This is a genomic window from Verrucosispora sp. SN26_14.1 (assembly GCF_004307965.1).
Lineage (GTDB): Bacteria > Actinomycetota > Actinomycetes > Mycobacteriales > Micromonosporaceae > Micromonospora.
Genome location: NZ_SISL01000006.1, coordinates 1 through 53,790 on the forward strand (window position 1 = coordinate 1; position 53,790 = coordinate 53,790).

Annotated in this window: 31 protein-coding genes, 1 tRNA gene and 1 pseudogene; 20 read left to right on the forward strand and 13 right to left on the reverse strand. The window is 67.7% G+C overall.

Annotation, left to right across the window (positions count from 1 at the left end; genetic code table 11):
• The first annotated feature begins 14 nt into the window (after nucleotides 1–14).
• Nucleotides 15–455 carry a hypothetical protein gene (locus EYA84_RS01245; protein WP_131051125.1) on the forward strand — a complete coding sequence of 147 codons (441 nt, stop codon included), beginning with the start codon at nucleotides 15–17 and terminating at the stop codon, nucleotides 453–455.
• A 90-nt stretch (nucleotides 456–545) separates the two neighbouring features.
• Here the strand turns inward: EYA84_RS01245 and EYA84_RS01250 are convergent.
• Nucleotides 546–1,356: pseudogene (locus EYA84_RS01250) on the reverse strand (IS5 family transposase).
• Between the two features lie 273 nt (nucleotides 1,357–1,629).
• Entirely contained in the window at nucleotides 1,630–3,360 is a 1,731-nt protein-coding gene (locus EYA84_RS01255) for a hypothetical protein (protein ID WP_131051126.1), read from the reverse strand.
• Nucleotides 3,361–3,692: 332 nt separating this feature from the next.
• On the opposite strand from EYA84_RS01255, the gene EYA84_RS01260 reads away from it, so the two are divergent.
• Nucleotides 3,693–5,072, forward strand: a complete 1,380-nt coding sequence (locus tag EYA84_RS01260; RefSeq protein ID WP_131051127.1) for a tetratricopeptide repeat protein — start codon at nucleotides 3,693–3,695, stop codon at nucleotides 5,070–5,072.
• A 143-nt stretch (nucleotides 5,073–5,215) separates the two neighbouring features.
• Nucleotides 5,216–5,986, forward strand: coding sequence for a hypothetical protein (locus tag EYA84_RS01265; RefSeq protein ID WP_131051128.1), 771 nt, complete (start codon nucleotides 5,216–5,218; stop codon nucleotides 5,984–5,986).
• A 102-nt stretch (nucleotides 5,987–6,088) separates the two neighbouring features.
• Here EYA84_RS01265 and EYA84_RS01270 read toward each other — a convergent pair whose 3' ends face one another.
• Entirely contained in the window at nucleotides 6,089–6,490 is a 402-nt protein-coding gene (locus EYA84_RS01270) for a hypothetical protein (RefSeq protein ID WP_131051129.1), read from the reverse strand.
• A 107-nt stretch (nucleotides 6,491–6,597) separates the two neighbouring features.
• On the opposite strand from EYA84_RS01270, the gene EYA84_RS01275 reads away from it, so the two are divergent.
• Nucleotides 6,598–11,049 (forward strand): hypothetical protein, encoded by a 4,452-nt coding sequence (locus tag EYA84_RS01275; protein ID WP_131051130.1) that lies wholly within the window; start codon nucleotides 6,598–6,600, stop codon nucleotides 11,047–11,049.
• Here the strand turns inward: EYA84_RS01275 and EYA84_RS01280 are convergent.
• On the reverse strand, nucleotides 11,030–12,304 hold the full coding sequence (locus EYA84_RS01280; RefSeq protein WP_161594876.1) for a CHAT domain-containing protein: 1,275 nt from the start codon (nucleotides 12,302–12,304) through the stop codon (nucleotides 11,030–11,032). The genes EYA84_RS01275 and EYA84_RS01280 overlap by 20 nt on opposite strands.
• A gap of 103 nt (nucleotides 12,305–12,407) precedes the next feature.
• On the opposite strand from EYA84_RS01280, the gene EYA84_RS01285 reads away from it, so the two are divergent.
• Entirely contained in the window at nucleotides 12,408–13,007 is a 600-nt protein-coding gene (locus EYA84_RS01285; RefSeq protein WP_131051132.1) for a hypothetical protein, read from the forward strand.
• A 347-nt stretch (nucleotides 13,008–13,354) separates the two neighbouring features.
• Here the strand turns inward: EYA84_RS01285 and EYA84_RS01290 are convergent, their stop codons facing one another.
• The 4 genes from EYA84_RS01290 to EYA84_RS01305 form a co-directional block, all read right to left on the reverse strand.
• Nucleotides 13,355–14,974 carry a hypothetical protein gene (locus tag EYA84_RS01290; protein WP_131051133.1) on the reverse strand — a complete coding sequence of 540 codons (1,620 nt, stop codon included), beginning with the start codon at nucleotides 14,972–14,974 and terminating at the stop codon, nucleotides 13,355–13,357.
• 88 nt (nucleotides 14,975–15,062) lie between these two features.
• The gene (locus EYA84_RS01295) at nucleotides 15,063–15,521 is read right to left on the reverse strand and encodes a SitI3 family protein (protein WP_131051134.1); all 459 of its coding nucleotides are present in this window, start codon (nucleotides 15,519–15,521) and stop codon (nucleotides 15,063–15,065) included.
• 13 nt (nucleotides 15,522–15,534) lie between these two features.
• On the reverse strand, nucleotides 15,535–15,921 hold the full coding sequence (locus tag EYA84_RS01300; protein WP_162854320.1) for a hypothetical protein: 387 nt from the start codon (nucleotides 15,919–15,921) through the stop codon (nucleotides 15,535–15,537).
• A 191-nt stretch (nucleotides 15,922–16,112) separates the two neighbouring features.
• A complete protein-coding gene (locus EYA84_RS01305; RefSeq protein WP_131051135.1) occupies nucleotides 16,113–16,643 on the reverse strand; it encodes a DUF6244 family protein in 531 nt (176 codons plus the stop codon).
• A 447-nt stretch (nucleotides 16,644–17,090) separates the two neighbouring features.
• On the opposite strand from EYA84_RS01305, the gene EYA84_RS01310 reads away from it, so the two are divergent.
• Nucleotides 17,091–17,954, forward strand: coding sequence for an HNH endonuclease (locus tag EYA84_RS01310; protein ID WP_236145537.1), 864 nt, complete (start codon nucleotides 17,091–17,093; stop codon nucleotides 17,952–17,954).
• 52 nt (nucleotides 17,955–18,006) lie between these two features.
• Here EYA84_RS01310 and EYA84_RS01315 read toward each other — a convergent pair whose 3' ends face one another.
• Nucleotides 18,007–19,140 carry a DNA cytosine methyltransferase gene (locus EYA84_RS01315; RefSeq protein WP_131051137.1) on the reverse strand — a complete coding sequence of 378 codons (1,134 nt, stop codon included), beginning with the start codon at nucleotides 19,138–19,140 and terminating at the stop codon, nucleotides 18,007–18,009.
• A 271-nt stretch (nucleotides 19,141–19,411) separates the two neighbouring features.
• On the opposite strand from EYA84_RS01315, the gene EYA84_RS01320 reads away from it, so the two are divergent.
• The 3 genes from EYA84_RS01320 to EYA84_RS01330 are packed head-to-tail and all read left to right on the forward strand — an operon-like array spanning nucleotide 19,412 to nucleotide 25,793.
• Nucleotides 19,412–20,971 carry an RNA polymerase sigma factor RpoD/SigA gene (locus EYA84_RS01320; protein WP_236145539.1) on the forward strand — a complete coding sequence of 520 codons (1,560 nt, stop codon included), beginning with the start codon at nucleotides 19,412–19,414 and terminating at the stop codon, nucleotides 20,969–20,971.
• Nucleotides 20,968–24,045, forward strand: a complete 3,078-nt coding sequence (locus EYA84_RS01325) for a helicase-related protein (protein ID WP_131051138.1) — start codon at nucleotides 20,968–20,970, stop codon at nucleotides 24,043–24,045. Before EYA84_RS01320 ends, EYA84_RS01325 begins: the two co-directional genes overlap by 4 nt.
• Before the next feature lie 11 nt (nucleotides 24,046–24,056).
• Nucleotides 24,057–25,793, forward strand: coding sequence for a hypothetical protein (locus tag EYA84_RS01330; RefSeq protein WP_131051139.1), 1,737 nt, complete (start codon nucleotides 24,057–24,059; stop codon nucleotides 25,791–25,793).
• Here the strand turns inward: EYA84_RS01330 and EYA84_RS01335 are convergent.
• On the reverse strand, nucleotides 25,729–26,208 hold the full coding sequence (locus EYA84_RS01335) for a very short patch repair endonuclease (RefSeq protein WP_201272259.1): 480 nt from the start codon (nucleotides 26,206–26,208) through the stop codon (nucleotides 25,729–25,731). The two genes, EYA84_RS01330 and EYA84_RS01335, sit on opposite strands and share 65 nt — an antisense overlap.
• Nucleotides 26,209–26,370: 162 nt before the next feature.
• On the opposite strand from EYA84_RS01335, the gene EYA84_RS01340 reads away from it, so the two are divergent.
• Genes EYA84_RS01340 through EYA84_RS01355 form a run of 4 tightly spaced genes read left to right on the forward strand, consistent with a single transcriptional unit; the run spans nucleotide 26,371 to nucleotide 42,366 of the window.
• On the forward strand, nucleotides 26,371–29,217 hold the full coding sequence (locus EYA84_RS01340) for a helicase-related protein (protein WP_131051149.1): 2,847 nt from the start codon (nucleotides 26,371–26,373) through the stop codon (nucleotides 29,215–29,217).
• Entirely contained in the window at nucleotides 29,214–33,908 is a 4,695-nt protein-coding gene (locus tag EYA84_RS01345) for an Eco57I restriction-modification methylase domain-containing protein (protein ID WP_131051140.1), read from the forward strand. The genes EYA84_RS01340 and EYA84_RS01345 overlap by 4 nt, the downstream gene beginning before the upstream one ends.
• Nucleotides 33,905–40,231: a DEAD/DEAH box helicase gene (locus EYA84_RS01350; protein WP_131051141.1), complete on the forward strand. Its 6,327-nt coding sequence runs from the start codon at nucleotides 33,905–33,907 to the stop codon at nucleotides 40,229–40,231. Before EYA84_RS01345 ends, EYA84_RS01350 begins: the two co-directional genes overlap by 4 nt.
• Nucleotides 40,231–42,366, forward strand: a complete 2,136-nt coding sequence (locus EYA84_RS01355) for a UvrD-helicase domain-containing protein (protein ID WP_131051142.1) — start codon at nucleotides 40,231–40,233, stop codon at nucleotides 42,364–42,366. The genes EYA84_RS01350 and EYA84_RS01355 overlap by 1 nt, the downstream gene beginning before the upstream one ends.
• A gap of 197 nt (nucleotides 42,367–42,563) precedes the next feature.
• On the opposite strand, the gene EYA84_RS01360 is transcribed toward EYA84_RS01355, so the two are convergent.
• Complete coding sequence (locus tag EYA84_RS01360; RefSeq protein ID WP_131051143.1) at nucleotides 42,564–43,028, reverse strand: Imm7 family immunity protein; 465 nt, start codon at nucleotides 43,026–43,028, stop codon at nucleotides 42,564–42,566.
• Between the two features lie 340 nt (nucleotides 43,029–43,368).
• Between EYA84_RS01360 and EYA84_RS01365 the strand changes: the two genes are divergently transcribed.
• A protein-coding gene (locus EYA84_RS01365) for an IS5 family transposase (protein WP_162854321.1) occupies nucleotides 43,369–44,267 on the forward strand; the annotation gives its coding sequence in 2 pieces (ribosomal slippage) (nucleotides 43,369–44,040 and nucleotides 44,043–44,267; 897 coding nt in all).
• Here EYA84_RS01365 and EYA84_RS01370 read toward each other — a convergent pair.
• Entirely contained in the window at nucleotides 44,264–45,097 is an 834-nt protein-coding gene (locus tag EYA84_RS01370) for a DUF5984 family protein (protein ID WP_201272260.1), read from the reverse strand. The genes EYA84_RS01365 and EYA84_RS01370 overlap by 4 nt on opposite strands.
• Nucleotides 45,098–45,492: 395 nt before the next feature.
• On the opposite strand from EYA84_RS01370, the gene EYA84_RS33240 reads away from it, so the two are divergent.
• The 5 genes from EYA84_RS33240 to EYA84_RS01385 all read left to right on the forward strand — a co-directional run bounded on the left by EYA84_RS33240 (nucleotide 45,493) and on the right by EYA84_RS01385 (nucleotide 51,800).
• Complete coding sequence (locus EYA84_RS33240) at nucleotides 45,493–45,723, forward strand: hypothetical protein (RefSeq protein WP_236145540.1); 231 nt, start codon at nucleotides 45,493–45,495, stop codon at nucleotides 45,721–45,723.
• The gene (locus tag EYA84_RS33245) at nucleotides 45,717–46,697 is read left to right on the forward strand and encodes an ATP-binding protein (RefSeq protein WP_236145541.1); all 981 of its coding nucleotides are present in this window, start codon (nucleotides 45,717–45,719) and stop codon (nucleotides 46,695–46,697) included. Before EYA84_RS33240 ends, EYA84_RS33245 begins: the two co-directional genes overlap by 7 nt.
• Complete coding sequence (locus EYA84_RS33250) at nucleotides 46,598–47,686, forward strand: WD40 repeat domain-containing protein (protein ID WP_236145542.1); 1,089 nt, start codon at nucleotides 46,598–46,600, stop codon at nucleotides 47,684–47,686. Before EYA84_RS33245 ends, EYA84_RS33250 begins: the two co-directional genes overlap by 100 nt.
• A complete protein-coding gene (locus EYA84_RS33255; protein WP_236145543.1) occupies nucleotides 47,658–49,082 on the forward strand; it encodes a WD40 repeat domain-containing protein in 1,425 nt (474 codons plus the stop codon). The genes EYA84_RS33250 and EYA84_RS33255 overlap by 29 nt, the downstream gene beginning before the upstream one ends.
• Nucleotides 49,083–50,057: 975 nt before the next feature.
• The gene (locus tag EYA84_RS01385; RefSeq protein WP_131051144.1) at nucleotides 50,058–51,800 is read left to right on the forward strand and encodes a recombinase family protein; all 1,743 of its coding nucleotides are present in this window, start codon (nucleotides 50,058–50,060) and stop codon (nucleotides 51,798–51,800) included.
• Here EYA84_RS01385 and EYA84_RS01390 read toward each other — a convergent pair.
• A tRNA-Leu gene (locus tag EYA84_RS01390) sits at nucleotides 51,782–51,865 on the reverse strand. The genes EYA84_RS01385 and EYA84_RS01390 overlap by 19 nt on opposite strands.
• Nucleotides 51,866–52,073: 208 nt before the next feature.
• On the opposite strand from EYA84_RS01390, the gene EYA84_RS34020 reads away from it, so the two are divergent.
• A partial coding sequence (locus tag EYA84_RS34020) for a tetratricopeptide repeat protein (protein ID WP_201272261.1) occupies nucleotides 52,074–53,790 on the forward strand: 1,717 nt, incomplete at its 3' end.

Genomic DNA, 53,790 nt, shown 5'->3' on the forward strand with positions numbered 1-53,790 from the left:
GTGGGCTCGGAGCTGTGTATAAGAGCCAGGCCCGGCTCGGTGCCCGAGCCGATGGCGCCGACGGCTATGCCACCGCGGTGCGCCTGCTGGCCGCGTTGTCCTGGCCGGGTGTCCGACGCGTCGATCGGGAGTATGCGATCGCCGGCTGGTCCGGCCTGGCCCGGGACGCGGCCGCTACGGCCACCGATGCCGGCCGGCACACGACAGCTGTCACGCTGCTCGAAGCAGGCCGCGCAATCCTGTGGGCGCAGATTCTCGACCGGCGTGCCGACCTGGCCATGTTACGCAGCCAGGCGCCCGGGCTTGCCGCCTCACTCGATCGAGTACGTTCCGAGCTGGACGGCTCGGAGGAACTGGATCAGCTCCCCGGCGCCATCGGAGGACACCGATCCGATGGGTTCAGTGGCCCGAAGGACGCACACCTCGCCGGGAAGGACGTACCTTTTCGTCGTTGACGCGCGAAACCCCGACCCGACGGGTATGCGTCCACCGGGGCTCAGAGCGTCCATCACGTGGCTCTTGCCAACCCTCAGAGGGTGTCTGATTCACGTATTTTGTGAGTGATGCCACCTTCGGATGTCTCGCCAGGTTGGTGTGGTTTCGTTGGTGACGCGTTTGGTGAGGTTGTCGATCATCGCGATGCGGATCATGCTGGCGGAGTTGCCGGGTAGGGCTTCGTAGCCGCGGGCCAGGCGGCGGTGCAGCATGATCCAGCCGAGGCTGCGTTCGACGACCCAGCGGCGTTTGACCGCCGAGAACCCTCGGATCTGCGGGTTTTTGGTGGCGACTTCGACGTCGATGCCGAGGGTGGCGCCGTGTTCGATGACCTTGTTCTGAATCCCGCGTCGACCCAGGTCTTGGCCAGGGTCGGGTAGGTGGCTTTGGCCTGTTCCAGCAGGTCGATGCCGACGGTGTTGTCGCTGGCGCTGGCAGCGGTGACGACGACGGCGAGGAGTAGGCCGAGGGTGTCGGTGACGATGCCGCGTTGCGTCCGACGATCTTCTTGCCGGCGTCGATGCCCTGGGTGGGCAGGGGTGCGTTGGTGGAGGTCTTCACGCTCTGGGTGTCGATGACGCAGGCTGACGGGTGCGCGGCGCGTCCGACCGTGGTGCGGGCCAGGCCGGTGAGTTGGTAGTTGAGCTGGGTGAAGATGCCGTCGGTGGTCCAGGCGGTGAAGTAGCCGTAGACGGTCTGCCAGGGCGGGAAGTCGTGGGGCAGGTAGCGCCAGGCGATGCCGGTGCGGTTGACGTACAGGATCGCGTTGAAGATCTCCCGCAGGTCGTGGCTGGCGGTACGTCCGCCGATACCGGCGTCGGTGCGAGCCTGGCGCCAGGCGGTCAACCGTGGTGCGATCAGGGCCTAGCGGGTGTCGGACAGGTCGGAGGGGTAGGCAGGTCGCTCGGCCATGCCATAGCTCTACTGTGGACGAGCTGTGGTGGATCGCACCCGTAGTCCGACGATACGAGGGCTTTTCTGAACCAGACACGTTCCGCGGAATGAAGCTGGCATATCGCTGCGACATCAGTCGGGTCAAAAAGGGCCGATAGCCACGAGTCGGCGGCGCTGCCGGCCTGGCAGGCTGCCAGCCAAAATCGCCTAATCCCACGCGGACGAGATCAAAACGCCCAGTCAGTGGCTGTCTTGATCGAGTTCCGCCCGGATCCGGCGCAGCCGGGCAGCCACGGGTGAACCGGCCGCAGACAGTGCGGCGAGGGTACGACGGTCGTCGAGCATTCTTCCCCAGAGCACCGCCCGACCGTGCTCGAGTAGTTCCACCGCCTCGACGCGACAGTGAGCGTCGATCGCGCAAGCTGCGGCGTCGGTGGCCAACAGGTAGGCATGCGACCGAAGAATCCGCCGCTGATCGGCCGGATACACGCCGGGCCAGGCCAGCAACGGCAACAGATCCCGCACCGCGGTGCCGTAGTGATCCGCAGCGGCCGCTGGACCTCGTTGCTCTGCAACAAGGCGCGCCCGCTCACGGGCCGCAGCCAGCCGGACCGCGGCCGGGCCGGTGGTGTCGTCGGCCGCCTCCGCCCAGGCTGCCGCGGCCGCGGTTGGGTCGGCAGCCGACTCCTCGATCAACCCGGCCAGGTTCGCGAGGTACGCGGCCCGGTCAGGGCTGCCAGGAGGTAAGAGGGCCACCGCCGCCCGGGTGTGCCCGGCTGCCTCGGCGAGTCTCGGGCTGTCCCGCCGCAAGACTTGTCCGAGTTGAACCAGCGCGGCCGCCCTCCGGGCCGCATCCCGCGCGGTGCGAACAGCCTCCCGCGCGGCCGACTCGGCCAGCCCTGCATCGACGCCCGCCGGATCGTACTCGAGCAGACGGACGACGGTACCTAGAACGTTGACGAGATGATCTGCCCGCTCCGGGTGGCCAGGCGGTAGGAGATCGACCGCCCGCTCCCCCACCGCGAGGGCCCGCCGCAGCCAAGTGACATCGCCGCTCAGGTCGAACCGGGTACGCAGGATCGTGCCCGCCTGCGCGAGGTAACGGGCACGCTCTGCACCGTACGCCCCGGCCGCCGCACGGCCGATGGCCCGCTCCGCCGCATCCAGATCGGCGATGGCCCCATACAGCTTGAACCGGTCGTACAGGACGCTGCCGAGGTTGCCTCGGTATCCAGCGTTTCCGGGATCGCTTGTCACGGCGGCCTGGAAGGCTACGACGGCATCGTCGAGCTGGCCGTAGGCGCGCAGCCCGCTGCCCAACTGTGACAGGATCGCCGGACGGATGGGGTCGTCCTCCCTCGTCCCCGCGAGTGCTCGCGCGGCCGCCTCCACGGCGGCGGCCACCTCACCGGCTTCGAGCAGGGCCATCGACCAGTTGAGCAGGGTGATCGCGTGCCGGGCCGAGTCGTCAGCGGCTGCCTCTACGGCCCGCCGATGCAGGTCCAGGGCGGCATCGAGCCCGGTGCCGAAACGACGATGCACCTCGGTCAGCAGCAGTGCCTGGTTGGACAGCGCGGTGGCCCAGTCGGGGTCGCCCGAAGGCATGTTGACCAGTACCTGGTGACCGGCCACGACCGCCGCGTCGGCGTCCACGCGCGTTTCGGTACGGCGGAAGCGCAGGGCCAGCGCGGCTGCGAGGTTCATCCACGCACTCATATCACCGCCTGAAGCCACAGCTGCCCGGCCAGCCTCGATGGCGTCGTACAGGTCAGTATCCTCGCTGGTGCGCAGGTACCGCTCCTGGAGCGCCCCGGCGAGTCCCGCCAGCGCCGTCGCCTGGTGCCGGTCACTGATCGTGGCAACAGCTCGTCGGCTGAGCTCGACGGCCTCGTCAAAGTCGGCCAGCCGACGGCTGCGGGAAGCTCTCACACGGGCGTCGCTCGCCGCGTTGAATAGCTGCTCGGGGGTCATCTGGCCAGTGCCCCGCCGAGACGGTACATGGCGGCGGGGATATTGGAGCGCACCGGGGACAGAGCGGCTAGCTTCCCCCAGCTCGGCAGCGTTTTCCGTAGCGGCAGTGCCCGCCCGCATTCGAGGAGCCGCACTGCATCCTGCAGGCTGGTATGAAGAATCGCCGCCGCTGGATACTTGCGGTCGAGTCCGCTCAACAGGTCAGGATCGTGCCAAATCGAGTCTCGACGAGGGCTACACATGCTCGGCATCACCCCGATTGGCTGGCACTCAGCCTACCTGGGGCAGCCGCGGATTGTGCTTCGATGCTCCGAGCGGCATATTGAAGTGTGATGACCTGGGGTGACGCGGCGGCCACGGAAAGGGTAGTGGCCACGCTTCCGGCCGGTTCTCGTGCTCAGGCCCGCGAGCTCAGCGAGTTGTCCAACCGCTACGCCGAGGAGGGGCGCTGGCAGGAGGGGCTGGCTGCCGCGGAGCGGGCTGAGATCATTCTTCGAGGGCTCCCGGCCCTCTGTCGTGAGCACCGCGAGGATCTGGCCGCCCTGCTCATTAATCTGTCGAATCGCTTGGGTGACCTCGCGCGTCCAGTTGACGCCCTCGGGCCGGCTCGTGAGGCGGTTCTCATCTTCCGAAAGCTCGCCGATGGTGAACCGACTCCGGACGTCGCGCTATCGCTCAACAATCTCAGCATCTGGCTGTCGGAGGCAGGTCGGCGAGCAGAGGCGCTCATCGCGGCGCACGAAGCGACAGAAATTTATCGATTTTGTGTGACCCAGCATCGGCGTTATCGGCCGCAGCTCGCCGCCGCCCTGAACAACCTGTCCAACCGGCTGGCGGAGTCCGCGTTGCCGGTGAGAGCGGAACAGGTGATCGCGGAGGCTGTCGGGGTTCGCCGAGACTTGGTGCGGATGTCGCCGCGGCAGCACGCTGCGGACCTTGCCAGCAGTCTGAACAACTGGGCGTATCGGCTGGTCGGTCTCGGCCACGGCACGCAGGCGCTCCCCGTCGTCGATGAGGCGGTGCGGCTCTACCGGAAGCTCGCGAAGACGCAGCCGAGCCCGTACCGAGGTGACCTTGCCATCGCCCTCGACACTGCCGCGTCGTGCTTCAGCCTTGTCGCCCGCCATGACGAAGCAGCGGCCGTGTCAGCGGAGTCGGTGGCCATCTACCGGTCTCTGGCCACCGCGTTCCCCGGCGTCTACGACACCCGGTTGGCGTTGGCGCTACTGACCCGGGGTCGTCTCCGGATGGCTGCAGGAGATTACATTGAGGCGCTCGTCGCCTTCCGCGCCGCCGGGGAGGTCGTGACCGGTGACCCGATGGTTAAGGTGGAGGTGACCCGTGGTGTCGGCGCGGCCCAGTACGGCCTCGGTCGCTTCGCCGACGCGCTGACGGCATACCGGCTGGCCGTCACCATGCTTCCCGCGACAGCGGCGCGGTCGCGGTTGCGTCGGGACCGCGAGCTCGGTCTCGGAGAGCTGAAGGACCTCGCTACGGACGCCACCGCAGCCGCGATCCGTCAAGGTGAGCTGTCCCAAGCGGTGGAGTTCCTCGAGCAGGCCCGAGGGGTACTCGAGGCCTCCCAGCTCAATTTACAGGGGAGTCTCGCCCGGCTACGAGCGGCGCATCCGACAGCCGCCGCGGCGCTGGACGAGCTTCTGCGCCGCACCGACCTACTGGACCGGGCGGCGCTCCAGGCGCCGGGGCGGTAGACGGGCGTGGGTGTCACTGGCGCTGATTGGTTCAGCTGCTGGGGTGGACTATAGACCTTCACGTGTGTTGACGGACCTTGACGCTGCCCTAGAACATCGAAGTTGTTGTCCGTGGCTCCGGTCGCCGATCCCGGAGGTGTCGTGTGCTTGCCAACATCGTCGCCGGCTTGATCACCACTGTTCTTATCGCCCTCGGTGGCTTGCTTTGGCGGCATCGGGGGCATTTCGGTCTGCTGCGGGCCACTGTGTTCCCGTCCGGGCGGCTACGTGTGTCGGTTGCCGCCCTGCTCCGGGTCAAGGACGACGACAGCTACGTCCTTTTCCATAACCCGATCCGGCCGCATGCGTACGGCCCGCCGGGAGGAGTTGTCAAGTACCGCAGCGGGGCCCGAAAGGCGCTAGACGCCGTCGGTTTTGTCGACCAGAGACGCTCGACCGGGCGGGTGGCGGCGATGCGGCATGATCTGCGCGGTTTCGTTCCGTCTCGGCGCGGCATCGACTTTCTCCGTTGGTATAGCCGAGGCGACGACCGAGAGTCCGGGCCCGAGTGCCTGCGCCGCGAACTGCGCGAGGAACTCGCCGAGGTCGGGCATCCAGAGTTGGTGCCGCTGACCGAGAACCTGCGGTTCGCGCTCGTCCGCACTGTCTTGGAGAGACCCCGGCCAACACCGGGCAAGCAGTACTCGACCCTTCGTTCATTCGAGGTGTACGACGCGGTGACCGATACACCTGAGGCCGCAGAGCTAGTGGGCCGCCTCGTCGCGCTCGGCCACAATCCGGCAGAGACGCAGATTGTCCTGGTTGATGCCAGCGACATTGAGGATGGCCGGAGTGGTGCGCACCTCATCAGCCCACAGTCGGCATTCCTGCTTGGGAATCGGCGGATTCACCAGGACCTCCCCGGGCTGAGCTGACAGACGCCGGCGAGCGCGCGAACGGCGCCTGGGCCATGCCGGCAGGTCCACAGGTCGCACGGGCTGTGGACCGCTCGACCCAGTTCGTCTGGGCTCAGGCGCTCAGGAGTTGGGGTTCATCGGGCTATCGGACAGGTCGCACCACGGTCGCTCGCCTGGAGCGTCGGCGTGAGCACGCCGAGCGCACCTGCGGGTCGGGCATGTGTAGACCGCCTGCCCGATCGGCCCGGTTTCGGAGCCGTTTATCATGCGTTCGTAGGCGTCTGACCAAGACTCCTTGACGACGTCCCGCTCGTCGCGTTCGCGTTGCAGCATTTCTTCGCGGAATGCCTGCCAGTCCAGGAGTACCTCGTCCACGCAGTCCTGTCTTCTCAGCTCGTGGAACCGATCTGCCTGCTCGGTCCGGTACGCCCAACGCCGCAGGTCGGGGAACTCGTCGCAGATGATCGCCCAGCTCTCGCTCGGCACCGGATGCGGCTCACCGGATCTGTCCTCGTTCGACACTCGCACTCTCGCTTCTTGGGCACCCACATGACGTCATGACTACTGTATGACGTGGCGCGCGGCTCGCCTCTCCACGGACAGGCAGCATTGACGGAGGGTAGAGCGAGATGGCCAGGTACGTCACTTTTGCCCCTGGGGTGATAACGGCCGACGACGAGGACGAAATCGACGAGGTCTTGCAGCGTCTGCCTCCGGACGTCTGGGGCACGGGGGACGTCGCGATCCTGGTCAGCAAGCGGTTCACCGGCGCCGGTGGAGCTCTGGTGCTGCAGATCGAGGTTCGGTCCAGAGCGTCGACGTTCATCGAGGTGGTCAAGGTGGGATCGGCCGCCGAAATTGAGGCTGAGCTAAGGGCCTGGGAGACGGTCATCCGTCCGGTCGCCACCAGGATGTGCACGCCGATCCGACACAGCACCCTCGATCCAGGCTGCCCTCCGTCCAGCAACGGCCGAGAGGCGGTCGTCTACGGTCATGTCGGGCAGTTCGCCGGCCGACCGGACGCCACCGTGACGACGCTCGAGGCCGTGTTCACTGATGCCTCGCTGGGTAATCAGACGGCCGCGTACCGGGCCAGCGAGGCGATCGGGGAGCTGTTCACCCAGGCCGAGACCTCGCTTTATTCCGGGGCCGTTGCCGTTGATCCGGAGACGTCACTGCAGGACATGATCTCGACCCTCGGGCCGGACCTCACTCTCGAGGTCACGCACCTCGCCGATGCATCAGGCGACGTCTGGAGTAGCGGCACCGCAGACCGGGCATCCCGGCGACTTACCGAACGCACGATCTGGAAGGCGGGTTCCGGTTCCCCAGCCGCCGACAACCTGGTCGGCCAACCGGTACGGGTTGACGGCGTCGAACTGAGCCAGCGGAACAGCCGCTTCATCGGCCGGATCAGGTTCGCTACCGTTGAGCTTCGCGGGATGCCCCTGGACATGCCGTTCCCTCCGGGCACTGTCGAGGTGCACGGCAAGGTCGCCAGCGTCCGCCGGGGTGTGGTCATGCCCCGGGTGCTGGACGCCCTACCCGGCCTCATCGAAAATGGCGAGACGATCCGGGCACCGAAGATGCAGGCCCCGCACCCGTTCTCGGCGCTGCGGGAAGCCCTGGAAGTGTCCTGTCGCCCGGTGCGGGGCACCCGGGTGCACGGGGACCTGAATGCTGGCAACGTGCTGCTGGTCAACGCTGATCCGTACCTTATCGATTACGCCCGCAGCGTCGGCGTACAGAAAGAAAAGCAGCTGCTCGCCGACTTCGCGTGGCTGGAGATCAACCTGATGCGGGCCATCGGAGGTGATCCTTCACTCGCCGACCTGGTCACCGTGCAACGACTGGTCACCACGGCTGCCGCCCTGCTACCGGCGTCCGGTGCCGACGCCCCGTCCGGCCTTGGTTCGATCCCTGGGCTCACTCTCTCGCAGCCTGGTCTGGCCCCGATTTGTGCCGTGCTGCTTCGGCTCCGTCGCCACGCCTACCGCTGCTACCCCGAGGGCAGCCGCGACCGCTGGCTCGTCGACTACAGTCGCCACCTCGTGCTGGCCGCCCATCGCACCTTCAAGTGGTCGGACGGGCAGCAGTCCGCCACCCGCTGGGCGGCCTCCGTTGCCACCGCCGTGGTGGCGGGTGAGTGGGTGGAGCCGGTGGCCCCGTTCCGGTTCTGGACCGCCTCGATGCTCAACGCCGCTATCGAGATGGTGGCGTCAGCCGCGTACCAGACGCCTCGTTGCGCGACGAGGCTGCTCGGCAGCCTGACTCGAGAAATCGACGGACGGGGGCTCGCTGGGTTCGAAGGCACCCTCGCCGCCGCGGCCAACAGCCTGTCGGTCGCCGTTTACCAGGCAAAGAATCCCGCTGTTGTGGCACCGTTCATGGAGCTTTCCGTGATCAGGGACAACGAGCCACCTACGGCAGCGGTCGAGGTTCTGACCGGCACGAGTCGCGCGGCGCTCATCGGCGCTGCGGGCACCGGCAAGAGCACCGTGGCCCAGGAGATGGCGAACCGGTTGATGGCCGTCGCCACCAACCGCGAAACCGTGCGGGATCCGGGCCGGCATCGGCTCCCGGTGCTCGTCTCCGCCGCCGACCTGCTCGAACCCGGTGTCACGGTGGCCGAGGCCCTTGCCCGGCATGCTCCGGTCCAGGACGCCGTTTCGATCGAAGACCTGATGGACGCGGGATGCCTGCATCTCATCGTCGATGGCGGCACGCCGACGGGCCTGCTCGATCGCGTCGTCGCGCTGCGACGCAACCACCCCCGTCTGCCGCTACTGGTCACCAGCCGGTCCGCCGAGGGCTTCGGTGCGGACTTTTCGGTGTACCGACTGCAACATCCGACTCCGGAACAGGCGGTGCCGTTCCTCGCCGAATCGGCCATTCGCCGCGGGATCCCCATGACAGCTCTACGGGACGTCCTCGCCGGGCGCGGAGCACCGCGGATTGACGAGGTCTTCAGAACTGCGGAAGGCGTCACGCTACTGGCCCGGCAGTTACGCCCGAAGGTCCGACCGAGCCTGGCCGACCTGCTCGACGCTGCTTTCGCTCGCCTCGACGACCAGCAGACCGTCCGGGTCGCGGAGATTCTGGCCGCAGACCTGGTAGACCGCGATGTCGAGCAGAGCACCGAGGCTGCCGCCGAGGTGCTGTTCGCAGCCGATCCGGCCGGGTGGCGTGCGGCTCGCGACCGTCTGCTCCATGAGCAAGTGCTGGAGTCGCAAGCGGGCATGCTGTCCTTCGCCCGGCTGGCTCACCGGGACTGGTTCGCGGCCCGCGCCGCTGGCCGAGAACCTGCGGCGCTGCCCGACCGTGCGCTGCGTCTGTCCTGGCAGGAGCCACTGCGGCTGGCTGCGGCCCGGAACGGCGCGGCGGACCTGGCCGCGACCTTGACGCAGATCGCCCGTCACACCGATCCGCGGTTCGCCGCTCGACTTCTGGCGATGATCGCTCCGGAGGACCCCGGCTTCATCGCGGAGCAGGTCGCCGCACTGCGAAATGTACGAGCCGCTCGGTTCGCACAGCAGGTCGCTGCGGAGGCCCTGTACGCCCTCGGCGAAGCGGGGATCAGGGCCCTCTGCGGCGTCGTTCGCGACAACCGCCTCTCCCCGGCAGCGCGGTCGGCTGCCATACGACCGCTGGTGAGCGACGAGCCGGCGTCGAGCGACGAGCCGGTGCGACTCGCCGCCCACCTGCTTGGCGACGAGCCGCAGCCGGCGCGATTGCGCACAGCCGCAGTGCATCTCGCTGTCCGATACAACGCGGTCCACCTGGTCGCCGTCATCGCCGAGCACTGCAGCGTCCAGTCACCCTGGCACTATCACCAAGCCGCACACGATGCTCTTCGCCGTCTCGGCGCAGCATTACCTCGACGCGTGCACCGGGAGTACACCGCCGCAGCCCGACGCCGGATGGACCGGCTCACACAGGTGCTGCCGCGACTGACGACACACGCCACCTACGACGCCGCGCAGCGGGAACGCGAGTTCCTGCTGATTTCACCGCTGCGCCAGGACCGCGACGTGCTGCTCGCTCACCGCTGGGACTTCGAGATCGGCCCGTACGCCGCTGACATGCTCGCACAGTTTCCGACCGGTCCCACGAGCCGACCGGAGTCGGAGACCCCGCTACCGCAGGACCTAGCCGGTCTGGTGACCGCCGTCGGGTCGCTGACCGCCCTCAGCGCACGCAGCCCTCGGCAGAACGAGACCCTGGCCCGGCTCCTGACCGCGGCCAGGCAAATGAATCCAGTCGCTGGCGCGCACCTCGCCGAGCAGGTGCACGTCACGCTGACGGCCGCTGACAGCCCCGACCGGCTCCGCTGGCCGATCCGGGTCGCGCTGGCCCGGTGCAGCCCGGACGCTGCCACCGTGGAGACCCTGTTGCGCTCCGACGACGCCAACGATCGGGTGCTGGCCGTCGCCACCCTCGCATCGGCCTCCTTCCTGTTGGACGCCGCCCCGCCACGGGTTTGGCCATTGAGCGAGGTGGCCCGTGATTCGCTGCGGGCGCTTCGGCCTCACACCGCTCCCACATGGGACGTGGTGGCGTACCTGCGGGCGGCGGCGGCCACCGGCCTCGCGGATGGCCTGAGCCTGGCGGCCGACCTGCTGACGCTCCCGACGCTGGCGGAACTGACGCGGATGGTCTCCCACCCGGTCCACGGGGTGCTCACCCTCACCGCTCGCTCCGAGGTCCTGTCCGCCGCAGGCTATTTGGCCCGACGGCACCCGGGCAGCACGGCGGCGGTGGCGACCGAACAGATCAGGGGGATGGACCTGACCGGCGCCCATCCCAGTGACGTCACCGGCAGGCTGATCGGGCTCGCCTTTCTGGGTGACGCCGAGGTGGTACTGCGCGGGCTCGACGGCGCCGAGCTACGACTGCACGCCGCCGCTCGACACGCCGTCGTCCACTGGGCGACCGTCTGGTCCGACCCGGACCTGGCGCGGGACGTGGTCGCCGCCCTGCTGCACCACGGCGACCACGACCGCCGGGCCCATTCCACACTGTTAGAGTTGCTCCGGGAACTGTCCGTGGAGACCGGCCGGCTCACGGCCCGAGGTGGATAAACGGCGTCCACACGCTCAACCGCTCCGTCTCTCTCAACCGACGTAGCACGGTATGCAGGCGAAAAACCGAGCCAGCTGGGTCGAACGGTTCGTCCTGGGGGTTGTAGACGGCGGTAGCTACCTCAGCCGCGACTGAGGAGTTGACCGTCCACAGCGTGCCGATGACGTGCCGGTAGCCGGTGTAGTGCAGTGCCGCAGCCAGTGTGATTGCCTCGTCGGCGAGGCCAAGGCCGCCGGTCGCGGTCTTGCAGGCGGATAGGAAAGCAAAGTCGCCCTGGTGTTGCTCGGCGCTGAGCCGTGCGACGGTCAGAACGTCGTCGGAGAGTCGCAGGCCGCCCTGTGACGGGTCGTCGAGCAACTGGTTGCCGTGGCAGCTCAGGTGGGCCCATCGGTACGTGGGCAGCAGCCGCGCCACCTCGTCGACCGTCGCCTCCGGCCCGTCGAGGACGCGGTGCCTGCCGGGGAACCGGCGTTGCAGCATGGCGCGCTCGGCGGCGGCTTCCGGTAGGGGCGGCTCGTCACCGACCTGCGGCACGGTCACGATCAGCAGCTCGGGCGTCCTATCCTCGGGCAGCGGCTCCCGGGCCTGCATCAACGCACGCAGCGTCGGTGTGTACGACGACACCACCCGGTCGAGAACGGTGGGCCGGTGCGTCCCGTCGGTGAGGTGATCGCCGGCGGCATGTAGCGGGAGCATGGTAAGCAGGCCGGTGGGGCACCACCACAGGCGTGGCCAGGTGGACTCGTCACCGTCAGGTGTCGCTGTGAAGCCCAGTTCGTCGAGGACGGGTTCGGCAACCGCCCGCCACAGCCATCGTAGGATGGCCCGGAGCATCTTCTCCGCACGATCCTCTGCTGCCGAGAGTTCCTGCTCGGCCTGCCCCAGGTCACCGGCGCCCTGTTTCGCCTGCCACCAGGCTCTCCAGCGTTGGCTGACCATGTCCAGAACGGTAAGGTATGCCCTGGTCTTCTCCTCCACCTCAATCGCGTGGAGGTCGGGCAGCTCACGGACCCGCACGCCACCGTCCACTACCAGCAGCGCGTCACACCGCCACCGACTGACGTTGATCATGGCGACCGGGCCGTGTTCTGCGGCGGGCAGCAGCTTCTCCAGGGGCGGCGGCTTAAGGAAGTCCTCGAAACCCGGCAGTTTCCGCACCTGTTCAACCAGCGCGTCCCACTCTCGGGTGAGCGCCATCCGACGGTCGACCATCCGGGAGATGTCCGACTCTTCGGCGAAATCGCTACTGGCCACTGCCTCACCCTCCATACCACCCGACTGTCCGCTGTCGAGCCCATTGCATAACGCGACCGCGAGCCCTAGACAACCGGGCGACCAGCCGACATGGGCTTCGCGGATGACGCCGGTCGACGGCGTCCGCCGATGGCTTGCTGACTACTTCGCCGCCAAGGACCCGGGACTCGTCAGCGACGACGGTACCCGCGTCGACGCCCGTCGCCTGCTCATCGACGCGATACGCGTACACGGTGACGGCGAGGTAGCCATCGACGCCAAGCTGATCGGCCTTGCCGCATTGTTGTTCTGGTGCCGCTGGCTGGAGACGCCGACCGATCACCACGACCCGGACTGCCAGTCGGCCTACCGCCTATATCGGGTGCTACTCACCGTCGACGAAGCGGCGCAGGTGCCACCCCAACTGGTCGGACCGCTGGCCGACCCGGCCAACGACGAGCCAGTCCCCGCCCTGCTTCAACACGAGGCGCGTGACCTGACCGACGGCTGCCTGCGGCAGTTCGATGACACTGCAGTCGGGCCTCGGCATCTTGCTGGCAAGGTGCGCGGTTGCCCTCACCGATCCGGGCACCGCCGAGCAGGCCGAGTACTCGTGCAACCTGGGTGCGGGGCTGTTGGCCCGGTACCGGCACAACGACGCCGAAGCGGACCTCAACGAAGCGGTCGGGGTGTTCCGTACCGGGGTGAAGTTCGGCTCGGTTGACGCCCGGGAACAGGCTCGGTGCCTCGCCAACCTCGGGGCAGCCCTACACACCCGCTACGTTCGACGGACGTCGGCGGCAGCGGCGGCCATCCGTGCAGATCCGTCAGGTGCGCCTCCCAGCTGGCTGGGTCCAGAGCGGCCCAGGCAGCCGTGGCGTCCGCCTGCCGACAGTGATCACGTACGGCGGGCGGCCCGGTCGCCCTTGGCCCAGTGGATGTGGTAGCTGTCGCCCGAACAATCGGACTCGCGCCCTTGATAATGGGAGCCTTAGCAATCGCAGCGGCTGTCGCCCGGACTGCGACGGCTCCATCGACTTCTGGGCAGGCCCTGCGGCGCTATCGCCCTCACTACGCCAATGCGCGGCGCACTCTTGTCAGCTCGTCAGCGAGGAGCGGTGAGGCCGTACGTACGGCGCTAAGGTCGCTTCGACCGTGCAGTATGCCGGTCCATAACACCGCGCGGCCTGCCTCGTTGAGCTCGACCGCGTTCGTCGGGCTACCGCCCATGAGGGCGGCGGCTGCCGCGTCGCGGCTGATATCAGCTGCTGCGGCGAGGCGGAACTCCTGATCGGGGCGGCTCGCGCCGCGCCATGTCACAAGGGGCAGCAGGCCAACGGCGAGCCGTGAGACCGCGTCGGCTCCCACGATGTCGCCCGTAGCCATGCGGACAGTGAGAAGTGCGTGCGCAGCCTGGATCCGCACCGCCGGGGAGGCGAGATGATTCTGCGCGGCCGCCGTTAGCTGCTCGCCAGCTGCCTCAAGATCGGCATCGCGGTGGTGACGGTTCCAGCGAGTCAGCAGGGCGGCGGCCGCGACAACCTGCCACTGTGCGCGATCGGGGTGGTCAAACGGGGTTCCGCGGACCGCTGCAGTGGCCGCCTCGACGGCCGACCAAAGATCGTTGTCGGACTGCTGGGCCGTGTCGAGGCTCAGGTGGGCGCGTGCCAGTGCCGCCAGTGCCCGCGGCTGGTGTGCGGTGCCCTCCGCTTGGCGCGCGGCCGCGCGCAATCTGGGCAGCATGAGGGCGACGAGGCCAAGATCCGGGCGGTGCGACACATCGTTTTTCAGCCACTGTGCGGGATCCAGCACACCGGTTGCTGTTTCAAGCATGAGTGTCCAGTTCGCCATGACGACGGGGCGGATGGACTCCGCCGTACCGAGCATGTGGAGTAGCCGCTCGTAGAGGGCGCCAGCGCGCTGCCGGGCATGCCCGTCGCCGGTGCGGTGGAAGACGTCCCGTTCCAGCGCGGCCAGGTGTGCCAGGTAGCCTGCCAGCTCGACATGACTGCGAGGAGCTTGCGCGACGACCTCGGTCGCTAGGCGCTGGGCCTCCGTGAGGTCGTCCGAGTCGCCGAAGTGGCGGTAGCGAAGCGTGAGAATGGAGCTAACAATATAGGCAACCTTCAGGCGGTCGTGGCCGGTTGCCGCCTCGTAGGCCCGGCGTGCTAGCTCGACCGATTCGGTCAGGTCCGCAACGTTGCCGGTCACCTCGTACCGCGCGCGCATCGTAAAGGCGAGATTGGACATCAGCGCGACGCATTCTTGCGGTCTAAGGCTGGCACCGCAGCCGACCACAGCGCGGTATAAGCCAATCGCACCGTCCACGTCTGCGAGGTTGCCGGTGCGCTGGAATCGGGTGTTGAGCACGCCAGCGAGGTTCATGGAGAAAGCGAGCGGTACTGGCGCCTGCGCACCGGCCCGGGCGAGCTCCCGGCGACCCCGGTCGATTGCCTCGTCGAGCAGTGCCGCATCGCCATTTCCCACGAACAACACCCGCAGGCAGGCCATGAAATTTGCTGTTGCCCGTAGGCGCAGCGGATGCCCGCCGGGCATGGCCGACAGTGCTCGCCGGTAGTCCGACGCCGCCTGACGCAGCCCGCTCGCGTCTGCCCCGCCAGAGTCGATGTACGCCAGGTAGACCCTTTGCGCCTCGGCAAGGCCGGGTACGTGGTCATCGGCATCGGACATGCTCTGCCTCCTCAATCTGCCGTGGGCTGCCGGGCCGCGCTGAAAGGGCACCCATCTGCGGACGTCACCGTTTGCGACGCGGTAAAGGTCAGCCGATGGAGGAGCTGTCGAGGTGGTAGTGGTGCCACCAGTCCGGGCGGTGGGTGCGGATGACGCCGTCGGTGCGGGTCAGGAGGAGGTAGTTGCCGTCCTGCACCAGCGCCGCGTCCTCGTCACGGCCGGCGAGGACTCTCTTGACTGCCGCCACCATGTTGGGGATTCCCTTCTCGGCGATGTCGTCGCCCCGCATGGAGAAGGTGACGGACACGTACGTCGCGGGTTCCCATTCCCACCGTTCCTCGCCGTCGGCTTCGGCTTCGGCTTCCCAGTAGCCGTCCGTTCCGGCCCGGACGGTGATGGCGTAGCCGCGTTGGTCGTACAGGCGGGCGGAGAGCAGGGCAGAGTTCGAGGTGGGACGTGGGACTTCGCGGGGGTCGGCAGCGGTCAGGGCAGCTACCTCGGCGACGGGCGGGTCACCGGCCAGGACCAGGCGGAACTCCACGGCCATCAGGGTGCCCCCTTTAATCTCGCCGGACGATCTGACGGATCCTACCGTCGCGGGTGACCACCGCCAGTTCCTTCAACCCGTCGATCGGCCACTTGTCGAACTGACGCCGCAACGCCACCACGTCACCTTCCCAATCCTTCAAGTTCAGCACCACACGCTGCGTCTGCTCATCGTCGATCTTCTCCCGGACCTGACTCCACACGTTGCGCGCCGACGTCCGGGCCTGCGGCGAGTAGCAGTCGAAGACGTGCCCTTCGATCAGATAGTCCGGGTCCTTGTCCGGGTTACCGTGATCACCGGTACGGTCGCGGGCGTCGCCGACCTGCTGCCCCGTGGGATTCTGATGCAGCCGATAACCCTTGCCGGCGACGGTGTCGGCACACTTGTTCTCCAACTCCAACGCTCGTCGGGTGCTGTCGTCGGTCCTGGCGCCGACTCGGGTACGCGGGCCCGTCGGCGTACCGTTCTCGATCCCTGTGGCTCTTCTTCCCCACGCCGGAAGATCGTCCTGTTGCTGCTCGGACACAACGCGAGGAGCGTGGTTGCGGGCCGTCGGCGTAGGGCTGGCCGGTGTCGGAGGGCCAGCCCCGATCAGTTTCCCGACGACCCCAATCCCCGCGCCTGCCCGACCGCCGCTTCAGCGGCCTGCTGCACGGCGCCACAGCGCTGCACCACAAGCACCAAGACCTGCTTGACGCCATCGAGAGACTGCAGGAGCGGGCCCGGCTGCCCGCCCCGCAGCACCGTACCGACGAGTTGCCGGGCCTGATCGACATGACCGATTGTCGCGGTAGTGGCTTCACGGGCACCGGCGATCGCTTGCTGCACCTGCGCCAACCCAGTGATCGTCTCCTGCGGAGTGGCGGCCTCCCGAGGCACACTCGCGGCAGCGGTAGCCGCCTCACCCACCGTCCCAGCGGCCCCACCCAGCCCCGCCTGAACAGCGGAAATCACGGCACGAACCCGCGCCATCCCCGCCGCAACCGCCGCGAACCCCGCACCCACGGCCCGGGCAGCAACCTGCTGAACCTGATGATCAGCCGCCGCGGTGAGACTCTGCGCCCGATCCAGACCCGCCGACAAAGCCCGCAGCTCGCCAGCGATCTCCTCAATGCTCGACACGAATCAACCACCCCGACCGAGAACCGACTCCGAACCCAGCAACCTACCCGGCCACATCACCCCGGCCATACACCACCATCGAACCACCCACCGCAGCCACGCCGCCTCCTCCCGCTCCACGCTGGCCGAGCCAGTACGAGCGTCGAGCACCGGATGTCGACAGCGAAGGTCATGCGTAGGGCGGCCTGCTGATCCGGCTCACCGAACCGACCAGATCGCATCCACGGAGCACCGCAAGCGTTCCGTCGCCCAAGGAGGCGGCCAAGCGGACATCCGCATCGCGGGCCGGTGATCTACGCTGGGGCTGTCGACTGGCTCGCGGGAGGGTGAATGCCTACGGCTGCGGACTATCTCGCAATCAGCCCGTCCGCGGCCCGTGACCAATGGCGCTCGATCGTCGCACGCCCATGGGCGGTCGAGGGCCGTCGACAGGTCGCCTTCACCCCGGTGGAGACGCTGCTGTGTTTGGCCGCTAGCCTGCTGGTCGACCATCGCCGCTACGGCGGGTCGACGGCGCACCGTGCCGAGGAGCCGGTCCCCAGCCTGGCCCAGCTGTTCAAGCGCCCCAACAGCAGCGTCCTGGCGAAGATGGCCAATCTCGATGGCAGCCGCCGCAACGGCGCCCGACACGAAGTGGAGGTCGCCGCCCGCCTGCTCGGTGGTCAGGACGAGCTGGCATCCGTGTATCGGATCATCGTGCGAGCGGCCCGCGACGTCGGCGTCACGGCCGAGGGCCTGCCTGACTTTCTGTACCTGGAGCATGATGACGCGCCGCTGATTCTGCTTGGCCAGGACGAGCTGAGTACCAGCGACATCGTCGAGGCGGTCCATACGGAGCACCCTGGGGTCACCGACCAGGTGACCGAGCTGCTTCTGATCGCCGCAGCGCGTGTCGGGCAGAATCGCTTCGCCCGCGGCGTACTGCGCAATCACGGCCACCGCTGCGTATTCTGCGGCCTGTCAGTGACCGTCGATGACCGACAGGCCCCGCGGATGCTCGTCGCCTCGCATATCAAGCCGTGGCGTGAGAGCGATCCGCGTGAACGCCTCGACGTCGCCAACGGCCTCACTGCCTGCCCGACACACGACGTCGCGTTCGACACTGGTCTGCTCACCGTCATCGGCGGGTTGCGCATCCACATTCACACCGACCTGCACCGCAAGGTCGACAACGATCCGGCCCTACATGCCGCGTTCGGCCGGCCGCCCTTGGCCGAGCGCCTCCTCCTGCCTGCTGGTGCCCTGCCACCCCAGCGGGCCTACCTCGACTGGCACCGAACCCACGTGTACCGCCACGCACGAACGACTTGAGCGAGTTGCCCTGCAACCGGGCGAGCATCGGCGTAGACGGATCTGGGTCGGTTCACCTTCCCGATGTGGGATGCGGCGTGACCGTCGACGATGGAGGCACCGTCGTACGCCGGGGAACTCTCCTGACCCGTCCCTTGACGGCCTCGACATGCTCGACGATCGCGCCGCCGACCGCTTCGGCGAGTTTCGGTGGCACGGCATTGCCGATGAGCCGCCCCAGGGGCGCGAACTGTACGGGGGCTTCCGGTGCGACGAACTCGTAGTGGGGCGGGAAGCTCTGGAGGATGGCGGCTTCGCGCAGCGAGATGGCTCGGTCTTGCTCGGGGTGCCCGAACCTGCCGGCGCCGTAGTTGTACGACAGGGTCGTGATCGTCGGTGAGGGTTCGTCCCAGACCATGCGGGCGTATACGTTCCGGAAGGTGGAGCCGGACGACTTCCGGTGGCACGGGGCGCGGAGGTCCTCTTCCCATTCTTCCCAGGTGCCACCGGGTCTTGAGGCCCTGATTCGTTCCTGGTTGACTTCCGTCAGCGTGCGGCTCTTGTGTAGACGGTCTGCTGGGTCTACCTCGCCGTGACCGATGGGCGCGAGCTTTCGGATGGACTGCTCGACGGTGGCGTAGCTGTCTGGCCCGACCGTGCCTTTGGGCACCCGGATCTCACCGAGGAGTGACGCTACGAGAACCAGCCTGCGCCGATGCTGAGGGATGCCGTACGTCGGGCAGTGGCAGGACTTGAAGTCTACGAAGTAGCCAAGTTCCTTGAGGCAGTCGACGAAGCTTTTGAAGATCGACGTGCTGATGATCCGGGGAACGTTCTCCATCGTGACCACCTCGGGCTTGGCGCCTTCGACCAGGCGGCGCATCTCGTCGACGAGGGGCCATTGCGCTTCTCGGGACGTGTCCACCCCCCGCCGGTACGAGGAAAAGGGCTGGCAGGGCGCGCAGCCTCCGAGGACTCGTACGCTGCCCTTCGGCCACATCGCGACAAGCTCGTCGACCGTCAGATCGCACACGTCCTTCTTGTAGAAGGGTGCGCGGACGTTGGCCCGGAAGGGGTAGTCGCAGCTTCCGTCGAGGTCGACACCGGCGACGACGTCGACACCGGCCTCCTGCAGGCCGTAGGACAAGCCACCTACTCCGCAGAAGAGATCAACAGCGGAGATCGTGATGGGTCGTCGTGGGGCCATGCTGGGACCTTAGTAGGTCGTTCCGCCCTGGCGCGGCCCGGCATGCGGGCACACGAGATCGTACGATCCTCTCGTCACGACGCCCTGATAGCAGGATGCGTCGGCGATATCGCGATCGGTAGCCTTCCCGCTAGCGCTGAACCACTACCGTCGGCTTTCCTCGAGCCTGAGGGCGAAGTGGCGGAGACGAAGGCGATGGAACATTTGTTCGATTCGTGTTCTTTGTCGCACCCTCTCCTTACGCTGAGCGCCACCAGCCAGGGGAGGAAGCATGACTACTGCCGTCACCACGTCGATGCTGCGGTCCGCAAGTGCATCTGCCGTACTCGTTGACGAGCTACGAGCGACCATCGACAACCGAGACGTACGCCAGGCACAGTCCGCGATTGCGGAGTTCGTGGCCCGGCACCGCCTCACCCGCAGCGACATCGATGCGCTCGTGGTGGCTCTGGCCCCGCCAACCGCCAGAAGCGACCTCACGCATCCGCCCGACTCGACCTCGGTCGCCGAGGCCCGGCCCACCGTGGCGGACGCAAGCAATGCCGCAGCCGAACAGCCAGAGCTGGACGACGATGCACCGGACAGCAACGTCGGATGGATGTTCGATGACGATCCTGCGCCTCCCGCTTTCAATGCCACAGACGACGTCGTCGGCCAGGCGTTCGAAGACCTTTTCGGCGACTGGACCCGGACGGGGGGAAAACTCACCAGTGCTGACGTCGCGCTGCTCGCAACCCGGCGAAGCCTTACCGCAGCACAGACAGGTGAGTTGCTCGCTCTCTTGGCGGATGCCGGTGTCGAACTCCCAGCCTCGACCAACGCGGGACCGGTCAGGTCCGCGACAAAGGGCTACGAACTGCACGAGGACACGGTTCGCCAGTATCTCCGCGAGATCGGTCGATACCCGCTGATCAACGCCGCTCGTGAGGTGGAGCTCTGGTCGTTGATGCAGCAGGGTGCAGCGGCACAGGCCGCGCTCGATGCCGGTGGAGCGGACCTGTCAGCATCGGACCGCAGGTCACTGCGAGACCGCGAGAGGGAGGGGCAGCGCGCCCACGCAACGTTGGTGTGCGCGAATCTGCGACTCGTGGTGTCGATCGCCAAAGTCGGGCGCTACCAGCAGAGCGGCGTTGCGTTCGCCGACCGCATCCAGGACGGCAACATGGGCCTCATGCACGCCGCCCATCTCTTTGACGGGTCCAAGGGCTACAAGTTCTCCACCTACGCGACCTGGTGGATCAAGCAGCGCATCGAACGGGGCATCGCCAACCACGGCCGGACGATCCGCATACCCGTCCATGTCCACGATCAGGTGCAGAAGGTTCGGAAGGCAGCCCGGAAACTTGCCGATCGCCTGGACCGAGAGCCGACGCTCGACGAACTGGCCGACGCCACCGACATGGAATCGGGCAAGGTACAGGCGCTGCGGGAGCTCGACCAACCGGTGCGCAGCATCGACCTGCTTCTCGGCGAGGAGGGCGACCTTCGCCTCTCGGACATCCTCGTTCACGACGAGGAGCGCGACGGGCGTACCGACCCGGCGACGATCGTCGAACACGCGACGCTGCGCAGCGAGATCGATCGCGTTCTCCGCAAGGCGCTGCCCGAGCGAGCCGCCAACGTGATCCGTCGCAGGTTCGGTCTCGGCACCGGCGAGGAAGAGACCTTGGACGAAATCGGTGCGGACTACGGCATCACCCGCGAACGGATCCGCCAGATCCAGGGAAATGCCATAAAGAAGATCAAGATGTCGACGGAGACTGCGGGCCTACGCTCGTACCTGGTTGACGACCCGGGGTGCGGTGCTTCAGTGGAGGGGACGACTCGATGAGCGGCAAAGCGGCCCAGTCGCTGGAGGAAGCGTGCGATGCCTTCGTCGCCTGGCTCGATGGGCGGGTGGTCGCGGCAGGTCGAGGCGACGGCCTGGACCGACTGGAAGTGGACCCGTCGGGGACGTTCTGGCTGGGGCGGCTCGCCTGCGAGGACGAGGTGCGCAAGGGCACCAGTGACGACCGATCGGAGCGGCTCGACCCGTGTGCGATCGGCATCCGGTTCCGTCCGGTCGAGGCCCCGCCGTGGTCGATGACGGTGACGGTGCGGGCCCGCGCCTGGGTCAAGGACCCCAAGGATGGTCCGGACCCGGACCGGCGCTGGTGGCGGACCGGTCTCGTCGAGGAGAAGATCTCCGTCGTGGTCGGCGCCGATGGTGGAATCTTCGGCGCGAAACAGCTACGAGATGCCTTCGCTGCGGTAGGTGCGCCCGGCCTGACCGCTGAGGTTCGGGTCGACGTGGAGGATTGGCACCGGGACACCGAGCTTGTCGTACAGCTGGTCAACACCAGCCCGGAGAAGTCGCGCGGCGGCCTGACCGACTCGCACCTCTACGAAACGCAGCTGGAGGTCACCGGTCTCGCCACCACCCCGTTCCAGTTGGAGGCCCTGCCGGACAGCTTCCGCTACGACCGCGACGTGCCGGCGTACGGCATCAACGTCGGGGTCGAGGTACCAGCGCCAGGGGTGTTCCGCAGCTCCGACACCATCACGGTGCAGACCGTCCGTCCCGACTATTGGAACAGCAGCCGGCCTAAGCCGACGCTGTCGTTCGAGCGGCTCGCCGCCGACCCGATTCCGGAACTCACCGCGCTGGTCGAGGCGCTCGAAGAGTACGACCACGCCCACTGGTCGGACCCGGTGTTGGCGGCCAGGGAGGTGACCGAGGGCTGGACATCGGGGATGCGTGCCGAGGCGGACAAGGCTGCAGCCGAGGTGTTCGCCGAACTCGGCCGACTGCGGACCGGGCTGAAGCTTCTCAAGACCAATCGGGAGATCCGCCTGTCGTTCCAGCTGATGAACCGGGCGATCGAACTGAGCGCGAAGGGACGCGGCTACGACTCCTGGCGGCCGTTCCAAGTTGGGTTCCTGCTGTCCGCCATCCGCTTCCTCGCCGAACCCGCCAAGGACGCGAAAATCGTCGACACCGTCTGGTTCGCCACCGGTGGCGGTAAGACCGAAACCTACCTGGGGCTGTTGCTGACGACGGCCTTCTTCGATCGGCTCACCGGCAAGCGCACCGGCGTGACGGCATGGTCCCGGTTCCCTCTCCGGCTGCTGAGCTTGCAGCAGACGCAGCGTTTTGCCGATGCGCTCGCCGGCGCCGAGCTGATACGCCAGGAGGCAGTGGCGCGCCAGGAGGCCGATGTCAAAGGTGCCCCGTTCAGCCTCGGGTTCCTGGTCGGCCAGGCAGGTACGCCCAACAAGATCGTGCCCAAGCCGGAAAACGACGAGATCGGTCCGGACAGCCCGGGAATACCTGACAAGTACCGGGTGCTGCTGCACTGTCCGTTCTGTCGTGACGAGAACCTGCGGATGAGGTTCGACCGGCAGCGGTGGAAGCTGGAGCATCACTGCACCAACACGCAGTGTCCCTGGAAGCGGGGTGCGCTGCCGGTGTACATCGTCGACCAGGAGATCTTCCGCTTCCTCCCGACCGTGGTGGTGGGGACGCTGGACAAGGCCGCGTCGATCGGCCTGCAGCAGGCGATGCGTGGTCTCGTCGGGCCGCCGCAGAAGCTGTGCTCGGTCGACTGGCACGGTTTCACCTACGCGACGAGGTCGAAGACGCCCAACGGTTGCCTTGTGCCCGACTGCCAGGGCACGCTCAACCAGCTGCCGATGCCGGCGGAGCGGTTCGCGCCGTCGTTGCGGTTGCAGGACGAGTTGCACCTGCTCCGCGACAGCCTGGGTGCCGTCGACTCGCACTACGAGAGCCTGCTCGACTACCTGCAGAACGAGCTGACCGGTAGCCACGCCAAGATCGTCGCCAGCAGCGCTACCCTCACCGGCTACTCCCACCAGGTCAAGGTCCTCTACCAGCGCGAAGGCAGGGTCTTCCCGCAGCAAGGCCCCCGCTCCGGCGAGTCCTTCTGGACGGTACGCAAGGCAGAGAAGCTGCGGCGGTTCGTGGCGGTCGCGCCACGCGGGGTGACGCTGGAGCATGTCAGCGACCGGACCCTGGATGCCTTGCAGCGCTGCGTCCGCAGGCTGATCGACGAGCCGTCGGCTGTCTGCACGGAAGCCGGCATCGATCCGAAGCATGTCGACGAACTGCTCAGCCTTTACGGCACGAACGTGGTGTACGGCTCCACCCTGTACGACGTCGAGGCCGCCGGTCGAAGCCTCGGCAGCAACAACACCGTTGACGGGATCAACGTCGAGCAGCTCACCGGGCAGACCGACTTCGACGAGGTGCGCGACATCCTGGAGCGGTTGGAGAAGCCCGAGGAGAAGTTCGCCGATCGCATTCACGTGATCGCGGCCAGCTCGATGTTGTCGCACGGGGTGGACATCGATCGGCTCAACACGATGGTCATGCTGGGCCTGCCGTTGACGACGGCCGAGTTCATCCAGACCACCGCCCGCGTCGGGCGTCGGCACCCGGGACTGGTGTACGTCCTGCACAAGATCGGCCGGGAACGCGACGCTCAGACTTTCCGGCATTTCGACAAGTACGTGAGCCAGGGCGATCGGTTCGTCGACGCCATTCCGATCACGCGCCGCAGCCGGCGGGTGCTGGCACTCACGCTGCCCGGGATGGTCGCGGCCCGCACCCTGATGGTGCACGAGCCGGCCAGCAAGCAGCGATTGAGCACACCGGCGAAGCTGCGCCAGTATGTCCGCGACGCGAAACTGACGCCCGATGACGAGGCGGCGGCCGTGGCTGAGATTCTCGGCCTCGTCGGGCCGGAGGACACCCTGCACCGGCAGCAGATCGTCGAGTGGGTCCGCGACTGGTTCGCCGATCTTGAGGACCCGGCCACCAAGGCCCAGTTCATCAGCCAGATCGGCCACCCCTCCCCCATGAGAAGCCTCCGCGATGTCGAGGCCCAAGCTCCGATTCACGACTGAAGGCGGACGAGATGACGAAGCTGGGTTCTCGTAGCGGCAGCCAGATCCTGCGTACCTTCCTGCCTGAGCAGACGGTCGACCTGCGTGGTGACATCTACCGGGTCGACGAGTGGTCGGCCCCGAGCCCGATCGAGATCGACTCCGACGTGGTGCGGTGGAGTCTGTTGACCGAGATCGGTGCGTGGACCGCCAACGACAAGGACGGCGGCATGGCCGGCGATCTGCTGCGTAAGGTGCCGGTGGAGGTCGTCGAACTCGACGACCGCCGTGGCGTGACGGTGGAGCGTTACCCCCGGGTCTGGCTGTGCCGGGTCTGCAAGCGCATCGGCAAGTCCGAGGATGCCCGCTGCAAGTGCGGCAAGCGTGCCTGGGGTCAGCTCCATTTCGTCGGCGTGCACGAGTGCGGTGCGATCACCGAGCCGTGGATCCGGCGCTGCCCGCAGCACGACGACGTGCGGGTGGTCGTGCCGAAGAGCGCCAAGGCCGCGGACATTCGCTTCGTGTGCCCGGTCTGTGACACGCCGACCATGCAGGGGCTGGGATTCAACAAGAAGTGCGTGTGCGGTGACGGTGCCGTGCGGTGGAACGTGCACAAGGCCCGCATGGTCTACGTGCCTCGTGGCATGGTGCTGATCAACCCGCCGCGGCCCGAGCACCGGGAGAATCTGAAACTCGCCGGCGGTCCGCGTAAGGCGCTGATCTGGGTGGTCGAGGGGTTGGCGGTGGCTAGGCCCGCCGATGTGACGGCGAAGCAGACCCGCAAGGAACTGGTCGATCAACTGGTCGCCAGCAAGATGGCGCCGGACATTGCGGAGCAGATGGCGACGCTCGCCGAGCAGGCCGGCCAATTGGCCAAGGCCGGCGATCATCCGGCCGATCGGCTTCCTGCGGCCCGGCGTGAGGTGGCCGAACGGGAGGCCGCCGACATCGCGATGGCCCTGGCGGAGAGTCGGACACCGACGACGGCGCTGCGCCTGCCGGATCCCGACGACCTGCTCGAGAAACGCTATCGGGAGAAGTACCCGCCGGCCCTGCGGCGGGCTGGCATCGACGGGCTCGACCTGGTCGACAGGTTTCCGATCCTCAACGCCATGTACGGCTACACGCGGGGCGAGGACGATCCGTCGAAGTGCCGGCTGGTGCCGTTCCGGCGCAAGCGGGGTGGCTACCGGCTCTACGGCAACCTCGCCGAGACCGAGGCGTTCCTGATCCGGCTCGACCCGATCCGCGTCGTGACGTGGCTGGCCGGTCGTGGTCACCGGCTGCCGGGGTGGACGTCGGAGTGCACCGATCCGGTCGTGGCGCGGGTCGCCATCCTGGAGGCGGCCCAGGTTCCCGACAAACGCGACGATCCGCAGATGAAGTCGGTCGGTGCCGACGTGCTCAAGCTGATTCACACCTACGCTCATCGGCTCATCCGGCAGACCGCCGTCTTCTCCGGCATCGAACGCGACGCGCTCAGCGAGTATCTCGTGCCCCACCATCTCGGCTTCTTCCTGTACGCGGCCGCTCGGGGCGACTTCGTGCTCGGCGGCATGCAGGCGGTCTTCGAGTCGAACCTCGACGATCTGCTGACCGCGTTCGTCGACGCGGAGCACCGTTGTCCGTTGGATCCGGGTTGCGGGATCGGCAGTGGGGCTTGTGCGGCCTGCGTGCACCTGGGTGAGCCGTCGTGTCGATTCTTCAATCGGTTTTTGGACCGTGGCGTGTTGTTCGGGCGAAACGGCTACCTGCGGATCTCGACATGATCCGCTTCCGCCAGATCGTTTCCACCCGTTCGGCCGCGTCGGTCATCGTCTCGTGTTCCCAGACGTGGACGGCGATCCATCCCAATTCGGCCAGCGCGGCGTCCTTGGCTCGGTCCCGGACGACGTTGCGGTCGAGCTTGGCGACCCACCAGTCGCGGTTGTTGCGGGGCGTCGTGCCGTGCTCAGGGCAGCGGTGCCAGAAACAGCCATCCACGAACACCGCCACCTTCGCCCTGGTCAGCGCGATGTCTGGACGTCCGGGTAGCCCTGGGTGGTTGATCCGATACCGTAGCCCGCGCCGATGCAACTCCCGGCGCAACGCCAGCTCCGGTTTGGTCGAGGCGCGTGCCTGCCGACTCAGGCGGGCCGAGGTGGCGGTGTCCAGGGGTGTCGGCATGGTGGACTTTCGGCCCATCTCTCCAACCTATCTAGGGAGATGGGCGACGCGGTCCAGAGGTTAGGCTGCCCGGACAGAACAACCGACTTATTGCTTGGTGTTCTTTTTGTCGAAATATTGGAGATCAGGTCTGTGACGGCATCCAAGCCTGACGTCCGCCGTTGGCTCGCCCCCGGTGCAATGGTGGTGATCCGTGACGAGGAGTGGCTGGTCCGAGCGACCGAGGACACCGCCGACGGTGTGGCGGTGCATGTGCAGGGTCTCGGTGAGCTGGTACGTGACACGACGGCGACGTTCTACGACACCCTTGACGACGTCACTCCACTGGACCCGGCTGAGGCCCGGGTCGTCGCGGACGCCAGTCCCCGATACCGCACAGCCCGACTCTGGCTGGAGTCCACCCTGCGCAAGACCGCCGTTCCGCTCGCCGGTCGGTCGCTGTCGGTGTCCACTCGCGGCCTCGCCGATGCGCTCGGCTATCAGCAGGCGGCGGTCCGCAAGGCCCTGGATCCGGCGAGCCTGCGACCGCGCATTCTGCTCGCCGATGCGGTCGGCCTCGGCAAGACCCTGGAAATCGGCATGATCCTGTCCGAGCTGGTTCGCCGCGGGCGAGGTGACCGCATCCTCGTGGTGACCCCACGCCACGTACTGGAGCAGATGCAGCAGGAGCTGTGGACGCGGTTCGCCCTGCCGTTCGTACGCCTGGACACCGCCGGTATCCAGCGGGTCCGGCAGAAACTGCCGGCCACCCGCAACCCGTTCACCTACTACCGCCGGGCGATCATCTCCATCGACACCCTGAAGTCGGATCGCTACGTGGCCAGCCTGCGCAAACAGCACTGGGACGCGGTCGTCATCGACGAGTCGCACAACCTGTCGAACGCCGAGACGCTCAACAACCGCCTCGCGCGGCTGCTGGCCCGCACCACGGAAGCGCTGATCCTGGCCTCCGCCACCCCGCACAACGGCAAGGCCGACTCCTTCGCCGAGTTGATCCGCATGCTCGACCCGGTCGCCGTCCCGCCGAGCGGTGAACTAAACCGGGACGAGATCCGGCGGCTCGTCGTGCGACGCCACCGGCACAGCCCGGAGGTCGCCAGCGCGGTCGGCGCCGACTGGGCCGAACGACGCGAGCCGAACAACGTCCTGATACCGGCCACCCCGGAAGAGAACGCGGTCGCCAGCGAACTGGAGCACACCTGGCTGTGGCCGGGCACCGGCGGGAGTCCGTACTCGGGTGCACGCGGGACGTTCTTCCCCTGGACCTTGGCGAAGGCGTTCCTGTCGTCACCGGCGGCGTTGCAGGAAACGATCGACGGACGCATCGAACGGATCACCAAGGACACCAAGTTGCCTGCCGATCGGGCCGAGGTCGAGCTGCGGGCGCTTCGCCACCTCGCCGGCCTCAACGAGCGCACCATGCGTACGCCGTCGGCCAAGTACACCCGGCTGGTGGCGTACCTGAAGGAGATCGGCGTCGGGGCGGGCTCCGCCTCCCGGGCGGTGGTCTTCGCCGAGCGCCTGGAAACGCTGCGCTGGCTGCACCGCAGCCTGCCGGGCGACCTCGGCCTGCCGAACGACGCGGTCGAGCTGATGCACGGCGGCCTCACCGACCCCGAGCAGCAGGAACTCGTCGAACGCTTCAAGCAGGAGCAGTCGGCAGTACGCGTGCTGGTCACCGGTGACGTGGCCTCCGAGGGTGTCAACCTGCACGCCCAGTGCCACGAGCTGATCCACTACGACATCCCGTGGAGCCTGATCCGCATCGAACAGCGCAACGGGCGCATCGACCGCTACGGCCAGAAACACCCGCCGCAGATCACCGCCCTGCTACTCGACCCGGCCAGCGAACGATTCGCCGGCGACGTCCGGGTGTTGGCAAAGCTGATCGAGAAAGAGGACGAGGCGCACACCGCCCTCGGCGACGTCGCGTCGCTGATGGGCCGCTACGACGTCAAGGGCGAAGAGGACGAGATCCGGGCGGTGCTCGCCGGCACCAAACAGCTCGACGACGTCGTCCGGCCGGTCGCCGAGGTCGCCACCGGCACCGACCTCGCCGCGCTCTTCACCCAACTCTTCGACGCGCCAGGGCAGAGCGACGAGCCGGCTGCGGCCCCGGAGGTCGTACCGGACGACGGCGCCGGCCTGTACGACGACGAAGTCTCCTACCTCGAGGACGCGCTGCGGGAAGCGTTCATCGACCCGACGGCGACACCGGCTCGCGGTGGAGTCGGGTGGCGCCGGGACAAGGCGTTCGGCACCGTGGAGCTGACTCCGCCGCCCGATCTGGTGCAACGGCTGGAGGTGCTGCCGCAGAGCTATCTCGCCGACCGCAAGGTGACCAAGCGTCTGGTGCTCGCCACCACCGCCGCCCGGGGCAAGGACAGGTTGGCCGCCGCGCTGCGCGACGACAAGGGCACGAGCTGGCCGGACGCGCACTACCTGAGCCCGCTTCATCCGGTGCTCGACTGGGCCGCCGACCGGGCGTTGGCGGCGCTCGGCCGCAACGAGGTGTTCGCGGTCCGCGGTGAGGTGGACGCGCCGACGGTGCTGCTGCTCGGCACCTTGACCAACAAGCGCGGGCAGGTGGTCTCCACCGCGTGGCTGACCGCTCAGTTCCCCATTCCCGACGACCCGTCGTTCGCACTGGTGACCCCGCACGACTCCATCCGCGACGCGCTGCAGGTGCTCGGCTGGACCACGCCCCGGGCCAATCCGGGTGCCATCGCCACGGTCGGTCACCTTCAGCCCCTGATCCGGCCAGCGGTCGATGAGACTGCCGCCTACCTGGAGAAGACCGTCTTCGAGGCGGCCAGCCGGGACGCCCAGGAACGGGTCGACGCGTGGCGCCGCAAGCTCGACGCGTGGGACGGAGAGACGGCGGTTCTGATCCGGCGTAGCGACGCGGCGGCGAGTCGGGAACGCATCGCGGAGGAACGGAAACTGACCGAGTCGATGGCGCCGGCCCGGCAACTGGTACGTCCGCTGCTGGTGGTCGTGCCCGACACCGAGGGGGAACTCCAGTGAGCAGGTCGGACGCGATCCTCGTCGGCGAAGGCTGGATCTCCGAGCACTACTTCACCACCGACGCCACCAAGGAGTCGTTCCGGGCGAAGATCCTGGAACGCCGCGCCGGATGGGACGCCGAGGAGAACGCCGGACGGTCGACACCGCGATCCCGATTCCTGGCGGCCCGCCGGAAGTTGGAGGTCGACCTGGCCACCCTCTCCGAACTGTTCGACCCGGCGTCGGCCACCGAGCAGGCCGGAAGCCGAACCGCACACGAGGTGCCAGGACAGGTGCTCCGCGTGGTACGCGACGTCCTCGGTCTCGACGCGCCGGGCCTGATCGTTTCCGAATCCGGGCCGCTCAGCCGGGTTTCCTCAGCCGGCGCATCGGGTTCGGCACCGCTGGTCGTCCTCGCCGCCCTTCCGGTGGCCGCGATCGAGGAACTGCTCGCTCGGGACGCCGTCACGCTCGGGCAGGCGGTTCAGCTCACCGAAGACGGCGAGGAGATCAAGAGCGCGGCCCGGCTGCTCTCCGCGCTCTTCGTCGCCGACGACGCACCCGAGCTGGCGCTGGTGCTGGCCGGCCGGTGGGCGCTGCTCGCCGAACGTGAACGCTGGGCCGAGGGCCGCTACCTCGCCGTCGACCTGCAATCGGTCTGCGAACGCAACGACATTAAGAAGGGCGGCGAGATCGACCGGGCGCTGGCCTGCCTCTGCGCCGAGTCGATCGCCCCGGACGCGGACGGCAAGCTGTGGTGGCATAGCGTGCTGGAGGCGTCGGTCAAGCACACCGTCGGCGTCTCCCAGGATCTACGCGACGGCGTACGTCTCTCCATCGAAATCGTCGCCAACGAGGTCGTCGCCCGCCGCCGCGCCCAAGGACTGTCGCCGCTGCCGAAATCCGAGGCGCAACCCCTGGCCCGGCAGTCGCTGCGCTTCCTCTACCGGATCCTGTTCCTGCTCTACGCCGAGGCGTCACCAGAGCTGGGCGTCCTGCCCGTCGGCGCACCCGAATACGACCAGGGATACAGCCTCGACCGGCTGCGTGAGCTGGTGCAGGTCGAGCTGGCCACACCCCGGGCCCGCGCCGGCACCCACCTCTACGAGTCGCTCGGCGTACTGTTCCGCCTGGTTGACAAGGGCCACCCCAAGACCGCGGCCGAGGAGGGCGAGACGAGCGCCACCGGGCTGGTCTTCAACCCGTTGCGCGCCGACCTGTTCCGCCCCGAGGCCACCGCCCACATCGACGCGGTGGGCCTGGGCAACGTCGCCGTCCAGCAGGTGCTGGCGCACCTGCTGCTCAGCAAGGAACAACGCGGTAGGGACCGAGGCTTCATCTCGTACGCCGAACTGGGCATCAACCAGCTCGGCGCGGTCTACGAGGGCCTGATGTCCTACACCGGCTTCTTCGCCGACACCGACCTCTACGAGGTCGCGAAGAACGGAGACGGGGCGAAGGGCTCCTGGGTGGTGCCGGTAGATCGAGCCGACGGCATCGCCGCCACCGACTTCGTGACGACCATCGACCCGGCGACCGGCGAGCGGCGGCCGGTGCTGCACCGCCAAGGGACGTTCGTGTTCCGCCTGGCCGGTCGGGAACGCCAGCAGTCGGCCTCCTACTACACCCCCGAGGTGCTGACCCGCTTCACCGTCGGGCAAGCCCTGGAGGAGCTGCTCACCGACGACACACCCGCCGAGCAGATCCTCACGATGACGATCTGCGAGCCGGCACTCGGCTCGGGAGCATTCGCCATCGAAGCGGTCCGACAACTCGCCGACGAATACCTCAAGCGCCGCCAAAAGGAGCTTGAACAGCGCATCGACCCGGACGAGTACCCGAAACGTTTGCAGGAGGTCAAGGCGTACCTGGCGCTGCACAACGTCTACGGCGTCGATCTCAACGAAACCGCTGTCGAACTCGCCGAGATCTCCCTCTGGCTGGACACCATGGTCGAGGGCCTGTCCGCGCCCTGGTTCGGCCTACACCTGCGCCGCGGCAACTCACTGATCGGCGCCCGCCGCGCCGTCTACCGCCGCAGCCAGGTCACCGACAAGTCGTGGTTGGGCGCGGTGCCACAGGAGGTGCCGCTGACCCGGCTGGTGGAGGACATCGACGCAGGCAAGGTCGCCACGGACGGCGTCCACCATTTCCTGCTCCCCGCCGACGGCTGGGGTTCGGCCGCCGACGCGAAAGAGGCCGCCGCCCTGGCTCCGGACGCCGCGACCCGCCTCAAGAAATGGCGCGGCAGCACCAAGACCAAACCCAGCAAAACCCAGGTCGATGCATACGCGGAGCTGGCACACCGGGTCGAAACGCTGTGGCAGATCGCCTACCGTCGACTTGCCATCGCCGAGCAGGAGATCCGTCGGTCGATCCCGGTCTGGGGCGTCAACGAGTTACCGGCCGGCGGAGACGTCCAGCGGGAGCAGATCGAGCGGGCCCTCGCCGACGAGGAGGGCGCCTACCGGCGGCTGCGCCGAGCGATGGACGCCTGGACCGCGCTCTGGTTCTGGCCGCTCACCGACACCCTCGCCACCGTCGACGGCGAAGTGATCCAACCGCCGATGGTCACGGAGTGGATCGCCGGTTTGCGGGCGCTGTTGGGACGCAACCCGGACGTACACAAGCGCAAGCCGGTCGAGCTGCGCTTCGGCGTCGGCATGAGCTGGGACGAACTCGGCGAGGCCGAACGCCTGGACCTGGGCTTCGCGAGCGCAGAGTCCATCGACGAGGTGCTGCAGAAACATCCCTGGTTGGTAGTCTGCGAACGGATCGCCCGACGGCAGGGCTTCTTCCACTGGAACCTGGACTTCGTCACCGTCTTCGCCCGAGGCGGCTTCGACCTACAAGTCGGTAACCCACCCTGGGTACGGCCGATCATCGCGATCGAAGGGCTCCTCGCGGAAGGAGACCCCTGGTGGCAATTGTCCGGCAAAGCGGACCAGTCCACATTGGAGTCTCGACGACGGGAGACACTTCGCCTACCTGGAATCAAGACGTTGGTGATCGACGGTGTAACCGATACGGCTTGCGTGGCTGGCTTCGTGGGCTCGCTTGCCCAGTACCCACATCTTCAGGGTTTCCAGCCGGATCTATACCGATGCTTTACCGAACAGATGTGGCGCAACTCATCGCAAACGGGAATAATTGCGATGATTCATTACGAGACTCACTTTACGGATGAACGCGCCGGGCCGATGCGCTCCGAACTGTACCGACGACTTCGTCGACACTGGCACTTCCAAAACAAGCTGAAGCTTTTCGAAATCAAGGACGAGAAGCAATTCGGCGTTACAGTTCAAGGATCTCCGAGGAGTGATCCGAGCTTCGTCCAAGCATGTTGGCTCTACCACCCACACACAATAGAACGGTCGTTGCAGCACGACGGCAGCGGTCCAGAGCCTGGCATGAAGGACGAGTTCGGGATGTGGGACCTCCGCCCCCATCGAGGTCGCTTGACCTGGGTAAACACAGACACTATCCGCACCTGGCAAGAACTTCTTGAGTCGACCGATGAACTACTGCACACGAAAATGGTATTCACGGTAAACCAGTCTGCGGCATCGATGCTGAACAAGCTTTCCGATAAATCACGAATCGGCGAGCTGGGCTTTCTCCAGTCGGATGGCTGGCATGAAACTGGCGACTGGCGTAAGGGATATTTCGAGACAGGATGGGCAATTCCGAAGGATTGGCAAGATGTAATCCTTCAGGGTTCACACATTTTCGTTGCACGCCCCCTTTACAAAACGCCCAACCCTACACTCAAGAACAAGGATGACTGGTCGCCTTCGGACCTCGAATCCCTCTCACCTGACGCAATTCCTGCAACAGGCTACCAGCCAGCAGGGGAAAGACATCGATACGATCGGAACTACACCCACTGGGAACAAGCCGGCGCGCTTCGACCAACTAGGGACTACTATCGAATGGCCTGGCGTCGTCGAGCAGCCAACACCGGGGAACGCACACTCATGTCCGCCTTAATTCCGCCGGGCGCTGCTCATGTCAACACGGTGCAGACCGCAGGCCACTCCGATGGCGGGAAGCGTAGCCTCCTCCTAACATTAGCAATTACATCTTCTCTCATTGCCGATTTCCTAATTCGCTGCGTACCGAAAGACGACATTCGAATGGGATCGATCAATCGTCTACCTCGGATCACCGCGCCAGATACCGAAGACCTCCTCACGCTAAGGACACTTCGACTCAACTGCATCACGAACGCCTATTCCGGGATATGGCGCGAATGCTACAGTGTTGAATTCGAGAGAGATGACTGGCTCGGGGGGTTCGAACACGGTCGCCGCAGACCTCTCGGGCAGGTCGGGTCCGAGTGGGTGGCGGATACACCACTGCGGATCGCAGCCGACCGACGACAGGCGTTAGTGGAAATCGATGCCCTTGTCGCGTATGCGCTGGGACTTTCCGCCGACGAGCTATGCACTGTGTACCGTACGCAGTTTGCCGTTCTCTACGGGTATGATCGTAACGGATACTATTACGACGCCAATGGGCGGTTGGTGCCGAACTCCGTGCTCACCGTATGGCGGAAGAAGGGCGATCGGATCACTGCGGAGGAGCGGACCGCAACCAACCAGGCCGGCTACACCTACACCTACGAGCTGCCGTTCGTCACCCTGGACCGGGAGGCGGACATGCGGCAGGCGTACGCGGTCTTCGAGCAGCGGCTGCGGGAGCGGCAGTGACCGAGTTACTGCCCACCTTCCAGGCGACTCGGATTCAGCATGCGCTGGTCGACTATCTGACGACGACGTTCGGGTTGACCGACGGGGATGCGCGGGACGGGCTGGACCGGTTCCTCTCCGACCCGGACACGGGCATGTTCAAGGGGCCGTACGTGCGGTTGCGGTTGCCGTTCCGGCCGGCCGACGAGGGGTGGCGGTCCAGCCTGGAGTGGTACGAGGGCTTTCCGCCGTACGGTCATCAGGCTGCGGCGTTCGCCCGGTTGGCGTCGGCGGTGGACGGTCAGCCGCGTCGGCCGTTGCCGACGCTGGTAACCACCGGCACCGGGTCCGGTAAGACCGAGGCGTTCCTGCATCCGATCCTCGATCATGTGCTGCGGGCCCGGCGTGCCGGGGTGATCGGCACCAAAGCGCTGATCCTGTATCCGATGAACGCGCTCGCAAACGACCAGGCGGCGCGGCTGACCAAGCTGCTCACCACCGAGCCGGCGTTGGCCGGGGTGACGGCGGCGCTCTACACCGGGCAGACGACCGCCACCCGCATGGCGGTCACCCCCGACGGGCTCATCAATGATCGTGCGGTCATCCGGGAGACCGCGCCGGATCTGCTGCTCACCAACTACAAGATGCTCGACCAATTGTTGTTGCGCGCCGAGGATCAGGAGTTGTGGCGGCAGTCCGCGACGAGTCTGCGCTACCTGGTGCTGGACGAGTTCCACACCTACGACGGTGCGCAGGGCACCGACGTGGCGATGCTGCTGCGCCGGCTCGGCCTGGCCCTGCGGAGTCACTGGCGCGACGACGACCCGTTGATCGACGAGGCAGCGCGTAATCGTCCGCTGGGTCTGATGACGCCGGTCGCCACGTCCGCGACGCTCGGCGACAAGGGCGACCCGTCGGTGATGCGTGGGTTCGCCGGCACCGTCTTCGGGGAACGGTTCGACTCGACGTCGGTGGTCACCGAGACCCGGCTCAGCTTGGCGGAGTGGACCGATGGTGCGGCCCAGACCGTGGCGGCAGCCGGATTCGCCCCGGTCGCCGTGGGCGAACTACGCGCCGCCGGGCTCCGGCGGCTGCCGGAGGTGAGCCCGGACTCCTCCGGCGAGGAGGCCGCGTACGCCGTACTCGGTCTGCTCTATGGGGTGCCCACCGACAAGCTGGCCGATGCGACGCCGGAGCTGTTGTCGGCGTTGTGCCGGGCGCATCCGCTCGTGGTCGAGCTGGCCCGCACGGCCGGTCAGGCCGTCGCTCTCAGCGACCTGGCTCTGCGGGTGTTCGGCCCGCAGGACGAGCCGGAGCCGGCCGAGGCGCTGCTGTCGCAGGTGTTGGCGATGCTGGGGCACGTACGCAAGGTCGTCGGCCGGAATGCGCTCTCGGTCGAGGCGCACCTGTGGGTGCGGGAGCTGACCCGCATCGACCGGTCCGCGACGGCGACGGCGGCGTTCCGGTGGAGCGACGACGGTCCGCCGGTCGCTGCGGACGAGGCCGAGGAGGCCCGGCCGTCCTTTCCCGCGATCTACTGTCGGCATTGCGGGCGCTCCGGCTGGGGTGTCGGTCTCGCACCGGTGGGCGACAGCCTCGCCCCGGACGACGAGGGCATTCGCAGGCAGCACGCCACCCGGGAGGGACGGTTCCGGCCCCTGCTGTACGCGCCCGCCGAGGCGATCGTCCGGTCCGACGGCGAGAAGCCGCCCGAGGGACTGGTGTGGTTCGCGATTCGCAGCCGGGAGTTGCTGCACCGGGTCGCCGAAGACGATCCTGATCTTCGTGACGGCTGGGTTCTGCCGGTGCTCACCAACGTGGGTGCCGCCGCCGACGAGCTCAGCCGCAAGGACACCTGCCCGTCGTGCGGGCAGGAGGACGGCATCCGGTTCCTCGGCAGCGCCATCGCCACGCTGCTGTCGGTGTCGCTGTCGACCCTGTTCGGGGCGCCGAAGCTGGCGCCCGAGGAGAAGAAGGCCCTGGTCTTCACCGACTCGGTGCAGGACGCGGCGCATCGGGCCGGTTTCGTGCAGGCTCGGTCGCACATCTTGACGCTGCGTTCGGTGCTGCGCGAAGCGGTCGTGGACGGTGCGCTGACTCTCGACCGGCTGGTCGAGGAGGTGCTGGCGCAGGCCGGCGACGATCCGGTCCGACGGTACCGGCTGCTGGCCCCGGAGTGCGCCGACCGGGAATCCTTCACCCCGTTCTGGCAGGAGTCGAGGCAGCGGGCGGTCAAGCCGTCGGTACAGTCGCGGGTGCGTAAACGGTTGGCCCTCGACGCGGCCCTCGAGTTCGGCTTGAACTCGCGTACCGGCCGCACCCTGGAACTGACCGGATCCGTCACCGTCGAGGTGGAGGCTGGGCTGCCGGCGCGCGTCGCCGGCCTGGCCCGAGCCGCGTTGAGCGGCACCTCGTGGCAGGAACGTCTGGGCGAGGCGGGCGGCGGCGACGCCGCGCTGGTGCAGTGGGTACGCGGTGTCCTGGACCGGATGCGGGTCCAGGGTGCGATCGACCATCCATGGTTCGAGCGCTACCGGGCGGAGGACGGCCGCCGCTGGTCGATCTGGGGTGGCCGGCCCCGGGGCGACGGCATGCCGGCCTTCCCCCACGACCGCCCCGCCCCCGCCTACCCGAAGGTCGGTGGCTCCGCAGATTCCGGCGGTCTCGACCCGGTGACCTCGGCACAATCCTGGTACGCCCGCTGGACCTCGCGGGTGCTCGACGTCTATCCGCTCGACGGTGGTCGACTCGCCCGGGTGTTGTTCGACCGGCTCGCCCGCGACGGTGTGCTCACCACGACGACCAGCCAGTCCGGCGCCACCGTCTACGCCCTGCCGGTCTCCGGGGTGGTGGTGGCCCCCACGCACGAGGACGACCTCGTCGCCGGGCGGCACCTGCTGGTCTGCGACACCTGTCGAGCCGGCACCCCGGGCAGCCTCGTCACCGTCGACCAGTTGACGGACGCGCCCTGCCTGAACGTGCGCTGTCGCGGACGGCTGCGCCAGCAACCGATGTCGCCGAAGAACTTCTACCGCAGTCTGTACGCTTCGCCGGACATGCGTCGAGTCGTCGCCCGGGAACACACCAGCCTGCTCGACGACGCGACCCGGCTGGCGTACGAGGACGGTTTCCGGGACGCGGCGACCAGCCCTCAGTCGCCGAACGTCCTGGTCGCCACGCCCACCCTGGAGATGGGCATCGACATCGGCGACCTGTCGGCGGTCATCCTCGCCTCGCTGCCCCGTACCGTCGCCTCCTACCTGCAGCGGGTCGGGCGGGCGGGCCGCCTCACCGGCAACGCCTTCGATCTGGCCTTCGTCACCGGTCGTGGCGAACATCTGCCGAAGATCGGCGACCCGTTGTCGGTGATCGACGGCGAGGTGCGACCGCCTGCCACCTATCTCGCCGCCGAGGAGATCCTGCGCCGGCAGTACACGGCGTACCTGATCGACGCGTTCGCGCGGGAACCCGGGCGTCGTCGTCCGCGCAAGGCCAGCGGGGCGATCGGTTCGTACGCGCCGGGAACCTTCCTCGGCGACCTGATGTCGCACGCCGAGCAGTCGTGGGAAACGGATCTGGACCAGTTCGCCGCCATGTTCGACGAGCTACCCGTCGAGGTGGTGGACGGACTTCGCGACTGGCTGAAACCGGTCGCCGGTCCGCGCAGCAGCGGCTTCGCCCACCGCGTTCGCGACGCCAGTGACCGCTGGCGGCAGACCGTGGCACTGCTCGAAGAGCGGCAGACGGCGATCACCGATCTGCTGCCCGAGTTGGAGGCCCGGGTGCAGTCGCCGGCAGTGACCGACGACGACAAGCAGGCGCTGCGGTCGGCACAGGCGACCCGACAGTTGACCAGAGGGCAGCTCGCTCATCTGCGGAGCAGCTACTGGATCGGAGTCCTGGAAGAGTACGGGCTGCTGCCCAACTACACCCTGCTCGACGACAGCGTCACCCTGGACGTCGGCCTGTCCTGGATCGACCCCGACGACGGCAAGTACCGCTACGAAAGCGCCCAGTTCCAACGAGGTTCGGCCCAGGCCCTGCGGGAGTTCGCCCCCGGGGCCACCTTCTACGCCCGGGGTTGGGAAATCGAGATCGATGCGGTGGATCTCGGCCTGGACGGTGCGTCGATCCGTACCTGGGCGCTCTGCCCCGCCTGCGGTCATGGCTGCGACATCGCCGCGACCGGCCGCGAGAGTGTTCCCGTCGCCTGCCCGCGCTGCGGCAGCCGGGGCATACACGACACCGGGCAGCGCCTCGACGTCGTCGAACTCACCCGGGTCTCGGCCGAGGTACGCCGAGACGAGGTCGCCATCTCCGACCGGCACGACGAACGCGGTCGCGTCGCGTTCCAGATCGTGACCGCCGCGGATGTCTCCCCCGAGCACATGGACGACCGGAGGTTCGTCGAAGGAACCGGGCTGGGCTGGGTCCACCTGCGGTCGGTCGACATTCGGTGGCTCAACCTCGGTCCGGCCGGTCACGGCACGGCCCGAACCATCGCCGGTGCCGAGCGGCAGGGAACGCTGTTTCGAGTCTGCTCCGGCTGTGGAAAGCGCGACACCGAGAGCGGCCGCAACCGCGCCCACGAGCACCGTCCATGGTGTCCGCACCGGACCGCCCCGAACGAGGTGACCAGCACCGTCGCGATGTCCCGGACCCTGCGTACCCAGGGGCTGTTGATCCGGCTGCCGCACACGGTCAGCCTCGGCGACGACTTCGCGGTGCCAAGCCTGTCCGCGGCGCTGCTGCTCGGACTACGGGAACAGATGGGCGGTCACCCCGACCACATCCGGGTCGAGCAGGTCGTCGACCCGACCCTGTCCGACGGCAACGACAACCACGACGCGATCCTGCTGCACGACACCGTGCCCGGTGGCACCGGTTACCTGGCCGGCATCGCCGAGCCGGACCACCTGCGCGAGCTGCTGGTCCTTGCCTGGGACCGGGTCCGGGACTGCCCCTGCCGCCACGAGGAGCGTCTCGCCTGCCATCGCTGCCTGCTACCGTTCACCGCACCGGGAGTGACCCGGCGAGTTTCGCGGGCATCGGCCGAGCGTCACCTCCGTACCCTGCTTGGTTTGCCTGCCGACGTTCAGACGGCCGAGGACACGACCTGGACGGTGACCAAGCTGGCTCCGCGCGAAGAACCCGAGTCACATCTGGAACGCTCCTTCCACCGCGTGTTCCTCGGCCGACTACGACGCATCGGCGCCGCCGTCACCGAGACCCCGTCGCCGGTCGGCAACACAGCCCGGTTCACCCTGCCCGGCACGCACCGCCAATGGACCCTCAGTCCGCAGGTCAACGTCGCGGACTCCCGGCCGGACTACCTGTTGAAGACCGGGGACATGAACGTGCCCGACATCGCGATCTTCACAGACGGGCGGGCATACCACGCGACCGCCGCAGTCAACCGCCTCGCCGACGACGCCGTCAAGCGGTCCAACCTGCGCGAGCTGGGCATCCTGGTCATCGCTTTGACCAGCGCCGACGTCGCCGCCGCCGAGACCGCCACGAACGTCGCACCGCCATGGTGGAACCCGGCCCTGGCCGGCAATTTGATGAACGTCCCCGGCTTCCAGGCCCCGCCGGAAACCTACAAGGCCCTGGGACACGGCATGGTCGACTGGCTCGTCGGCTGGGTTCGCGATCCCAACCCGACGGCGGTTCAGGCCGCCGCCCGAGCCGTGCCCATGTTCCTGTCGGCCGGCGCCCAGCCGATCCAGACCTCCACCACGGTCGCCCTTCCCCAGATTGGTCGAGCAACGCTGCTCGGGGAGGATCTACCCGCCGGTGAACGCCGGCTCCATCTGCGCCGCTTCGGATCCCTCGCGGCGGTCATCGAGATGACGGGCGGGGGCGTCGAGGTCGCCGTCGTACTCGACGACCGCAACGAGATGCTCGGCGACGACCACGCGGATTCCTGGCGGGCCTGGCTGCGGCTCGCCAACGCGCTCGGCCTGCGCGACTGGCCGACGACTGTGACGACGACAAGTCTCGTCGAGCCGGTGACCGCACAGCCGGACCAGGCCGGACCGGGCCGCCCGGTCGGAGCCTGGGCCGACGCCTACGACGCGGCGTTGACCGAGAACGAGAAGGAACTGATCAGCGCCCTCGCCGGCGAGAACGTCGCACCGCCCACCATCGGCGCGGAAGGGCCCGACGGCATTCCGCTCGACATCTGCTGGCCCGCTCTCCGCGTGGCTGTCGCCTTCACCCACATGTCGCAACAGGACCGAAGCGACCTGGCCCAGCACGGCTGGCACCTGGTGGAACCCGACCCCGCCAAGGTCGTCACCGCCCTGGAACGCGCCGCCGCCGAGACGGACGAAGGAGACTGATGCCGACCATCATCATGGGAAAACTCGCCAGCAAGATCGATGGATCGGTCCGTGGCAAGGCGATGAGCTTCCTGCAGAAACTCGGGGCCGACGACACCACCCCCGGCCTGCACATCGAACCCATCCAGCACAGCGCCGACCCGCGGGTTCGCACCGGACGAGTCGACGAGTTCTGGCGGGCCGTCATGTTCCGCCTCGACGGGGACGGCGACACCCACTACGTCATTCACGGCATCTGGCCGCACGACGACGCCATCACCACCGCGCAACGCGTACGCCTGAAGGTCAATCCGATCAACGGACTGCCTCAGGTGGAGGAGATCGAGCCGGCGTTCGTCCCCGTACCGCAGCCCCCCGCGACCACCACACCGGAGTCGGCGAAGCCGTTGTTCGCTCGCCTCGGTCACGAACACGCCGACCTGATGGACAAACTCGGTCTGCCCGAGGACGTCGCCACCCAGGCAGCGGCAGCCGCAGACGAGGACGTCATCCTCGCGCTCGCCGAACGTCACGACGGTTGGATCGGCACCATCCTGGTCGACTTGGCGGCCGGCGACGACATCGACGCGGTCGTCCAGCGGATGCAGTTGGAGAAGACCTCCTCGTCCGACGACGACGCCGACGTGCTGCAGTCCCTCAAACGGCCGGCGGCTGCGCTGCAATACGCGTTCATCGACGGCCAGGAAGAACTCCGCCGCGTCATCGAAGGCGGAGACTTCGGCGCCTGGCGCATCTTCCTGCACCCCGAGCAGCGCCGGTACATCGACCGGCCGTACAACGGGCCGTTCCGGCTCGCTGGCGGGGCCGGCACCGGCAAGACCGTCGTCCTCGTCCACCGGGCGCGTGCCCTCGCCCAACGCGACCCAGCGGCCCGCATCGTCCTCACCACCTTCACCGCCAACCTCGCCGACGCACTCGGCGACAGCCTCACCCAGCTCGACCCACGAGTGCCCCAAACCAAGACGCTCGGACAACCGGGCGTGTACGTAACCGGCGTGGACGCGCTCGCCGCCGCCGTGTTGCGGACCGCAGGAAACGGTCTCGCGCCGGCCATGCGCGACGTCCTCGGCGAGGAGCGCGCGGCACCGCTGTCGCGTACCACGCCGAACCTGTGGCGCGAGGTCGTCGAATCGACCGGCACTTCGCTCCCGTCAGAGATCGCCAACGAGACGTTCCTGGCCACCGAGTACACGCATGTCGTCCTTCCGAACAAGGTGCACGACGAGACCGGCTACCTACGGGTGCGCCGGCCAGGACGAGGCGTCGCCCTGGACCGGGCCAAACGCCGAGCCGTCTGGGCACTGATCGACGCCTACCGGGAACGCTGCCGAATCGACGGCAGCCTCGACTTCACCGAGGCCGCCGCAGTTGCCGCAGCACACCTGGCGGCAGGCGGGGACCGCCCGGCCGATCACGTACTGGTCGACGAAGGGCAAGACCTCTCCCCCACCCACTGGCTCCTGCTCCGGGCCACCGTCGAGCAACGCCCCGACGACCTGTTCATCGCCGAGGACTCACACCAGCGCATCTACGGCAGCCGCGTCGTCCTCGGACGCTACGGCATCGCCATCGTCGGCCGATCCCAACGCTTGACGCTCAACTACCGCACCACCGCACAGAACCTGCGCTACGCCATGGCCTTTCTGGACGGCAGCCAGTACGTCGACCTACAGGACGAACCGGAAAGCACGGGCTACCGATCCGCCCGAAGCGGTCCCGCACCCATCGAAGTGGTCGTCGAATCGCTCACCGACGAACTACACGCCGTCGTTCGCCACGTCCGCTCGTGGCTCGACGCCGGAGACACCCCGGAGACCGTGGCGGTCCTGGTACAGGACCGGTTCCACCGCGACCGCGTCGTCACCGCCCTCACCGAACAGGGAGTGGACGCCCGCGCCGTCGACCGCGACCGCCCACCGACGGGCCGAGTGCCGGTCCTGACGATGCACCGGGCCAAGGGCACCGAGTTCTCCAAGGTCGTGCTGGCCGCCGGCAAACCAGCGCTGGCCGAACTCGAACGCCTCGCCGGGCTGGATCCCGCCGAGCGAGCGGACGCCGAACTTCGGGGTCGTTCACTGAGATACGTCGCGGCGACACGGGCACGCGACCAACTCGTCGTAGTCAGGCGCAACTGACGGGCGTCGAGTGACTTGTCGCGGCCTGTCGAGGGATGTTCAGACCCGAGGACTGCGGCAATGGCTCTCGTGCGAATCACGCCTTCGCGTACCAGCTTCGCACCGTCGGCCGTACGGGCCGCACTTCGCGCCAAGCTGGATTCGCCTACTTTCACCATGGCGTCGTCCGAGGCGACATGGATTACATCGAGGCACGTTCATGGTGGCCCTTGAGTGTGAAGAGAGGACCTATGGTGAGTACCGCTCCAGGCGGAGAATCCTCGAAATCTACGACGCGATGCAACACGCGATCGGCACCGGCAAGCGAGGCGTTCGATGATCTCACCCCGCGCGATGACGTGCGCCCGGAACGCGTTCGGACCGGGAGGGACCGGCATGTCCTCGTCTTTTTCGTAGAGGAGGCCGTAGGACCCCGGCAGCCGTCGGGCGACGAACTGGAGCACTTGGCGCATCCGCACCGCCTCGTCCCGCCGCCGGTTGGCCACCCCATGCAGGAATAGGTAGTACTCCCCGTTGAGTACGGTCACCTCCGCCGAGACGTTCGTCGGGAATCCCAGCCCGGCCACCAGTTCGTTCAGCTCGTCGATGATGGCGTCGAGTTGGCCGGTGTCCGACTCCTCCGTGGTCTGAGAGAGGCGGAACCAACCGTGGAACTCGTACACGTCCGTACCCAGAGCAGGTCCGCCAGGCAGTCAGTGGGACCTCGCAGTGGACGCAGACAGCACAGCCGCTTACCAACAGCTCCGTCAACACGCCCAGCGCGAGGACAGGTCACCGGCTACCGACCGTCGCCGCTTCCTCGGCCATCCACGCGACCCGGCCAGTCAACGTCAAGTACCGGGCCGACCACCGACCAAGTATCGGTCAGCAGCACTAGGCCGTGTTTCGTAGGGTGTTGATGTGGGGTGTGGCGGTGGTCGCTAATGGGCGAGGTCTCCGGTAGTTGGTTCAGCGACCAAGCTAGAACTTCACACCGGAGACCTCGTGCCGAGCGTAACGGCAGTGAGGCGACATGACCTGACCGACGTGCAGTGGGCGGCGTTGGAGCCGTTGCTGCCTGGCGGAATGGGTCATGCTCGGCCGCGCAGATGGACCATGAGACTGATCATCGACGGGATCCGGTGGCGGGTCCGAACCGGATCGCCGTGGCGGGACGTGCCCGCGGAGTACCCGCCGTGGCAGACCTTGTATCGATGGTTTCGGCGGTGGCAGCGTGACGGGGTCTGGGCACAACTGCTCACCTCATTGCAGGCCCGGGCGGACGCGGCGGGGTTGGTCGACTGGACGGTGAGCGTGGACTCGACCATCAGCCGCGCCCACCAGCACGCGGCGGGAGCCCGTCGCGACGGTCAGGCACAGAAGGAGCCTCCTGGTGGTGTGCAGACCGAGCCGGCAGATCACGGCCTCGGCCGATCGAGGGGCGGCTGGACCACCAAGACCCATCTGGCCTGCGAGCAGGCCCGCAAACTGATGGCCCTGGTGGTGACCGCCGGGCAACGCGGCGACAGCCCACAGTTCATCCCCGTACTGGCCAGAATCCGCGTCCCCCGAGTCGGAGGCAGCCGACCACGGACCCGCCCCGACACCGTGCTGGCCGACAAGGCGTACACGTCCAACGCCAACCGCGCCCACCTACGATCCCGGGGCATCCGCGCGTGCATCCCGCGAGCAAGGCCGACCAGGACGCGCACCGCAAGGCCAAAGGCTCCGCAGGCGGCAGACCGCCCGCCTTCGACCCCCACGTCTACCGCCAACGCCACGCTGTGGAGTGCGGCATCAACCAGCTCAAACAACACCGCGCCATGGCCACCAGGTACGACAAACTCGCCGTCCGCTACGAAGCCACCCTCACCATCGCCGCCATCAACCAATGGCTCCGCGCCCCACGAAACACGGCCTAGCCAGATGCTCGAAGGAATACCGAGCCCGTTGGGGCGTCGGTCCGTTGAACGTCACCGAGCAGCTCGCGGGCACCTTGGCAGACAGCGTTCCAGTCGGTCTTCGGGGATCGGTCAAGGTTCTTGGCAAGCCAATGCCGGCGGTCTTCGTGTTCCCGCCGCAGATGGACGAGGTCAAGATCCACGCCAGGTAGTCCACCGCGGCGTTCCAGCTCCTCGATCCGCTGTCCCATGGTGTCCATCAGCTCGCGGTTGAGGGTGTGCACGGCCTCGAGGTACGCGGTGGTCGGGACGCTGAGCCGGACTTCGGGGTCGGCGGTGAAACCGATCTCGCCGTCGTCCTCGTGCCGCCAATCCACGGTGGTCTCGTCGCGATCGTCGCGGGTGGTGCGCCAGAACCGGAGCTTGGGAGGATTGCGCAGGTAACCGAAGTCCAGGTTGTGCTCGCCGTGCCAGATCGCGGCCGTGACGACGGGATGGTCGGGCACATCCGCGTTCCCATCGTCAGTCCGTTCCTCATCCGGTTCGGCCACGAACTCGAGCGGGTCACACGTCCACTGCGCGGCGTCGGAGGCGATGAACGGCTGCAGGTCGTCGGGTATCGGCTCCAGCACCTCGGGTGCAAGGACAATGACGTCTTCCCAGAGCCGGGCCAGGTAGTAGTCGATGTAGGGATGGGGGTGAACTTGCCGGGTGCGGCGCAGCAGCTTCTGCCCGCTTGCTTCGAGCCAGTACCAGCCCTCGGTGAGCCCGAACCAGTGGAGCCTCGGCTGGTCACTGCCCCACGGCGACACCTCGTCCAGTGGGTACAGCTCGAACCGGAACCTGACCATTGAGGCAGTATCCCGCAACTTCCGGCGGTCGAACGAGAGCCCGGATCTGGCCGCCGATCGTGGGTCACGTTCGGCGACAGATCGGCGAGGACGGTCGATGCATGATGCTAGTGCTGGGTGGGCGGCGGGCGTCGGTCGCAAGCGGGTCGAGGCCTCGCCGCACGGTGTGGACTGCCCAAGGGATGTCCTGCCGTAGCAGCGTCGTCTCCTAGTCCCGTGAGACAGCTGCAATGCCGTGGGCAGGATAGGAAAGCCAGGACCGGGGCGGGATCGCGGTTGTACAGCCGGACCTGGCAAATCGCAGGCTGAAGATCAAGAGCGGCCCTGCCGGTCGACACGACTGCTTTGCGGTCCACCTGCGGCTATCTCTACCCCTGTCCGGACAACGCATCTGGATGCACGAGCTCACACCCGGTAACTTGAAAGGCCGCATCGGGGATCATTGCTGGGGAGGGTTGTTGCGGCCGAGTCGACGTCCCACCAACACCCTTCAACTGTCGCTGCTGTTCATCGCTGTCCTGCTGGAGATCGCGGTGAACTTCTTTGCCAACGACGATGCCTCGCCGCTGGCCGCGGCGATCCGTCAGGTCGCTGGTCCCGCGTTGATCGTGTTGCTGGTGTGCTGATCGTCGGCAACGGTGTGATGTTGTGGTGGGAGGCGCCGCGTAGCCGGCGGCCGGTGTGGCAGTCGGATCGCAGCCCTTATCCGGGGCTGTCGGCGTTCACGGAGCAGGACGCGTCGGTGTTCTTCGGCCGCGAGGAGCAGGCCACTGAGTTGGTACGGCGGCTGCACGAGCTGGGCCGGGACGGGTCCGACCGGTTCGTGTGCGTCACGGGGGCTTCCGGCAGTGGCAAGTCCTCGCTGGTGCACGCGGGCGTGGTGCCCCGGTTGCGACGTGGGCGGTGGCATGTGTTGCCGACGGTCGCGCCGGCCGGTGAACCGCTCGGTGGGCTCGCTGACCTGACGGTCGCATTCGGTGCCGCTGACCGTGCCGGTGCGTTACGGGAGGTGCGATCGCGTCCGGACAGTCTCGCCCGCAGCCCGGTGGCGTGGCGGACCCGGACGGGCCATCGCCACAAGCGCGTACTCCTGGTTGTCGATCAGTTGGAGGAACTGGTCACGCTGTCCAGCGCTACCGAACAGGCCATGTTTCTGGAGCGGGTCGCGGCGGCGTTGCACGCCGACCGGAGGCTGTGGGTTGTCGCGACACTACGTGTGGAGTTTCTCGCTGACCTGCTCGCGGGTCCGTATCCGGAACTGTTCGCGAACTCCGCCGCGCTGGGTGTCATGCGTCCAGCGGATTTCGTCGCGGTCGTGGAGAAGCCCGCTCAGCTCGCCGGAATGCGGTTCGATGACGGCCTGGTCGATCAGATCGTCGCCGACACGGCCACGCCGGACGCGTTGCCGCTGCTGGCGTACCTGCTTCACGAGCTGTACCTGGGGGCCGGGCCGGGCCGGGCCGGGTGGCCACCCACGAGGCATACCAGATACTCGGTGGCGTGTCGGGGGCGTTGGGTCGCCAGGCCGACGAGGTCATCGCGGAGGTACGCCGCGACAGCAGCACCGACGACGTCCTGGCCGCCCTGTTGCGTCTGGTAGCGATGGAGGGCACCGAGCCGACCCGGCGTCGGGTGCCCCTGCGGGAGCTGTCCGATGACCAGCGCCGCATGGTCACCGTCTTCACCGACGCGCGGCTCCTGACCACCGACGTGATCGACGGTGAACCGTACGTCCAGGTCGCGCACGAGGCGTTGTTTCGCCAGTGGGTACCGCTGCGGCAGCAGGTGCAGGCCCGGGCGGAGCAGCTACGACGGCGTACCGAGCTGGAACGCTGGGCAGCGGACTGGGTCCATGCCGGCCGCAGCGCCGACTACCTCCTGACCGGGGATCGGCTTGCGCTGGCCGGACAGTGGCTGGAAGCGATGGAGTCAGCGGGTCAGGACAGCCCTACCGCCCGGGCTCTGGTGAACGCCTCCCGCAGCCGGGACACCGCGTTCCTGCACCGGGTGTCGGAGACGATCGGCCAGTTCGCGCTCGGCAACGTCGACCGGTACCCGGAGCTGGCGGTGCTGCTGACCTCGGCCGCCCTGGCGCAGTGTCCACCGACGCCGGTCGCCCGTCGGGCGCTGATGGCCGCGTTGGCGTTCAGCCACACCGAGGCAGTGCTCACCGGACACACCGACGCTGTCCGTGGAGTCGCCTGGTCACCGGACGGCACACATCTGGCAACCGCGTCCAGAGACGGCACCGCCCGGGTCTGGCACACCGACACCGGCACCGTCGTGCGGGTCCTGCGCGGGCACACCGGCATGGTGGAGGCCGTCGACTGGTCACCCGACGCCGGCCGGCTCGCCACCGCCTCACGGGACGGCACCATCCGGATATGGGAAGCCACGACCGGGGACACGGTCACGGTGCTGCCCGGTGGCGACATAGCCCGCGCCGTCACCTGGTCACCCGAGGGCACACAACTGGCCGCATCGAGCCGGGACCGGACAGTCCGGGTGTGGGACACCTCGACCTGGCAGCTCACCACCCAACTGGTCGGCCACGAAGGGGATGTGTGGGGGCTGCCGGTTCTCCCCTGACTCCCGCCGCCTGGCCTCCGCCTCCCACGACCGGTCCGTCATCGTCTGGAACCTCACCACCGGCCAACCCGCGCAGCGACTGACCGGGCACAGTGACTTCGTCGAGGCCGTCTCCTGGTCCCCGGACGGCGGCCGGCTCGCCACCGGATCCGGTGACCACACCGTACGGATCTGGGACGTCAACACCGGTGAGACTCGGCACGTCATCGGCGGGCACGGGTCACCGATCTGGTCCGTTGCCTGGTCCCCGGACGATCGCGTCGTGTTCGCCAGCGGCGACGGCAGCGTCCGAGTCTGGGACATCCGGCGGCTGCACGAAGTAGCCGAACTGCGCGGCCACACACAGGTCGCCTGGTCCGTCGCGCTGTCGCCGAACGGACGCCGGCTGATCAGTGGCTCCGGTGACGGCACGGCCCGGGTGTGGACGATCCAGCCACGCGGGGCCGAACATCGGCTGCTCGCCGGACATCAGGGACCGGTCACCGCCCTGACCCTGGACCAGACCGGGAGGATCGTGACCGGCGGCGCCGACGGCACCATCCGACAGTGGCAACCCGACGACACCGCCACCGTGACGACCTGGCCGGAGCCGATCGTGGCACTCGCTTGCTCACCGGCGGCTGACATGCTCGCCGTAGCCCTGCGCGACGGCTCGATCCACCTGATCGACGCCGACGGCGACGTACGGCTCGACAGCCAGGCCGAGGCGGAGTCACTGGCCTGGTCCCCCGACGGATCCCGGTTGGCAGCCGGCTGCAAGGACAACTCCGTCCGAGTATGGGACATCCGCACCCGCAGCTCCGCCGGCGTCATGCGCGGACACGCCGACTGGGTGAGCACGCTCGCCTGGTCACCGAGCGGTCGCTACCTCGCCTCCGGCTCCGACGACCGCACCGTCCGGGTCTGGGACATCGAACACCCCGGCGACAGCACGGTCCACTCCGGGCACCAAAACTACGTAGACGGACTGAGCTGGGCCCCCGACGAACGCGTACTCGCCACCTGCTCCGCTGACTGGACCATCCGCGTCTGGGACCTCACCGGCACCAACCAACCGCGCACACTCACCGGCCACGAACGACGCGTACGCGCGGTCGCATGGTCACCGGACGGCGGGCGGCTGGCATCCTGCTCCGACGACCGCACCGTGCGGGTCTGGGACGTGGACCACCACCAGAGCGAGGTGATCGGCGTACACCGCGACGCCGTGACCAGCCTCGCATGGCTACCGAACGGGCGACAGGTCGTGACCGGTTCGGCGGACGGCACCGCCCGCATTTGGGCAGACCACGTCGACCTGAACGAGTTGACGGCGCTGGCGCGCACCCGGGTGTTCCGCGGACTCACCGACGACGAACGACGAGCCCACCTGCTGCCGGTCGACGCGGACTCATAGCGTCTGCTCCACCTCGCGGGTCACCCACCAGGTAGTCGCCCGGGTCCAGACCGAGCGACTTACGGCGCTCCGAGGCCCAATAGGCCGCGTTGGCCTCCTCGAACGACTCAGGGCCGCCATGAGAGATCACCCAGATGTGCTGACTACGCGCCCGGTCCACCCAGGAGCCGTGAACCTCGAAACCGAGATCACGCCGCAACGGGACAACCAGACGCTGCCACCTGTCCACCCACTCGTCCAACAACCCTTCCCGCACCGTATAGGTCCGGATCTGCACCGTTCTTGCCACGCCCATCACCTCACCCTCGTCCATCCCGCCATCGACCGTAGCCGACGCAACACGACCGGTTCGAAAGTCCGGCGACGAACAAGGATCGGCCTGCGGTCCTCGGTCACCCGTCCAGTCGAGCTCGTGCTCGACAGCGCCTGTGGGCACTCCGAACCTTACCGGCCACACCTTACGACTCGCCTTCCCATCAACGTCGCAACCCTCTGCGCGCCCTTATCGGCCCTAAAACGACATGCCACCGCCCCAGTCCTGAAGCCGGCGTTGACGTAACAGAGTTCCTGGCTGTCATCGCAGGCTGACCGACGCGAATGACTCCACACTTCTTCCATAGCTCGCCGAGCCATCAGCGCCCGGCGAGCTATTTGCGTATCCCTCGACAGTCCCAGCAGAGAAAGGAGTGCGGCGCGATGAAGACGAACCCTCACTGCCAGATAGAGCCTGATTCCACCAGACAGGGAAATGCATATGCCAGAATTGCAGCCAGATTTTCCCAATGGACCCACCCCCGACTACAATTACGACAGCAATTCGGAACCCACGTACACGGCATCGTCGGGCGAACTATCCGTAATCATCCCACCGGACCCGCCGGAATTCGGACCAGCCGCCGCGCTCGCCCTGATACGCCTTCTTGTCGCGGTTCATCGCAAACGCACGGAGCGTCCCGACCACCCCATGGAGGAAACATGACCATAGACACCGAGCGCCTTGGGCGTAGCATCGCCAGGCTCGGCTTCGACACACCGAAGCTGAGCTTCGCCTTCTATGGCCGAGTGTCGACCGAGGACAACCAGGACCCGGAATCATCCCGAGGCTGGCAACTGTCGCTGGCCACCAACCTGATCGCACCGCGCGGCGGCGTGATCGTCGAGCAGTTCTTCGACATCGGGCACTCCCGGGCACTGCCGTGGCAACGCCGACCCGAAGCGAAACGGCTGCTCGCCGCGCTACGCGACCCGCAGCGCGGCTTCACCGCCGTAGCGATCGGGGAACCTCACCGCGCCTTCTACGGCAACCAGTTCGGACTGACCCTGCCCCTGTTCCACCACTACGGCGTCCAACTCTGGGTGCCCGAGGTCGGCGGACCCATCGACCCAGACAACGAAGCACACGACCTGGTCATGTCGGTCTTCGGCGGCATGAGCAAAGGCGAACGCAACCGGATCAAAGTCCGAGTGCGTACCGCCATGGCCACCCAGACCCTCCTCGAAGGCCGCTACCTCGGTGGCCGCCCACCCTACGGCTACACCCTCAAGGACCTCGGCCCACACCCCAACCCCGGCAAGGCCGCCCAGGGCAAACGGCTGCACGGGCTGACCCCCGCCCCGCAGACCGCACCCGTCGTCCGACGGATCTTCGCCATGCACCTCGCCGGCTACGGCATGTTCGCCATCGCCGAGGCACTCACCCACGACGACATCCCCTGCCCCTCCGCCCACGACCGCGCCCGCAACCGCCACCGCAGCGGCATCGCCTGGTCCAAGACCGCCATCCGCGTCATCCTGACCAACCCCCGGTACACCGGCCGACAGGTCTGGAACAAACAACGCACCGACGAAGTACTCCTCGACGTCGACGACGTCGCCCTCGGCCACATCGCCGTCATGCGTTGGAACAACCGCGAACAATGGCTGGTCTCCAAAGACATCGTCCACGAACCCCTCATCGATCAACCAAACTTCGACAACGTCCAGCAGATGCTGACCAGACGAGCCCGAACGGCAACCTCACCGAAACGAGCACACCGCTCCCGCCACCCCTACATATTCAAAAGCCTGGTCTTCTGCGGCATCTGCGAACGAAAAATGCAAGGCCAGCACTCCCACGGCGTCGCCTACTACCGCTGCCGCTTCCCCCAGGAATACGCCCTGGCCAACCGGGTCGACCACACCCGCAACGTGATCCTGCGAGAAGAAACACTCATCAACCCGTTGGACACCTGGCTCGTCGGCGAATTCGGACCCCTGCAACGCCGCCACACCGCCGCCAAGATCCTCAATCAACTCGCCCTCGGCGTACCCGCCACCTCGCCAGCAACGCCGAAGGGACCAACAGTCACCGAATGCGACGCCAAACTCGACCGCTACCGAGCAGCCCTCGACGCAGGCGCCGACCCAGCCGTCGTCGCCGGCTGGATAGCCGAAACCCAGGCCGAACGCCGCCGCGCCGAGCAACACCAGCAGACAAGGACCACGGCCAAGACCTCAGACATGGCCAGCCACCTCACCGAGAATGGACTCCTCACCATCATCGACGAACTTGGCGACCTGGTTACCGCACTACGAGACGCCGACCCCGAACACAAACTGGAGGTCTACCGCAACCTCGGCCTACACCTGACCTACAACCCGGAAACACAAACGGTGCGGGCAAGTGTCGACCTTGCCGCGCACCGTTGGGATTCGGTTTGTGTCCGAGGGGGGACTTGAACCCCCACGCCCTATACGGGCACTAGCACCTCAAGCTAGCGCGTCTGCCATTCCGCCACCCGGACTTGCTCTGTCCAGCCTACCGTGTCGACCTCAGTGATCCATCACCAGGAGGCCGCCCAGCGGGCCGCACGGGGAGTTACTGTACACGCCGCCGGTGGATCATGCACATCAGCATCCCAAGGCCGATTCCGGCCGATCTGACCAGCCCTGGCGGGCCTGTCGGTGTGGTCCGGCTGGCGTCACGGCGCCCCTACCCGGCAGCATGGCGGTGTGTCCCATGCCTCTCCCTTGGCCGTCGCTCAGCAGCGGGCTCTGGCGCTGCGTGGCGCGGGCAACCTCGCCGCCGCCCGTGAGCTGCTGAACGACGTGGTCGAGTCCGTGCCGCCGTCGCTCGGCAAGGATCATCCGGACGCGCTGAGCACCGCGCACCTGTTGGCCAGGTTGCACCGGGAGGCCGACGATCCGAGCGCGGCGCGGCGGGTGTTGGAGGAGGCGTTCGCGGCCGGGGAGCGGCGGTGGCCGCACGCCGACCCGTTGATGCTGGCGTTGGCCTTCGAGCTGGGCTCCGTTGCGGACGAGCTGGGCAACCGCCACGAGGCGCGCCGCAACTACACCCGCGTGGCCGCTGCCGGCCCCGCGGTGCTCGGTGCCGACCACCCGGCGGTACGTACGGCACGCGAGTATCTCGGCGACGCCGCTCCGGCTCCGCAGCCGGCGGTGCCCGCTCCTCGCCAACCGGAACCGGCGCCCATGCCGGCGCACGGGGTCCTGAACGAGCCGACGATCTCGCTCGCGGTGCTGTCGACCGCCTGGAAGCCACACGACGCCTCGACCGCCGCCGGGTCCTTCCGCCAGCCGGCGTCCCCCTTCGGCGAGGGTGTCGCTGCCCCCTCCGTCCCAGCCTCGGCCGCCCCGGCCGTGCCGCATCCGCGCGCCGTACCGAGCTCGCATGCCCCTGGCGTGCCGCCGGCACCGCCGGTCGTGCCTCCACCGCCGCGCATTCCGCCGCCTCCGGTCGTGCCGGAGCCTCCGACGGTGCCACTGGCCCGGACAGCCCTCCACGACCAGGCTGCTCCCCCGGTCGCGTCGCCGGAGGCAGCCGAGCCGACCATCGCGCTGAGGCTGCCGGTCCGCGAGAGCAAGGTCCCACCGCCGCCGGTACCGCGCACCGTTCCCGACCCGGCACCGCCCGCCGCACCCACGGCGCGCCTTGTGGCCGTCGAGGCGGACGAGGATACGAGCGTGCTCCGGATCCTGCCGGAACCTGACGCCTCGACGTCGGTCGAGGCCGGGCCGGCTTCGCCGGACGGGCCGGGGGTACGAGTCGCGCCGGGATCAGCGTCATCCGACCCGGCGACATCGGCGGTGCGAGGCGCTGAGGCCAGCGATGCGACTGGCGCGGTGGCCTCTACTCAGCCAGGAGCCTCGACTGAGCCGGAGTCGTCGAACGAACAGGGAGCATCGGTAGGGCCTGGGTCACCTGGAGGCCCGCAGTGGGCGCGTCCAACCGTTCGGGTGCAGCAGATCGACCCACTGTTGGCCGAGGAGGCCGCCCGGGCTCGCCGCTTACCCGAAGGCGCGTCACCGGCCTCGGACGCGGTCCTGCCGGGCGACGAATCGGTGAGCGGTGCACCGGCCAGCGGGCCGCCCTCCGCCGCAGCCCAGGTCAGCGGTCCACAGGCCGCCGAGCCTGCCTCGGGCGCACCTTCGATCGGCCCAGTTCCCGTCAGCGCTCCGCCGGCAAGCGGGCCCACCGCACCACCGACCAGTGGGGCTCCGACGAGTAGCCCGCCGATCAGCGGACCGCCACGCACCAGTCCGCCGACGAGCGCGCTACCGGTCGGCGGATCATCGACGAGCGGGCTGCCGACCAGCGTGCTACCGGTCATCGCGCCGCCGGTCAGCGGCCCTTCGAGCAGTACACCGCCGACGAGTGCGCCACCGGCTGGTGCACTCCCGGTCAGCGCGCCGCCCACCAGCGGCGCGC

Excerpts from the sequence above, each read along its gene's own strand:
- EYA84_RS01255 (WP_131051126.1), bottom strand. The coding sequence starts at position 3,360 with ATGACCCCCGAGCAGCTATTCAACGCGGCGAGCGACGCCCGTGTGAGA.
- EYA84_RS33255 (WP_236145543.1), top strand. The coding sequence starts at position 47,658 with ATGTGTGGGGGCTGCCGGTTCTCCCCTGACTCCCGCCGCCTGGCCTCC.
- EYA84_RS01335 (WP_201272259.1), bottom strand. The coding sequence starts at position 26,208 with ATGGGCCGAAAGTCCACCATGCCGACACCCCTGGACACCGCCACCTCG.
- EYA84_RS33240 (WP_236145540.1), top strand. The coding sequence starts at position 45,493 with ATGCACGAGCTCACACCCGGTAACTTGAAAGGCCGCATCGGGGATCAT.
- EYA84_RS01370 (WP_201272260.1), bottom strand. The coding sequence starts at position 45,097 with ATGGTCAGGTTCCGGTTCGAGCTGTACCCACTGGACGAGGTGTCGCCG.
- EYA84_RS01385 (WP_131051144.1), top strand. The coding sequence starts at position 50,058 with ATGACCATAGACACCGAGCGCCTTGGGCGTAGCATCGCCAGGCTCGGC.
- EYA84_RS01325 (WP_131051138.1), top strand. The coding sequence starts at position 20,968 with ATGAGCGGCAAAGCGGCCCAGTCGCTGGAGGAAGCGTGCGATGCCTTC.
- EYA84_RS01260 (WP_131051127.1), top strand. The coding sequence starts at position 3,693 with ATGACCTGGGGTGACGCGGCGGCCACGGAAAGGGTAGTGGCCACGCTT.
- EYA84_RS01320 (WP_236145539.1), top strand. The coding sequence starts at position 19,412 with ATGACTACTGCCGTCACCACGTCGATGCTGCGGTCCGCAAGTGCATCT.
- EYA84_RS01285 (WP_131051132.1), top strand. The coding sequence starts at position 12,408 with ATGACGCCGGTCGACGGCGTCCGCCGATGGCTTGCTGACTACTTCGCC.
- EYA84_RS01275 (WP_131051130.1), top strand. The coding sequence starts at position 6,598 with ATGGCCAGGTACGTCACTTTTGCCCCTGGGGTGATAACGGCCGACGAC.
- EYA84_RS01340 (WP_131051149.1), top strand. The coding sequence starts at position 26,371 with ATGGTGGTGATCCGTGACGAGGAGTGGCTGGTCCGAGCGACCGAGGAC.
- EYA84_RS01315 (WP_131051137.1), bottom strand. The coding sequence starts at position 19,140 with ATGGCCCCACGACGACCCATCACGATCTCCGCTGTTGATCTCTTCTGC.
- EYA84_RS01330 (WP_131051139.1), top strand. The coding sequence starts at position 24,057 with ATGACGAAGCTGGGTTCTCGTAGCGGCAGCCAGATCCTGCGTACCTTC.
- EYA84_RS01290 (WP_131051133.1), bottom strand. The coding sequence starts at position 14,974 with ATGTCCGATGCCGATGACCACGTACCCGGCCTTGCCGAGGCGCAAAGG.
- EYA84_RS01355 (WP_131051142.1), top strand. The coding sequence starts at position 40,231 with ATGCCGACCATCATCATGGGAAAACTCGCCAGCAAGATCGATGGATCG.
- EYA84_RS01295 (WP_131051134.1), bottom strand. The coding sequence starts at position 15,521 with ATGGCCGTGGAGTTCCGCCTGGTCCTGGCCGGTGACCCGCCCGTCGCC.